Origin of the sequence: Cohnella fermenti, assembly GCF_004801405.1 — a bacterium.
Taxonomy (GTDB): Bacteria; Bacillota; Bacilli; order Paenibacillales; family Paenibacillaceae; genus Cohnella; species Cohnella fermenti.
The window spans coordinates 230687-286897 of record NZ_SSOB01000002.1 but is presented as its reverse complement, the minus strand read 5'-3'; the positions used below and the strand labels follow the sequence as shown (position 1 = coordinate 286897).

The following is a 56211-nucleotide window of genomic DNA, read 5'->3' as shown; positions in this document are numbered from 1 at the left end:
AAGGCGAGCCTCGCGAACAAGCTCATCCCGAACATGGCGAAGTAGTCGATGACGCGCGGGATGAGGATGTAGATATCCTCGAGCGGAGGCAGCTCGCGGTAAATCATGACACCGATCAGAATGCTGATGTAGGTGAAGCATGTGAAGACGATCGAATGCAGCCGCGAATGATAGAAGGTGAATTCCCCAATCAGTATCAACAGATAGAGCTGGGCAACGAAGCTCTCCGACCAGATGCTGATCGTGAGGGCGAACAGCAGTTGGAACAGCAGGAAGCCGGTTCCGGTCCTGCCGGACAGGTCCAGCTTCAGAACGTAATCTCTTGCCAGGTCGAGCAGGGCATACGAGACAGCCGCCAGGCAGAGCCCGATGGAGAAGTTGCGCGTATGAAACAGCAGGAGAATGGTGCCTCCGACGACAAACAGTTTCAGGGCGAATATAGCCTTGCTCGTTAGCTGGGCATCCATTATATTCCTCATGTCGTTGGGAGTGGTTCAAATCTGATACTACTAAATTTTAGCACAAACAGGATTCTAGGCATATAGAACTACGAAAATTAACGAACTTTAGCGGAGGATAGGTCTTTTTGGTGATTTTTCCCTTGGCGGTGAGGGGCGGGGGCATTCGGCAGTCGGCGGTCGGTGGGCGAAGGGAGCAAGAAGATAGTTTCACTGCGTACATGGCCGGGACGGAGCGTCGGAGGGTGGAAGAGAGTAACCAAACTGCGCATTTGAGGAGCCGGTGGAGACTCTCAAATTATATAAGGCTGGCAGCTAGAGGGGGGGCGGAGCGAGATGAGTGTGAAAAATCGCATAAAATCGGCGGTCAGAGGGGGTCCAGAGCGTAATGAGTGTGAAAAACCATATAAAATCGGCGGTCGGAGGGGGTTCAGAGCGTAATGAGTGTGAAAAATCGCATAAAATCGGTAGTCGGAGGGGGTTCAGAGCGTAATGAGTGTGAAAAACCGTATAAAATCGGTAGTAGGAGGGGGCTCGGAGCGTAATGAGTGTGAAAAACCGTATAAAATCGGCGGTCGTGGGGGGGCGGAGCATATAAGGAGGGCCCCTCGCCGAAGCGGGAGAAACCCTCCTCCATGCATTAAGGCAGAACGTTGCCGGCGGAACGGAAGATGTCGTACCATTCCTCGCGGGTCAGGCGGATGTCGGCCGCCTTGCAGCAGTCCTTCAGCCGCTCGATGCTCATCGTGCCGATGACCGGCTGCATGTTCGCCGGGTGGCGGAGCAGCCAGGCGATGGCGATCGTCGTGTCCGTGACGCCATAGCGGGCGGCGATCTCGCCGATCTTCGCGTTGAGCTCCGGGAACTTCTCGCTGCCGAGGAAAACACCCTCGAAGAAGCCGTACTGGAACGGAGACCACGGCTGAATGGTAATATCGTGGAGGCGGCAGAAGTCAAGGATGCTGCCGTCGCGATTCACGGCCGCCGCATTCTCCATGTTGACGTTGAAGCCTTGGGAGATCATCGTCGCGTTCGTGATGCTGAGCTGAAGCTGATTCGCCACGAGCGGCTGCTTCACGGCCTTCTTGAGCAACTGAATCTGCATCGGGTTCTGGTTGGAGACGCCGAAGTGGCGAACCTTGCCGGCTTGCTCCAGGAGGTCGAACGCTTCCGCTACCTCCTCCGGCTCGACGAGCGTATCCGGACGGTGAAGCAGCAGCACATCGAGGTAGTCGGTCTTCAGGCGTCCGAGAATTGCGTCGACAGAAGCAAGGATGTGCTCCTTGGAGAAGTCGAATGTCTTCTTGTCCGGGCGAATGCCGCACTTCGACTGAAGAATCATCTGTTCGCGGAGGGCGGGCGTCATTCCGACCGCATCGGCGAAGATCGACTCGCACTCCCCGGTACCATAGATGTCCGCGTGATCGAAGAAGTTCGCGCCTTCCTCCAGCGCGGTTCGAACGAATCGTTCCGCCTGCGGCTTATCCAGGGAGTTCATTCGCATACAACCTACGGCTACAACGGGAACCTCAAGGGAGCTTGTCCCCAGCTTGATCGTCTTCATAGTAAGGCATGTACCTCCAATCGGAGTGATTGACGCGTTCTTTCGGAACCTATTGTGACATAGGCGCAAGGTGGATTCAATGGAACGGTGGGTGGCCTCTATGGCAGAATGTCACATTCGAAGCATGTCGCCGTGAAGAATATAGCCATGAAGAAATACCGCCGTCCCGGCCCGGACGACGGAAGCAAGGCGCCTGGGGACCCAGGCGCCCGTTCGAGTTGCCGCTGCAAAACGGCGTGAGGCTAGTAATTGTACCGCTGGAAGGTCGCGTCGCTCTTCAGCGTGGAGCTGCTGGAGGAAGTGACGCTGTCGAGCTGGAGGACGTAATTGTAATGCCGGATGTAATAGCCGGGCTGGCTGTAGGACTGGAAGCTGATCTTCGAGCTGTCCGCCCATCCCGAAGCGAGCAGGAAGGTGGCGTCGTTCTTGTAGGCGGTCGTATCGGAGTAGACCTCCAGGACGATCTTGTTGCTCGAATTCCTTCTCAGGAAGTAGCCCGGGAAGTTGATCGATTCGAGCGAGACGCCGGACGAGCTGCCGAGGCCGGGCACGACGCGGAACTCGGAATCGAGCACCGGCGATACGCTCGGGTCGATCCGGGCGACGTAGTTGTAATGGCGGATGTAGTAGGTCGGATAGTTGTGGGACGCGAATTGGCTGTAGCCCGTCGCGTCGGCCGTGGACGGTCCGAGCAGCTTCACCTCGTGCAAGGTCGGGGTGTACCAGTTGCTCGGGTTGTTCCAGAGAACGGCGTTGACCAGATTGATCCGGACGTAGCGGGCGGTGAAGTGCACCTTGTCGGTCGTGAACCCGTACGTCGTATTGGTCGTGCGGTCGATCGTCGAATAGTTCACTCCGTCGTTGCTGACTTCGATCTTGTACTTGTAGTAGCCTTCCGAGCCCTTGTACATGAACCAGGAGATGTCGACCTCGGTGATCGTTTTCGGCGCGCCGAAGTCGACCTGCCACCAGGAGGGCCAGGCAGCAGAAGAGGCTGTCCACGATGTCTGATAGTTGCCGTCGTTGGCGTTCGACGCGGCCGAGGTCGACGCGGTCGAACCGGCCGTTGCCGTCTTGCCCTCGGCATGGTTGACGAGCGAAGGGGTTGCAATTGCCCCGCTTGCGGCGTCGATGCTCCAATCGCTGTACCATTCAAGCGTGGCCGTGCCGGCCGAGTCGTTCAACGTGAGCGGCAGCCAGATATGCTTATGATCGCTCAGATCCAGCGGGTTCCAACGATCCGCCATGTAAATATACGACGTCGCGGAGCTTCCCGCAATCGTCGCGATATCGTGAATCTGCGAGCCGAACGCCGACGGATTCCCGAACGGGGACAGCGACGACCAGGTTCCCGAGATCGAAGTCGCCGTCGCGTACGCGCCTTGGTTCGGGTACCATCCGGAAGCCTGGGAGGTGAACAGGTAGTAGCGGCTGCCCTTCTTCACGACGGCCGGCGCTTCCCGGTAGCCGTTCTCGAACAGCCATCCGACGAAGGAGCTGATTCCGGTGTAGCTCGAGTTCATCTTGAATACCGCCATCGTATCGTTGGCTCCGCCGTTCTTCTTGGAGGCGCTGAACAGATAGCCGTCGCCGTCGCTGTCGACGAAGACGGTCATGTCGCGGGATTCGTAGTCGAGCGGCCGGAAGCTGCCCTGATACGTGAAGTTGCCGTTCGGCGTGCTGCTTGTGGCGACGGCGACCCGCGCCAAGCTGTAATCCGTGCCGTTCTCGTAATGCGCCCACAGCACGTACTGCCCCGTCGACGAGTTGTAAATAACTTTGGGTCGCTCGATTTTGCTGGAATTCAGCTCGGTCGCCGAGCTTTTCGTCAGAATGGCATTGCTGAATGTCCAGTTCTTCAAGTCGGTTGACGTATACACATTAACGCTGTCGAACGTGCCGCCGACGGCATGCTCGCCGTACAGGTAATAAGTGCTTCCCACCTTCAGAATGTTGCCGCTGTTCGCCAGAATCGGGTTGCCCGCCGTATCGAGCCAGTCGGTGCCGTTCGTGATGCTTACGCTTGCCGCGTTCGCCCGTTCGGGCAGATAGCCGAGCAACGATGCGGCCAGCGCGACGACGGTTGCCCACAACAATACGACTCTGCTTCTCACTTCAATAGCCTCCTAACGCATGGGGAATATGTTGAAGCGCTTGCACCATCATCGTAGCGGCTCTCCCAAGGTTTGCAAGTGAACAATAATGAGATTGCTGAACAATGGTGCGATTGCGGGTAAGAGAGAACAATCGGTGGAGAAAAAGGGGCGAGAGGAGGATGGTCACATCGCGAATATATGATACAATTTGTATCTAAGGAGGCGGACGATAGGTGACCCCATCGATCATAGCCCGTATTCGGGGGAGCTTGCATGGTTGCGACCGGTCCGGTCTATGGTTGCTCGTCCTGTCGGCCTTCGACGCGCTGGCAACGGATATCGGACTGAGGCGGCAAGCGGTGACGGAAGGCAACCCGTGGGCGGCGCGTCTCTACGAGACCGATATTTTCCTGTTCTACGCTTACAAAATCGGGCTGCCCCTGCTGCTGCTGCTCCTTCTCGGGAAAGTCGGCGCACAGTCGATGGTCCGCAGAGGAGCGTTGGTCGGGGCGATCGGCTACGGGGTGTTGGCGGGTTATCATCTGGCGTGGATCTCTTATGCGTGGTTAAGGCAATGAAGAGGGACCCTCGCACAAGCCGCGGGTCCCTCTTCATTGCTGATCGTTATCGTTTGAATTGAGGCAAATAATCGGCGTTCTTCTCCAGAATGTCGGACAGAACGTCTTTCGCCCGCGGCACGTCGCCGACAAGAGGATGAAGGGTCAGCGCTTGAAGGGCCGCCTTGTAATCGCCGTGTACGGCCGCCTCGACCGTCAGCTCCTCGTATGCCTTCACAATCTGCAGCAAGCCGCGGATGTGAGGGGGAAGCTGCTTGGACAGTGCAATCGGGTGCGGGCCATCCGACTTGATGACGCAGTTGACTTCGATGGCGACATCGTCGGGGAGGCAGGAGATGATGCCGCCGTTGCGCACGTTGACGACCTGAATGTCGCCCACGTCGTTATAGATGGACTTCATCAACTGGACGGCCGCCTCGGAGTAGTACGCTCCGCCGCGCTTCTCGAGCTGCGGCGGCTTGGAGACGAGCTCGGGCTTCTTGTACAGCTCGAACAGCTCGGCCTCCACTTCCTTCACGTCGTCCGCTCTCGTCTTGCCGGTCTCGCGGAGGCGCTCCTCCATCTCCAGCAGCATCTCATCTCTCATGTAGTAGTAACGATGGTAAGAGCAGGGAAGAGCGCCGACCGAATCGATGAATTCCGCATCCCATTCGAGGTCCGGGATGTTCGCCATCGAGACGCCCTTGAAGCCGGCGAGCTTCGACAGGAAGTCGGAGGTGAGGTCGCGTCCGTCGATCGCCACCCGGGTCGTCCAGTTGAGGTGGTTGATTCCGACCATCTCGATGAAGAGCTCCCACTCCGGAACGCCGTACAGCTCGGCGATCTGCATCTTCGTGTTGATCGGGAGGTTGCACAGGCCGACGGAGCGGATCTTGGAATACTTCGACACCGCCTCGGTCACGAGGCCGGCGGGATTCGTGAAGTTGATCAGGAAGGCGTTCGGAGCAAGCTCCTCCATCTCGCGGCAGATCTCGAGAATGACCGGGATGGTGCGAAGCGCCTTGGCGAAGCCGCCGGCTCCGGTTGTCTCTTGGCCGATTAGCCCGTGCGCGAGCGGAATCTTCTCATCGCGGGAGCGGGCGTCCAGACCCCCGACCCGAATCTGCGTCGAGACGAAGTCCGCATCACGGATAGCCTCGCGGCGATCGAGCGTGACGTGAAGCCGGATCGGCTTGCCGCTCTTCTCGATCATTCTCCTGGCGAGCTCGCCGACGATGCGAAGCTTCTCTTCTCCCGCCTCGATATCGACCAGGTACAGCTCCGCTACCGGGAATTCGTCGTAGTACCTGATCAGTCCGTCAATCAGCTCGGGGGTGTACGACGAGCCTCCACCGATCACGGCTAGTTTCAGTTGCTGTTTGCTCATGGCGGCATCCTCCACGTTCCATGCTTGGTCGGACCGCAAGGGGAGAGGACCAAGCTTTATATTTGTTATTATGATTAATATAATATTATTATTTGTTACTACAAATGTCAATGGAGATTCGTGTAAACTTTGTAAGCGATGATGAAGCGAGACCTCCCTGGAAGGAGGGGGCTCCGCCATTATTTTGCAAGAAAACAGAGCGTTCGCCAACAATCGGCTGCCAATCTGCTCGGTCTCGTTTACAGGAGATGAAGCGGGCTTCCATGGAAGGTTCTTTTAGCAATGAAATCTAAAAATTCCCACGAAAATTTTGTAGTAACAATTTAACGCTGCCCGACGCTGTGTTATAATGTTTCCATCTTATAGTCGGAGGCAGTTCGTAATGACCAAAAGAGCGGGTAATTCCTTGTACTTCAATATTAAAGAGAAGCTGCTTAAGCAGATCCAGTCCGGCGTTTACTCGGTCGGCGAGAAGCTGCCTACCGAAGCGGATCTGTGCGAGATCTACAGCGCCAGCCGAACGACAATCCGTCTCGCCTTAAGCGAGCTTGAAGTGCAAGGCATCCTGGAGCGCATTCAAGGCAAGGGAACCTTCGTCAAGCGGAAGGAGCTGCAGCTCGTGCAGACCCGCAGCTTCACCGAGGACGTGCTCATGAGCGGCAGAGAGCCGACGCATCGCATCATCGAGGCCAAAGTCATTCCCGCGGAAGTTCCCCTGAACGAATTCCTCCATGTACCGATCAACGCACCCGTCAACCAATTGCTGCGCGTGCGATACGCGGACAACGAGCCGCTGCTCTACGAGAGAACCTACGTCGCCTGGAGCCTGGCTCCGGGGTTGGCGAACGACTACTCGGAGGGGTCCTTATTCTCCTTCTTGGAAGCGAAGTACAACCTGAAGGCCCACCGCTCCGTCGAGGAGCTGAAGCCGATCCTTGCGGACAAAACCGCGAAGAAGTACCTCGGCGTGAAGGAAGGCTCGCCTTGTCTCCAGGTGAAGACGTTCACCTATCTGGAAGACAACACGCCGCTTGAGTACAGCTTCGGCGTCTTCCGGGGCGACTTCCCGAGTTATACGATCGAGCGCCACTTCTGAATGGATGAGATCCCGAGAAGCAAGAAGATCGCCGGAGATGGCGATCTTCTTTTTTTGGGCTGGACGGCGTGTTACTCCTTGATAATCTCGAAGTAGCGGCCCATCCAGTAAGGGACGGAGAAGGTAGATCCGACTTCCAAATCGAGCCCGGAGCCGTTGTAGCCGTAGTTCGGATCGGCGGCGCCGGCCTGCTTCTCCGCCTCGAACGGGTTGCCGTTATTCTTCATTGCGCGGCGTTCGTCCATCGGGAGAACATAGTTCGTCTGGACGTAATCGTCGCGGAAGCCCGGCTCGATGTACAGCACATCCTGACGATTCCATTCAATCTGGAATGTGACCTGATATTGCGGGATGCTGTAGAGATAGTCGACGGCGGCCTCCAGGTCGATATCCGTGCGCTCCGGATGCGCAAGCTGGTACAGGAACGTGTAGAACGGATTCTCTTCGCGCTGCTCGTTCTCGTACCATTGATCGAACGCCTGTGCAATCAGGGAATGCTTCGTTGCATCAGTCTCCTGAAGGATCAGCGGATAGAGAGCAAACCAGGCGAGCTCTTCGTCCGAATAGTTGAGGTATTGCGTCCAGTCGCCGTGAAGCGTTCCGTTGACAGTCGCATTATCGTGAATGCGATCATCTGCCTCGTCTTCCGTTGAATACTGATAATTGTCTCTAGTGACAGGCTGATCGTCGTTCACGCCATAGGCATCGTTGGCTTGGCGAACGAGCCGGCGTTCGATGTACTCGAGCGCCATATTGATATAGCCCTTGCCGTTGATGTATTCAGCCGACGTGCTGTAGCTGCTGTCGTAGGTCTGCTCGTAGGCAAGCTGATACTTCGCGGAGTTTGCCGGGTAGTCGGCGGCCGTCACGGTCGTGGCGGTCTTCAGCACGGACATCAATTCCAGCGCGTTAAGCGGCGCGTCCTCGAAGCCGTAGGACAGACCGTCCTCCTTATCGCCATCTTCGCCGACCAGTCCGAGCTTATACTGCGACCATTCCGGCTGGCTCTTCATCTCGTCCAGATTATCGTTGAAGTACTCGGAGAACCAGCGGGACCATTGCGTGGACTTCCCGGTCGCATCCTCGATGTAGTAGTGATCGTCCTTCAGGATAAGGTCGGTCATCCGCTTCGTTGTGTCGACGACATAAGGCTTCAGCTCCAGCAGCTCGGAGTCCTGGCTGTTGCCGATCAGGTACTTGTAAGCCGTGAAGAACAGCGCATAGTGGCCGATGACTTCGTCGGAGGACGTATCCGCCTTGTAGACGATCTGGTTCATGTCGATCACTTGCTGGCCGTCGACTTCCTTAAGCGCCGACGACGGGAACAAGTCATTGAAGATCGTCGGAATCTGCTCGTAGATCGGAGCGGTCAACTGGAACAGCGGCTTGTTCGATTCGCTGGTCGTCTTGTCCTCGGCAGGCTTCTTCTGGTTCGTTGCTGCTGTAATGACCGGCAGCACCTGGGGATACTCCTTGACCGTGACGTAGATGTCCGTGCCGAGCTTCTGCCCGTCCGGACGCGTCTTGTTCAGCTCCTCGATCGCTTCCGGATTTAAGCCGAAGCCGTTGAACGCCATGACGTTGTCATTGCCGATGGAGCTGAAGACGTTCGAGCCGCTCTTGTTCGTCGCATCCTTCGTCACGCGAACCATGGAATAGCCGATCGGATCTGCGCCTTCAATCTTCATGCTCGGGATAATGCCGTTCGGATTAACCGCGTCCTCGCCGACGAAGTTCTGGAACCAGAAGCCGTTCTGGCTCTGGTAGCCGTAGACGGTTCCGCCGACGGTTGCGGCATTCGGCTCGCTGGTCAGCATGTAAGAGCGGGCCGGGAAGCCGTTGCCGCGTCCGGAGACATAATCGAGCAGCAGAACGGCCTTGGTCGCATGGACCGCGGAATCCTGAGCCGCTTCGATCTCGGCCGCCTGGCTTGGATCGGAGGGAGACTCGCCATACTCCTCAACGAGCGTCGCATAGCGGAAGATCTCGCCGATCGCGTACATGCTCGTCCACAGGCCGTCGTTATCGTCGGTCTCCGGTGCCGAAGTGAAGACGCCCGTCGGCGAGCTGTAGTCGACGATGCCCGGATTGGCCGAGTCCGTGAAGGTGAAGGACGTTCCCGTCTTCATGCCGCGGCGGTCGTTGACCAGATCGGCCAGTTCTTCGAAGCGAGTCGCCTTCTCGACCAGCGTCTTCTCCTTCATGGTGATATGGGTGACGCCGCTGGCCGTCTTGGCCCAGATGCCGCCCTCGCCGTCGCTGGCCAGGCCGGTCACGTTGTTATCGCCGCCGTACAGGTAACGCGGCCCCGCGAAGTACTCTACGATGTCGCCCGGATCTTCGGCGGAGAAGTTCACGCGCTGCAGGCCGGTCTCGGTGCCGATCCACAGCACGCCGCTCTCCTCCTTCACAACGCTGGTCACGTCGCCGGTGACTGCCGTCGGAAGGAAGGTCAGCGCGGTCGAGTCCGTCACCCAATCGATGTCCGGAATAATGGCGCTGTTGTTGTAATAGACGACTTCCTTCTGCGGGGTTGCCTTAAGCTGGATCGTCGAATAGGCGGAGGAAGCGGGCTTCGCCGCGAAGGTAGGGAGCGGCAGCGCGATCAGCATGGTCGCGGCCAGTGCGCCGGCAACGAATTGGACTTGCCTTCTCTTGAACGTCATGGAGTCATGATCCCCTTTCCCTTATTGATAAATGTGAGAGACGCCGGTTGCCGTAATCGCATATACGCCCGTGTTGCCGTCAAGAATCAGCAGCAGCACCTTGTCGTCTGCCAGTTGTCCGTCTACGCTGACATAGTCGACCGTGGCTCCGGTTGCGAGCGTAATCTTCGCAACTCCCGTATCGGTGCCGATCCAGAGCGTAGAGCGGTCATCGGTCAGGACGGACGTGTTGACGCCGCGAAGGGAAGCGAAGATCGAAGGCTTGATCGTGAAGTCCTTGTCCACGAACGTAATGGCGTTGGTCAGGTCCGGAAGCGCTGCGTCAGGGCTTGCGATCGAAGGGGTATACGTGGAGTCGGACAGGAACTCGATATAACGCTTCGCCAGTCCTTCGTTGCCTGTCGAGCTGAACTGGGTCAGGACCTCCTCGTATGTGAAGACCTCGGTCTCCTTCGGCGTCACGGTGCCACCGCCGTCCGAGCCGCCGCCCGTGTTGCCGCCTCCGGTGCTGCCTCCGCTCGTGCTGCCGCTGCCGGATTCGCTTCCGGTCTCGTCGGTCTCCTTCGTGACGGTCTTGCCTTCTACGGTCGTTTGGCTAGCGTTGAGAGTAAGCTTGCCCGGTGCCTTGGAGAACGACACGCCCGGCGCGTTAACCGTTGCGTTCTGGACCGTTCCTTCGCCCGACACGGTGCCGCCGGAATTCATGGTGAGCGAGTCAACCTGCGAGCCTTCATTAACGTCCAGAAGGCTGCCTTCCGAATCGACGTTCACCGTGCCCGCTGTCGAGTTGCCGCTGAGGATCACGTGAACCGGGGAATCCTTGTCGACCACGATGCCGCCTGCTTGGGTATCCGAGAACGTAATGCTGTGAATGCCGCCGCCGCTGACGAAGACGGTGCCTGCGATCGCGGAGTCCGAGATCGTCAGATCGCCTTCCCCGACGCCCGGGGTAATGTAAAGGTTGCCTGTCAGGTTAAGGCCGCTCAAGTCGCCGCCCGCCGTATTGACGACCAGATTGCCGCCGGACAGACCGGCATGCGAGGAGCCGTCCGCAATCAAGGCGCCCATTGCGTTGTTGATCATCTTGATCGCTTCGGCGCGCGTAACCGTTTTCTTCGGTTGGAAGGCGCCGTCCGGCGTCCCTTCGAGGTAGCCGTTCGCCCTCATGGAATAGACCGCTTCCTTGGCCCAAGAGGAGATTGCCGCATCGTCGGTGAACGACGAGGATGCCGCTGCCGGCGATACCTTGAACACCCGGTACAGAATAAGTGCGGCTTGCTCTCTCGTGAGGGCGCCCAGCGGATCGACCTGTCCGTTGCTGCCGACCAGCGCTCCGGCGGCGACCGCCTTGCCGATATCGGAGGCGTACCAGGCCGACGCGGGGACGTCGCTGAAGCCGCCCGGGCTTGTCGTTTGGTAATTGAATACCCGGTTCACGAAGGCGGCGAATTCGGCGCGATTCACGGCTTGATTCGGCAGGACGCTGCCGTTCGCGTCGCCCTTCAGCAGGCCAAGCTGCTGCCAGGAGGCGACTTCTGCGGACACCCAGGCAGGTATCGTCTCGTTCCCGGCCGCGGCCCAGGCCGATGCGGAGCCGGCGGTCATGCTGACCGCGACGGCAAGCGCCGTTAATCCTTGCTTCCATTTAAAGTGCATGTATGCTCCTCCTTATGCGTCTAACGTTCTTCTTGCGGTGATACACGACCCAGCTTCTGCAAGCGATTCATGGCCAACCCGGCCTACCAGCCTATCCCTGCCCCGTCCACCTCCCTAAGGGATAACCAATGGATAATTTGTAGTAACATTTCATTAACATTCTATTTATAATCATGACAAATTGTCAATACATTAATCTGATAATAACAAATAAAGTGAAAAATCAACAAAAACGACGGAGAATAGCGTCGTTGCAACCCCGCCGCTCTGTCGTTATCCTCTATAAACCCCAGTAAAGTTCCTTAATTATCAGCCTTTTCCAAGAGCGCCTCAGAGACCTAACATTAAAAAAACGCTTCCACATGAAAGAAATGCATTGACATTATGTTGGAATCATTAATACAATGAGACTATATTGTTACTACAAATCAATCGAATGGTATGGCAAAAGTCGTGGACGAGGGTATAACTTAATTTCAACATAATAAGAACTGAAAAGGGAGAGATGGATCGATGACAAAGAAATGGTTGTTCGGTACGGCGGCATTAACAGTGGCATCTGCGGCGCTGGCGGGTTGCTCGAGCTCGGATTCCGATGGAGGCGGCAGCAAGACGTTGCGGATCGCAATGAGCTCGCCGGGGGAAGAGTTGATCTCCGTCTGGGAAGACATCGGCAAGCAATTCGAGAGCGCGCATGAAGGCATCAAGGTCGAATTCAACTACCAGGACGACGATACGTATCAGACCGTCGGGCTTCCGAACCTGCTCAGCGGCAAGAACGCTCCCGACCTGTACTTCGAGTGGGCGGGCGCTCGTCTTGAGACGCGGATCGCCGACGGCTACGCCGCCGACATCACCGACAAGCTGGCCAGCTCGGGGCTGAAGGACATGTTCAGCGAAGGCTCCTTCAACGGCATGACTTTCGATGGCAAGACGTATATGATCCCGACTGCGGGCGACGTGACGAACGTGATTTTCTACAATAAGAAGATGTTCGAAGACAACGGCCTGCAGCCGCCGACGACCTGGGACGAATTCCTCGCCGTCAGCGAGAAGCTGAAGGCGGCGGGCATCACGCCGATCGTGGCCGGGAACAAGGACCTGTGGACCGTCGGCAACTGGGCCGGCCACCTGATCTCCCGCGTTGTCGGCGAACAGGCCTACAGCGATGCGCTTGAGCTGAAGATCCCGTTCAACTCCGAAGACTTCGTCAAGGCGTACGGGTATCTTCAGGAGTTGTGGGACAAGGGGTACATCAACGACAGCGTGAACGCGCTCGCCGACAACGAGGCGGACATGATGTTCCTGAACGAGCAAGCGGCGATGCATCCGATCGGAAGCTGGCTCGTCTCCACTGCGCTGGAAGAGACGCCTGACCTGGAGCTCGGCTACTTCAACCTTCCGGAGATTCCGGGCGGCAAGGGCGATCAGCAGAGCGTCATCGGCGTTCTGAACGGCATGGTCGTCAACAAGAACTCCGAGTTGATCGACGAGGCGGTGGCGTTCATGAAGCTGTACAGCTCGGCGGACAACTCGAAGAAGCTGCAGGCGGCCGGCGCGGTTCCGATCACGAAGGACGGAATCGACGAGTCGTCGATGAGCCCGCTGGCCTTCTCGCTGAACGAGCTGCTGCAGAACGCGACAATGGTCGTCTCCCCGCCGGATACCGGCTATTCCATCGAGGTGGCGAATGCGCTCAACACGGCGTCCTCCGAAGTCATCGGCGGCGCGAAGACTCCGGAAGAAGCGCTCGCGCAGCTCGACAGCACCATTGCCCCGCTTAAGAAGTAACGAATTCGCGGAGGCCTCCGACCCGGCGGTCGGTTGGCCTTCGCCTTATGGAGGTGGCCCATGTCCCGCAAAAGCAATCCATCGGCCTACTTGTTCGTGGCCCCGTCCGTTCTTCTCTTCGCCTTCACCATCCTGTTGCCGATCGTGCTCACCTTTGTCTTCAGCTTCTACGACTGGAACGGCATCGGCTCCATGACGTTCGCGGGCCTGGACAACTACACCCGCGCTTTCGAAGACCGCATCTATCTCCAATCGTACGGCCACATCTTCGGCTATATCGGGGCGACCATCGTGCTGGAGGTGCTCGTCGGGCTTGTCCTGGCGGGCTTGGTTACCTCGGGGCACAAGGGCAGCGCCCTGTTCCGGCTAGCCTTCTTTACCCCGGTAATGCTGCCGATGATCGTCGTTTCCTTCCTGTGGAAATTCGTCTACAATTCGGACTTTGGTATGCTCAACTCGATGCTGAGGTCGATCGGCCTTGGCAACTGGGCTCATGTATGGCTGGGCGATCCGAAGACGGCTCTTATCGCCATCTGCTTCGTCTCGGGCTGGGTGTACGCGGGGTTCTACATGACGATTTTCTACTCCGGAATTACGCGCATCTCGAAGGAGGTGTTCGAGTCGGCCTATCTGGACGGGGCGAACGAATTCCAGATCTTTACCCGGATCAAGGTGCCCATGATTCGCGCGCTGGTCGATACGGGAATTCTCCTGTGCGTGCTGACCGGCTTCCAGTCGTTCGATCTGTTCTACGTCATGACGAACGGCGGGCCGTACAACTCGACGGAGATCGTGCCGACCTATCTGGTCAAGGTCGTGTTCAGCCACATGAGCGTCGGGTACGGATCGGCGTTGGCCGTCCTTCTGACCATCGTCATCAGCATCCTTGGCGTGCTCGGACGACTGCTGCAGCGGAAGGATTCCGCGTTGGAATATTGACAGATTGATAGGGGAAAAGAGGTGCTGGCCATGACAGGCGCGGCTTGGAATGGAATCCAGGGCAGTAACGCGGATGCGAAGGCGAAGACCGGCGCCAAGCGGCGCAAGCGGATATTCGGATTGTTGTACTACATCTTCATGATTGCGATCTCGTGCGTGTTCTTCTATCCGATGATCTGGCTCGTGCTCTCCTCCTTCAGGCAGAACAAGGAGATCTTCATGGACCCGTTCGGGCTGCCGGCCAAGATCGACTTCGGCAACTGGAAGGAAGCATGGGAGATCGGGAACATGAGCACGTACGCCTTGAACAGCGTCATCGTAACGTCGATAACGCTGGCGTGCATTCTGCTGTTCGCGAGCATGGGGGCGTTCGCCTTCAGCAAGCTGCGCTTCCGGGGCAGCTCGATGCTGCTTATGCTGTTCACATTGGGGCTGTTCATGCCCTTGCAATCGTTCTTCATTGCCCAGAGCTATCTGTTCGACCAATTGAACTTGAAGGATTCTTATGTGTCGCTTATTCTCCCTTATATCGGGCTCGGACTGCCGCTCGCCGTGTTCCTGCTCAAGGCGTTCCTCGATTCGGTTCCCAAGGAGCTGATGGAGGCGGCCCGCATGGACGGGTGCAACGACGCGATTCTGTACGGGCGCATCATTCTGCCGCTGCTCATGCCGAGCATGGCGACGGTCGGGATTTTCTCGGCGCTGAACACCTGGAACGAGCTGCTGCTCGCGATGCTGTACATCCAGGACGATTCCCTCAAGACGATTCCGGTCGGCCTGCTGGCGTTCTCGAGCCGGCATATGACCGATTACAAGATGCTGTTCTCCGCCCTGTCCATCGTGACGATTCCGATGATTGCGATCTACATCGTGTTCAACCGGTACGTCGTGGCCGGACTGACGGAGGGCGCTTTGAAGTAGAAGTCTCGCGTTAAGACGACCAACGGCCCGCGCGTCCCCTCGAATGAGGAAGACGGCGGGCCGTTGGCGTTGGGCGCCCGGAATTTATGTGAAATTTCACATTGGCGCGGCTCGATGCCGGGCAGTTTGGATGGTTTTATGCGAAAAATCACATTCGTGGAGCAAATTCCGGCTCGAGGTAACGCATATATGCGAAAAATCACATAAAACGCCTCGTTGCCCGCCCAATTCAAGCCGACGAATGCGAAAAATCACATAAAATCGCCAATCGCTAATCGCAATCGCCAACCACCAACCGCAACCGCCAACGTCATCGGGTCGCACCGGCGGGCAAGAGCCGTCGCAGCCGCGGAGCGAATAGCTTGGCGGGGAAGCGGAGCCGCGGGGCTGCGAGCCGCACTTATTCCCGCGCTTATTCCGACGCTTCCAGACGGGCGATCTCCTTGTGAACGATCGGAGCGACCTTCGTGCCGAGCAGCTCGATGGCGTGCATCACTTCGCTGTGCGGCATCGAGCCGACGTCGAGGTGAAGGAAGAAGCGGGTCAGGCCGAGCTGCCTGCGCAGGTTCACGATCTTCTCGGCGACGAACTCCGGATCGCCGACGTACAGCGCTCCGCGCAGGTCGCGCGAGGCGTCGTACGACGCACGGCTCATCGGAGGCCAGCCGCGCTCGCGGCCGATTCCGTCCATCTGGGACTTGTTGTACGGATAGAACGTGTCCGCCGCCTGCTGCGTCGTGTCCGCGAGGAAGCCGTGCGAGTGGCTCGCGATCTGCAGCTTGCTCGGGTCGTGCCCGGCCTTCTCGGCCGCTCTCTTGTACAAGCCGACCAGCGGAGCGAACCGCTCCGGCATGCCGCCGATGATGGCGAAGACGATCGGCAGGCCGAGCGTCCCGGCGCGAACGGCCGACTCCGGGTTGCCGCCGCTGGCGATCCAGACCGGCAGCGGCTCCTGCACGGCGCGAGGATAGACGCCGAGGTTGACGATGGCGCGGCGATGCTTGCTGCCCGGCCAGTTGGTCTTCTCCGAGGCGCGGATCTTGAGCAGTAGTTCGAGCTTCTCGTCGAACAGCTCGTCGTAGTCGTTCAGGTCGTAACCGAACAGCGGGAACGACTCGATGAACGAACCGCGTCCGGCCATGATCTCCGCCCGTCCGTTCGACAAGCCGTCGACGGTGGAGAATGCCTGGTAGACGCGCACCGGGTCGTTGGACGACAGGACGGTAACGGCGCTCGACAGCCGGATCTTCTTCGTCAGCGGAGCGGCGGCCGCGAGCACGAGCTCCGGAGCGGACGCGGCGTAATCCGGCCGGTGATGCTCGCCGATTGCGTACACGTCGAGCCCGACCTGATCGGCCAGCACGATCTCTTCGACGCCGCGGCGAAGCCGTTCGGCATGGTTTACTTTCTCGCGGGTGAGCGGGTGCGGCGTCGCCTCCAGGAATGTGCTGATGCCGATCTCCATCGCAGGAGCTGCGGGTGTTGCGGATGTATGTTCGCCCATTGGGGACCCCTCCTTCTTGATGAATCCATCATACTATAAAAAGTAATGTAACGCAACAATTTATAGCTGCAAGAATTTATAGCTATTTATAGCTATAGAGACATCGGAAGTCGGTCGTCCGGACATCAAGCGACAGGAAAAGCTCCGCAGGGCATCGGCGATCCGATCCATGCGGAGCATAAGGGAGTCTGTCAGCGAGAGCCGGGTCCGTTCCCGCGTGCCGGGTTGCCCTGGCGCGCCGGCTTGTCCGAGCGCGGCTTGGAGCCGCCCTGGCTCGATCCGCGTCCTTGGCTCGAAGCTTGGCTCCTGCCCCGCCCCTGAGCTTGTCCCTGGCCTTGAGCGCGCCCCTGACCCTGACTCTGACCCTGGCCGCGCCCCGGGCTCTGGCCCTGGGCCGAAGCGGCTGCGGCTGCTGCTGCGGCGGGAGTCGTGATCTGCATCGGGTACGGGTGGCCGTCTACGCGCGGGATTTTCCTCTTGATCAGCTTCTCGATGTCCTTGAGGTATTCCAGCTCCTCGTAATCGGAGAAGGAGATCGCGGTGCCGCTGAGGCCTGCGCGCCCCGTTCTTCCGATGCGGTGAACGTACGTCTCCGGAATGTTCGGAAGGTTGAAGTTGATAACGTGCGACAGCTCCTCCACATCGATGCCCCGGGCGGCGATGTCGGTCGCGACAAGCACGCGCGTCGATCCGTTCTTGAAGCTGTTCAAGGCGTTCTGGCGCGAGTTCTGCGACTTGTCCCCGTGGATGGCCTGGGCCGAGACGTTCGCCCGGTTCAGCCCCTTCGCGATCCGGTCCGCCCCGTGCTTCGTGCGGGCGAAGACGATGGCGGAGGAGATGGAGCGGTCCTCCATCAGCAGGTTAAGCAGCTTCTGCTTGTTCTCCTTGTCCACGAGGTAGACGGACTGCTCGATGCGCTCGGCCGTCGACGAGACCGGCGTGATCTCCACCTTCACGGGGTCCTTCAGCAAGGAATTGACGAGGCCCGTAATCTCCGGAGGCATCGTGGCCGAGAAGAACAGCGTCTGCCGGGCGGCGGGCAGCTTGGCGATAATCCGCTTCATATCGTGAATGAAGCCCATGTCGAGCATGCGGTCGGCTTCGTCGAGCACGAGAATCTTCACCTGATTCAAGCTGACGAGTCCCTGGTTCAGAAGGTCGATCAGCCGCCCGGGAGTCGCGGTCAGAATGTCGGTTCCGCGTTCGAGGGCCTGCTCCTGGGCTCTCTGCGAGACGCCCCCGACGATAACGCTGCTGCGCAGCTTCAAGAATTGTCCGTACGCGCGAAGGTTGTCGTCGATCTGAATGGCGAGCTCGCGCGTCGGGGTCAGGATGAGCGCGCGAATCGGGCGCTTCTGGGAGGCCTCCTGCGGGCCGTGCAGCAGTTGAAGAATAGGCAGCGCGAAGGCCGCGGTCTTGCCGGTGCCCGTCTGCGCGCAGCCGAACAGGTCCCGTCCGGCGAGCACGGCGGGAATGGCCTGCTCCTGAATCGGAGTGGGCGAGGCGTAGCCTTCCTTGGTCAACGCCTTAAGAATAGGCGGAATAAGCTTCAAGTCTTGAAAATTCATACGTTCTCCTTATCTGGGCAAGTATGCCGTCCTCTTCACTTTACCACATCTTGCGCTCAGGCTCCGCTTTATTGTTCGACAAGTCGGAGCGATCTATGTCGCGGACGGCGTTTATCAGGCGTTGCCGGCAGGTTCGGGCAGGTTCGAGGTTCGGATGGGTTGAGGGTTGAGGGGGGCGATTGCTCCTATTGCGCCCAGGCGTCCCGGTAGGCTTCGACTCGCTGCTCAGCTTGCTCATCTCCACCCCGCCTCTCGCTTTTTCCTTTTCTATTCCAATTCGCGATTTTGTCTTGTTTTCCTCTCTGGAGTCGGATAATATTGCCTCTGACGAATTTTGTCGGAATTTATCTGTTGGCAAAACAACAAGAGGATGCTGGAGGAGGCTGCGGAATGGGAACGGGAATGGCGGTGCGGAGGGCGGTCGCGTTGTTGGCGGCGGCCGCGGTCTGGCTTGTGCTGCTGGCCGCGGCTGCTCCCGGCGTCGGCGCGGCTGGGGTCGATGCCGGCATCCGCGGCTGGAGCATCCAGTGGATATCCGCGGAACGGGCGGCGGAGCAAGCCCCTGCCGCCGAAGCGGAATGGCTGACGGTGCAGTCGTCCGACCCGTTGCCGGAGAAGCCGGAAGACTTCGTCGGCATGTGGATTCGTCTCGATCTGCCCAAGAGCGAAGGATGGCTGCGTCCCGCACTGCTCGTGGATCGCCTGTTCGCCATGAGCATATCCGTCTATGAGGAGGGCAAGCTGATCCATGAGCAGGATCGCTCTTATCGCTTCGAGCGCACGAAGCTGCTCGTTCCTCTTGACGACGGCTTCGAGCAGGGAGAGCTTCTGCTGAGGCTGGAGTCCGACCTGCGGATCGGAATCGCCGGCGACGTTCGGATCGGCGAATTCGACGGGCTGCACGAGCGGTTCGTCCGGCAGGAAGCGTTCGATGTCGTCCTGGGCACGGCCGCGGCTGCGCTTGGCCTGCTGATGCTGATCGGCACGGGACTGCTCGTTCGCAGCCAGAGGGGGCCGTGGATCGCGCTGTGCCTCGTCGTGCTGTCGACCGGGATGCTCGTTCTCAGTTACAATCCTCTTCCTTATCTTTTTCTCGAGAAGCTGGGGCCCGTCATTCTGTTTATGTTCGATATCTGGATGATCCTGCTGTTCCCGTCGCTTCATTATTATGTAAATTGGGTCTTCGAGGGACGTTACCGCTGGTTCGCCCGCTTCGGGCGCGTGATGGGAGGGTATTCGCTCGTCTGCCTCCTGTTCCTGCTCGCTTACCACGCGATCGGGGAGTCGTTCTTCCGGATCTACGAGGTGTTCACCGTGCCGGTGCTCGGGGCGTTTATTCTCGCCGATCTGGCGATGATTCTCGTGCTGACCGTGAGGAGCGCGATTCGCAGGAACGGGGATTCGATCCTTCTGTCGGCGGGCTTCCTCGCCCTGGCGCTGTCGGGAGGAGCGGACCTGACCACCTACTACCTGCAGGAGAAGAATTACGTCTTCTTCCTCTGGAAGGCGGGAGTTGTCGTTCTGCTCGTCGCGCTGACGATCATTCTGGCCCGGCGGATCTCGCACAACCATCGGGCGGTCGTCGCCTACTCGAAGCAGTTGGAGCTGTATAACGAACGGCTGCAACGCACGGAGAAAATGAAGGTGGTCAGCGACCTGGCCGCCTCCGTCGCCCACGAGGTGCGCAACCCGATGCAGGTGACCCGCGGCTTCCTCCAGTTCCTCGCCCGTCGAACGGGCCAGGATCACCAGGATCACTTCGACTTGGCCATTCAAGAGTTGGATCGGGCGTCCGGAATCATCAACGACTTCCTCAGTCTGGCCAAGCCGGAGCCGGACGAGACGGTGCCGCTCAGCCTGAACGAGGAGCTGCGGCGCGTCGAGGCGATGATGAGCCCGTTCGCGGCGCTTCACGGGGGAACGATCGAGGTGTACGCGCCGGGGCTCCTCCGCATCCGGGGGAATGCTTCGATGCTGACGCAGGCGCTGATCAACATCGTCAAGAACAGCATCGAGGCGACCCGCGACCGGGCCGGCCTCATCCGGATCGAAGCCTTCGCGGAGGGCGGCGAGGCGGTCGTCATGATCGCCGACAACGGCATCGGCATGAACGAGGCCCAACTGTCCCGGCTCGGCGAGCCGTTCTTCTCCACGAAGGCCGACGGCACGGGGCTCGGCCTTATGGCGACGTACCGGCTGATCGAAGCGATGCAGGGCTCGCTGGAATTCCGCAGCGTGAAGGATGAAGGGGCGGAGGCGCGAATTCGTCTCCCGCTGCTGGAGCGGGCGGATTCATCGTTCCCCGCCGCGTCTCCGGTCGCCGCCGAGGCTTGACAGCAGATCCGACAGCCGGTCTCCATGCAGAAGACGATCGACCTCATCCCGGACCCGGCCCTCGGCGGCCCGAAGCTCCTCCGCCATCGAGCGGTGGAATTCGAGCAGGCCGCGAGGGCATTCCGGCAGCGAAGCGAGCCGCCGGCCGTGCTCTTCCGCCAGCTCGGCCAGGCGGGCGAGCGCGCCGCGATGATAGATGGCGCGCCGGATCGACCGCTCGTCCGGCGCTTGTGAGCCATCGCTGCCGAGCAGTTCCCGCGCGAGCGTCAGGAAGGCGTTGCCGTCCGGCTCCGCCAGATCGTCCCGCCAGTCCGCGTAGTCGTCGCAGAGCTGCAGGGTCGCCAGGGCCAGGTCGACGGCCTCGTCCATGGCGGCGATCCGCTCCGGCTTGCCGGCGCGGACGAGCAGGGCGGCGGCGCACAGCTTGACCGGAGCCGCCTTCCCGGCGAGCCTTCGCACGTCGCGGGGATCGGCCCGGGAGGCGGCTTCCTCCGCCATGGCTTCCGCCCACATCTGCATGTAGGCGTCAAGCCGGTCCCAGATCGGCGACTCGGCCGGGAAGCACCCGAGATACCGCCGATAGAACAGCCCGTGCAGCCGCTGCCCGAGCGGGAGCAGCCGGCGCCGCTGCGCGGCGGTCCACCCCGCGTCGCCGTCGATCGCATCGTCGAGAATGAAGAAGTGCAGCATCGCATACACGTTCCCGATCGCCAGCTCCCGGCAGAAGCCGGTCGGCACGCCCAGCGCTTCTCCGACCCAATAGGGCAGAAGATAGCTGATCAGGTTCGCCCTTCCATCGTTAACAGCCGGATCGCTCTTCCTCAACAATCCGGCAGCCCATTCGCCCATCTCCCCCGGCAGAGCGCGCAGCTCCGTCTCCGCCGCGGCGAATGCGCTTGCGAGCTCCTCGGTGTATTCGCCAATTGGATCGTCCATTGTTTTCTCCATTGTTCCATCCTTCCGTCTACTCCGACTTGAAGTATTGCTTGGGCGTCTTCCCGTAGAATCTCTTGAACAGACGAATGAAGTAACTCGTCTCCAAGCCGAGCTGTCCGGCGGCCTGATCGACGGTAAGCCCCGGCTGCTCGCGGAACAACTGCACCGAACGGCGCATCCGAAGCTGCTGGATGTACTGGTTCGGGGACACCTCGTAATGCCGGATGAACAGCCGGTTGAAGTGCTGCGGCGAATAGCCGGCGGCTCTGGCGATGTTCGACACGACGAGGCGGTCCTGGTAGTGGTCGTGGATGAAGCTGACGGCCGCCTTGAGCGCATCGTGGGCGGATTCCTGCGGCGAGTCGCTCCTGCGCTTCGGGCTGCGGGAAGCCGTCTGCTCCTTCAGAATGGCGAGGAGCAAGCCGTAGAGCAGCCGGGACGACTCCCAATACGACGGCTCGCCGCCGCGGCTGACGACGTGCCAGATCGCCTCGAGCTGCCGCCACAAGCCGTCGAAGCCGGGGGAGGACAGCACCGTCAGCGCAAGCGGAGCGAACGGCTGCAGCATCGACTCGGCGGCGGTTCCGTCGAACGAGACGAACCCGAGGTCCCAGCCGTCCGCCGGATCGTCCGGGGCGTACTCGTGCGGGACCCCGGAGGGGAGCAGCAGAAGCGTGTTCGCCGTCATTCGCAGCTCCTTCCCGCCTTCCGTCCGGATCGTGCCGCTTCCGCCTCGACAGAAGAAAATCTGGTGGGCCGGGTAGCCGTCCGGCCGCTCGATTCTCTTCTGCTCGTGGCTGCCGACGATGTAGACGTACAGGGGAAGCCGCTGCTCCAGCGCGGCGAACTCGGCAAGCAGGAAGGGCATCATCCTCGTTGTTCCTCCATTCCCCTCATTTCCTCCATGTTCGAATTGGACGATTTTCTGAGTCGATTATGCTATGAGTATAAAGGGGAACTCCCGTAAGATCAAAGAGAAATGAGCGAATAAGAGGAGAGAAGATAATGACGAAGAGATTCCCGCCGATCAGCCCCAAGTTTCCCGTCATGCAGCACGGCGCCGACTACAACCCCGACCAATGGCAGCACGCCCCGGAGGTGCTCGCGGAGGATATTCGCCTGATGAAGCTGGCCGGGTGCAACGTGATGTCCGTCGGCATCTTCGCATGGGCGGCGCTGGAGCCGGAGGAAGGCGTCTTCACGTTCGACTGGCTGGACCGGCTGCTGGACACGTTCGTGGAGAGCGGTATCTTCGCATGGCTGGCGACGCCGAGCGGAGCCCGGCCGGCCTGGATGTCGGCGAAGTACCCGGAGGTGCTGCGCGTCGGGGCGAACCGCGTCCGCAACCTGCACGGGCTGCGCCACAACCATTGCTATTCGTCGCCGGTCTACCGGGAGAAGACGGCCATTCTGAACGGGAAGCTGGCCGAGCGGTACGCGAACCACCCGGCCGTCATCGGCTGGCATATCTCGAACGAGTACGGCGGCGATTGTCACTGCGATTACTGCCAGGCCGAGTTCCGCAAGTGGCTGCGCGAGCAGTACGGGACGCTGGAGGCGCTTAATGCCGCCTGGTGGACGTCGTTCTGGGCGCACGCGTACACGGATTGGGAGCAGATTGAATCCCCGGCTCCGCACGGCGAATCGATGGTGCACGCGCACAACCTCGCTTGGCGCCGCTTCGTGACGGATCGGACGGTCGACTTCTGCCGGCACGAGATCGAATCGGTGCGCGCGGCGAATCCCGAGCTTCCGGCAACGACGAACATGCATATGATCGAAGGAATCGACTATCGCCGCTTCGCGGAGCTGCTCGACGTCATCTCCTGGGACAGCTATCCGACGTGGCACGATGCGCAGGACGACAGCCAGCTCGCCGCCTATGTCGGCTTCTATCACGACCTGTTCCGCTCGCTGAAGCGCAAGCCGTTCCTGCTCATGGAGAGCACGCCGAGCCTCACGAACTGGCAGCCGGTGAGCAAGCTGAAGCGCCCCGGCATGCACCGGCTCTCTTCGCTGCAGGCGGTCGCCCACGGCTCCGATTCCGTCCAATACTTCCAATGGCGCAAAAGCCGGGGATCGAGCGAGAAGTTCCACGGAGCGGTCGTCGATCATGTCGGGCACGAGCATACCCGGGTGTTCGCGGACGTCGCCGAGCTGGGGAAGACGCTTGCCGGTCTCGGCGAGGTCGTCGGCACCGGCGTTCCCGCGGAGACGGCCATCCTGTTCGACTATGACAATAGCTGGGCCGTTCGGGATGCGCAGGGGCCGCGCAACATGGGCGTGGGCTATGAGAAGACAGTGTACGCGCATCATCGGGCGCTGTGGGCGCGCGGCATTGCGACCGACGTGATCGGCTCGGAGGACGACTTCTCCGGCTACAAGCTGATCGTCGCGCCGATGCTCTATCTGTGCCGCGAGGAGACGGGCAAGAAGCTGGAGAGGTTCGTGGAAGCGGGCGGCACGCTCGTGTCGACGTACTGGTCCGGCGTCGTCGACGAGAACGACCTGTGCCATCTCGGCGGCTTCCCGGGCCCGCTGCGCAAGACGCTCGGCATCTGGGCGGAGGAGATCGAGGGCTTGTACGATCACGATCGCAACGGCGTTCGGATGGCGGACGGAGCCGGCCTGGAAGGAACGTTCGAGGCGATTGAGCTGTGCGAGCTGATCCATGCCGAGAGCGCCGAGGTGCTTGGCGTGTACACGGACGACTTCTACGCGGGACGGCCCGCTCTGACTCGCAATCGGCTTGGGGAAGGACGGGCCTACTACATGGCTGCCCGCCTGCAGGACGACTTCCTGGGCGCGTTCTACGGGAAGGTCGCCGCGGAGGCGGGAGTTCGCGGGGCGCTGAATGCGGAGCTGCCGTCCGGGGTCAGCGCACAAGTGCGCTCCGACGGGGAGTCCGACTATGTATTCGTCATGAACTTCAGCGGGGAGCCGCGCGTGGTCGAGCTGGACGGGCAAGCGTATGACGATGTGGAGACAGCGGAGACGATCGCGGCGGAGCGGATCGAGCTTCCGGTTAACGGGGTCCGAATTCTGAAGCGCGGCTCCGAAGCGGGCTCGGCGCGCTGACTTGCAGCGGCGCTCGATAACTCGTGGGAACTCATATAGGAATTATATGGGAATGCGGCGCCGGATGTGGTACACTCGAAGGAAAATACCCCTCTGAGGTGATTCCAGGTTGATAGGTCGCAGCGGTAATCCGACATTAAACGACGATACGTTCGAGAACTCGCAAGGCTATCCTTCCGGCGCGCCGGTCATGACGATTGACGGCACGGTGAACAAAGCATTTATTACCTTGGTGCTGCTGCTTGCGGGCGCATTCGTCAGTTGGTCGAGGTTCTTCGACGGCTACGCGGTCGGCGGCTACGCCATCGCGGGCGCAATCGGGGGCTTCGTCCTGGCGCTGATCATCAGCTTCAAGCGGACGACCGCTCCTTATCTGGTCCCGATCTATGCGGTGCTGGAGGGCGTGTTCCTCGGCGCGCTGTCCGCGAGCTACGAGTATGTGTACAACGGCATCACCCTGCAAGCCGCGCTGCTCACCATGTGCGTGTTCGTGGCGCTGCTGCTGGCGTACAAGTCCCGGCTTATCCGAGCGACCGAGAACTTTAAGCTCGGCGTTTTCTCCGCTACGATGGGCATCATGCTTGTGTACTTGTTGAGCTTCGTGCTGGGCCTGTTCGGCATCGAGGTGCCTTACCTGCACGACAACAGCGTCATCGGCATCATCATCTCGCTCGTCATCGTCGTGGTCGCCGCCCTTAACCTCGTGCTCGACTTCGACTTCATCGAAGCCGGCGCGCAGGGCGGAGCTCCCAAGTACATGGAATGGTACGGCGCCTTCGGCCTCATGGTGACGCTCGTCTGGCTGTACGTCGAGATGCTGCGGCTTCTGGCGAAGCTGCGCAGCCGGGATTAAGCGCGTTCGCTCGCTTGGCGTCCGGCATGGGGGATTCGAGGCGACTCGAATCCCCCAGTTTTTTGTTTGTGATCCGCTTCATCTATACATCTATAGAGCGAGGACCGCACGAGATTGCCTCTTCATTGCTTGCGAAGACACGTTGCATTCTCTTGCTACTCGATCTTGCTCATTGAGTCGAAGAGACGACGCAGCTTGTGCAACAAATCCTGTTTGTCCTCCAGCGGCCAGTCAGACAAGGCCTCCCGCATAATTCGTTCGCGAGTATGGCCAATCTTCGCGCGAACCTCTTCCCCATATGGCGTTAGTTCAGAGATGCGAATGCGGGAATCGGCACTTGATGCATACGTATGAATCAGACCTGCGGCCTCCAGCTTATCGATCTGCCGACTGACGCTGGAATAATTCTTGCCCATCATCGCAGCCAAGTCGCCTACGCTGGTTGGTTGGAGATGGGCTATGCCGCCGAAGACGACGAACGCTGCCGGTTCCAGATTAACGCCGGCGTTCGCGATCATTTTCTTATCGCGATCCGGCCGGTTGACCAAGGAGATCAGATCGAGTAAGGCTTTAAAAATATCATTTTCCATCTGTGTGCGATATCCTCACAACGGGCCTTGGCATCAATGGAGCGTTCCAGGCCTCTTCAATATTTTCTAAATCATATGCCTTCGTGTCTATGTTTATCTTACCTGCTGCAGCCAATTCGAACGATTCTTGAATCGCGGACAACATATCGGCCTTGGATACACTCTTGTCTCCGCTGCCGACAAGTTCAATCGTGGATGAGCGAAGAATGGCGGAAGGCAACGCAATGTCTTCTTGGCCGGAAGAGGTGCCGATGCTTACGAATCGCGTCACCCGGTCCGTCGCCGTCTTGGCTAACGCCAGCAGGATCGCCGTTGCGCTGTCGCCCCACAAGTAATCCAATACAACATCGACACCTTCGGCAATGGCAGGCATCAGGGCGCTTGCAAACCGTTCGGCACCGTCGGCGGCGGTCATATCAAACGCGATTGCTTCATCGGCGTTAAGGGCTCGCAGCTTGGTGTCGTCGCGTCCGGTTACGATCACTTTATGAGCCCCCAGCGCTTTGGCAATCTGGACAGCCAAGCTGCCGGAGACGCCGGTTGCGCCGTTAATCAAGACGGTCTGGCCCGCCTTGAAGCGAGCGCGGAAGAGCAGCGCGGCCCACGATGAGCTGGCAGGATTGGCGATCGCGGCAGCCGTCGTCGCATCGATGCCATCGGGCAAGCGGACCGTGAGCTTGGCGCTGACGATTGTTTGCTCGGCCAGGCTGCCGAACGGCGGGGTAGGCAGCGCGAAGTACACGCGAGAGCCATCTTGCAGCGTCCCGACGCCATCAATGCCGGCCACCAAGGGAAAAGCAGCTTCCGAGGAGTAGTGCATCCCCATGGAACGATACTTGCTAACCCGACTCAGGGCAGCCGCCGATACTTTAATGAGTACTTGCCCCTCCGTTGCAGCAGGTGCTGCAAAGTGACCGACAACGGGAGGGGTTCCCTTTTCTTTTACGATCGCTGCCTTCATGGATAGCAACCTTCTTCCGGCTTATTATGTGCAACTTGCACGTAATTTACTATAGCACGCGCCGGAGTTAAGTGCAATATGCACATATTATGACGGGTTCGTTGGCGTCGGTCGAAGAGTCCATGCTTCACAAGCAGGAGACCAATTGTTGGAATAACGCTATAATGGTATACAACATTCATGAACGCAAACTTCTTTTGGCGGAAGAGTGGCGATATGAGGAAAATACTGGCTTTCATGGATTGGGGCATCTTTGCCCTTCGTTCCTATCATTATCTGTTGCTGTTGTCCCGGATTCTCGCTGACGGCGTGCCTTCAGGCCGCGCATGGCTATACGTTATTTGGCTGATGGCCGCGTTAGTCGTCCCCCTGATGTTCTGGTTCCCCGGGCGGCGGATGAACAAAACCTGGTTCAGCCTGCTGGAGTTGTTGCTCGGCGGCTCTTATTATGTGAATACCGTCTTCCATCCCGATCTGCTCTCCAAGGCTGACTACTTGTTGCCGAGTCTGACAATGGGGTATCTATGGACTAGACATACGCTCTGGATCATTCCCGCCGTTGCTTTGATTCCGTTTGCCTACCAGTCTCATCTAAGCTTGTCTTGGGAACAGACCCTCGGAATCGGCACAGACAACCTGCTATTCTGCTTTATCGGGATATGGGCAAGCTCCGTAGCCAACGCGTATTATCAGAAGAATGAACTGGTGGCCGAAGTCGAGCAGCAGAACAAGCTGTTAACCCATTACGCCGCCGAGATTGAGAAGATGACCTTGCTTGAAGAACGCAACCGCATGTCCAAGGAGCTTCACGATACGCTGGGGCACTCCTTTATCTCGCTCCTTATGAGCCTCGATGCCTCCATTGCGCTTCTGGATCATAAACCTGCCGAGGTCAAAGACCGGTTGATCCGGTTAAGGGCATTGGCGGAGAGCAACCTGGACGAGATGAGAAGCATTGTCCACGAGATGGGCGACGAAGAGGACTCGAATCTTATGCGGCAGATCGAGGCTCTTGTGCTGCGTTTCCGGGAGAATACAAGAACAGTCGTGACCTTGAGCCACTCGGGGACAGAGCCGATGATACGGTTTGAAGCCCGGCAAACGGTTCTTCGGGTCATTCAGGAGTCTATGACGAACGCGCTCAAGCATGGCAAGGCCTCTCAACTGCAACTGGAGCTTCGCTTCTCCGAGTCCGCTCTGCGCTTGCTCATCCGCAATAATGGCAAGCCGATCGACAAGCTGGAATATGGCTTCGGCTTGACCGCCATGCACCAGCGGGTCGAGCGGCTAGGAGGCAGCCTGGTTGTGTCATCAGACGCGGGAACTCCCGCAACCACCGAAGTCCGGTGCGAGATTCCTCTGAATGGAGTGAGGATACATGGCCCCAATTAAAGTGCTGCTTGCCGACGATCAGGAACTGATTCTGGAAAGCCTTCGGATCGTCCTATCCCTGGAAGAAGACTTGGCTATTGTCGGGTTAGCCACGAATGGCGAGGAAGCGATCGAAGGCTGTGAACAGTTCCGGCCGGATCTCGTGCTGATGGATATCAATATGCCGGTCATGGACGGCGTGGCCGCAACGGCGCTTATCAAACAACGGTTCCCCGCAACCAAAGTGATCATCCTTACTTCCTACCGGGAAGTGGAATATGTGCTGGCGGCATTAAGCCATGGAGCTGAGGGTTATCTGCTCAAGGCCATTCATCCCAAGGAACTGGCAGCGGGCATCAGGGTGGTTCATGCGGGCGGAACGTTAATCACCCAAGAGATGGCGAGCAAAATGATCAAGAGCATAAACCAAGCCTCCGCCCCGAAAAGCAATGAATATGGCCTCAGCCCGCGTGAAATGGAAGTGCTGCATAAGCTGGCTTCGGGCTTGCGCAATCAAGACATCGCGGAAGCGTTGTTTCTTAGCGAGGGAACGGTTAAGAATTACATATCAACGATCTATTCGAAGCTTAATGTGACGGGAAGGCGCGAGGCCGCGCGTAAGGCGCTGGACTCGGGATTCATGGATAGATGACCAAATACTGATTCAATAGTGACCAAAGCGCACTTATTCGATATGACCTTTTCAGCCTACACTTATCCATGTACTCATGCGATACAAAGGAGCTGAAGGAAGTCATGAAGATCAGGTCTATCCATCAAGAGAAGCGGGAGAATCGCGGAAGGTCAAGCATGTGGCGTTCATTGGGGGCCTCGCCGATTGTCTGGGTGATTGCGGGAGCCCTCGGCATTATTCTGGCGGATGCGATCATTCGGCCGCTCGCCGATCAAGCGACAGGCATAATCTCCCTGATTCTTGCGCTTGCAGAAGGCGTTATTGTCATCATTGTCTATAAGCTAACCATGAACCATCTGGCTCGCCGGTCAACCCCGGAGCTGTCCGGCCAACGCGCAGGAGTCGAAGCCGGGATGGGACTGCTGACCGGGGCGCTCTTCGTTCTCGTGTCCGCCTTCACTATTGTTGCTGCAGGAGGTTATTCCATCCAATGGGCGAATGCTGCGGAACCGGGTTCCGCTCTTGGAGCCTCCATTGCATCCGCTCTGGGCGCTGCCATCGTTGAGGAGCTCATCTTCCGAGGACTTCTGTTCCAAGCCATTCGGCAATGGGCCGGCAATGGGCTCGCACTCGCCGTGACCTCTCTATTCTTCGGAGTTGCCCATCTTGGCAATACAGGGGCAACGCTATGGAGTGGCTTCGCTATAACCATTGAAGCAGGTCTTCTGCTCGGGGCCGCATTCTTGTGGCGACGGAACTTGTGGTTTGTCATCGGACTGCATTGTGCATGGAATGCCATTGAGAGCTTGCTCGGAACCCCTGTATCGGGGCACGCCCCAGACGGTCTGTATACGGTGCAAGCGAGCGGGTCCGCCCTTCTGACGGGGGGAGACTTCGGCCTTGAGGGCTCTGTTGTTCCCGTTCTGATCAGCCTGGCGATGGCCATTCCCATGCTGATTAGAGCCCGTCGGCCAAGAGAGTAAGTGCTAACGGCTAGCGTTAGCTGCGTCAGACACCCTCACAGCCCCTTCTCGCTCAGAACCCGAATGGCCCGGTCCAGCTCCGCCAGCTCCTCATCGGGCACGCCCTCGAGCCGCGCGAGGAACTTCCGTTCCAGCGCCTGGAACGTCTCGTTCATCCGGGCTTGCCCCTGCGCGGAGAGCCGGACATACATCTTGCGCTTATCCGCCGGATCGGCGAACTTCTCGCACAGCCCCTTCTCGCCGAGCTTCCGCAGCTCGCGGCTCATGTTCGGCAGGGACATATGCTGGCAATCGCTCAGTTGGCCGATCGTAACGGGTTCGTTGCCGTGGACGGCCAAATATTCCAGAATGCCGTATTGGACCGGAGTGACATCGTCCAGTCGGATATCCTTCGTATACTCATGTCTTGCCTCCAACACCGACGCGGTTAGCGCTACGTAACGGCGGAACAGCTCGCTTCGATCCATGTCGTCACCTCTTATTGCCAAGATAACAAACCTGTTATCACAATACAATTATCATTTGACAACTAAATATTGCGGCGGGTATTATGTTATCAATTGATAACTAATGAGGTGGCCATATGAAAACACTTGTTATTTACGCGCATCCGAACCATGAGAGCTTGAGTTACGCTTTTCTGGAGCGGGTGTTGAAGGGGCTTCGCGATCGTCCGAGCGGCGAAGAGGTGCAGGTGCTCGACCTGTATGCGGAAGGCTTCGATCCCGTTCTCGTGTTCAACAAGGAGAAGAGGCGCCGCGACATGCACAGCGACCCGGAGCTGGCGCGGCATCGGGAGCAATTGCTCTGGGCGGACCGCATCGTGCTGGTCTATCCGATCTGGTGGGGAAGGCCGCCAGCGATTCTGCTCGGCTACATCGACCGGATGTTCGCCTCCGGCTTCGCTTATCGCGACAACGGCAAGCTGCTCCCGGAGGGGCTGCTGAAGGGCAAGTCGGTCGTCTGCGTCTCGACGATGAAGGGATTCGCGAGGTATCCGCTGCTGTGGCTGCACGACGCTCATCGCGTGCTGATGAAGAAGGCGCTCTTCCAATATGTCGGCATCCGCAAGGTGAAGTTCTTCGAATTCGGCAGCATGGAGAGTCCGCAGGGGAAGCACGAGGCGAAGCTGAGGAAGGTGTATCGGTACTTCCGTACGGTCGGTGTCTAAGCTGCTTGAGCGGGCAGGCTTATCCGTGGAAGGGGGAGTTTATGTTATAATCGGAGTCAGAAGATAGACGAACGAGGAGAAGGAGAAGCCCGCGACCAGCGCCGCTTCCCGGTAATGAACATGGATGATATAGAAATTCAGAAAATAACGAAAATATGCCCGAGCTGCGGCCTCGAGCAACCGTTGGCGGAGTTCCGTAGTCGGAGCGGCGGGCGAGGCGGCCGGAGAACGCGGCGGGGGACATGCCGGAGCTGCCGCATGCAGGCGAAGCGGGAGACGGCGGCTTCCTCGGCGGAAGAGCTTGCATCGCCGGCTTCCGCCGCTCCCGCGGCGGCGGAACCGACACAGATGCAGGCGGCGGCCGAGGCAGAGGCGGCAGCATCGGCGGCCCCTTCCCCGGCGGTTGCTCCGAAGAAGAAGCGCCGCCGCCGAAGAAGGGGCAAGAAGGGCGCTGCTTCCGCCCATGTTGCCCCGATCCCGCCTGCCGCCCACGGCCAGAATGCGGCGCTTGCCGCCGCGCGATCCGTCCAGGCCGCGCTTGTCCCGGAGGAGGCGCTGCCGCCGCCCCGGAAGCACCATCCTTCCGCGAAGACGGACGACACCGCGCGTGCGCTCGGAGTCAGGGACCTGCGGCCGACGCGGCAGGGCTTCATCCGCATGCGCGGCAAGACGGACAACGGCCGCAAGTGGTACCAGGAGGTCGATCTCGAGCTGGCGGAGACGCTTGTCCGGGAGCAGGCCGCCGTCGTCGTCAACCGGAGCACGATTCGCCGGATCTACAGCAACAAGGAATTCCGTCGGTTGATTCTGAACCGGGACAACTACACCTGCCACTTCTGCGGCGAATACGGCGACACCATCGACCACTTGCTTCCGCGCGCGAAGGGCGGCCACACGACGCCGCTTAACTGCGTGTGCGCCTGCAATGCCTGCAACCAATCGAAGGCGGACCGCGACCTGGATGAGTTCATCGTGCGGGGCCGCCCCCGGGAGACGGAAGCGGTCGAATAGAGTCGACCCGCTTCCCCCGGCGTGCGCCGCGGTTCCCGATCCGGCCTACGTTCCGGCGTCCGTCACTGCTTCCGCCTGGCAGTGCAGTTCCCCGTGCCGCAGCCTTGAGTTCTCGACCTGTATGGTCGAATGGCCGAGATGGAACCGCTCTTCAAGCAGCGTGACGGCTTGTTGGAGGATGTCCTGGTGGTCCCGGTCGTCCGCGATCAGCAGGTGGCAGCTAAGCGAGTTCAGCTCGGATGTGATCGTCCAGATATGAAGGTCGTGAACATCGAGCACGCCATCGATTCTCCCGAGCGCCGCACGAACCGCCCCGGCGTCGACCGATTCCGGCGTCCCCTCGAGGAGAATGTGGAACGTGCTGCGGAGCACGCCCCAGGCTCCTCTCAGAATCAGCAGGGCGACGATGATGCTGATGACCGGGTCCGCCCAATACCAGGAGAACAGCGACATCAGAATGCCGGCGGCGATGGCGCCGACCGAGCCGAGCGCGTCGCCGAGAACGTGAAGGTAGGCGCTCTTCACGTTGATGTTGTTCTTGACGTCTCCCTGCCGCATCAGGAACCAGGCGCTCAGCAGATTGGCGAGCAAGCCGACGACGGCGATCAGCGTCATCGTGCCGCTGGCGACTTCGGGCGGATCGGCGAACCGGCGGCACGCCTCCCATACGATGATGGCGGCGATGACGAACAGCGCAGCGCCGTTGGCAAGAGCGGCCATGATCTCGAAGCGGCGCAGCCCGAACGAGAGGCGCGGCGTCGAAGGCCGCCGCGAGAGGCTGAGCGCGATCAGGCTCAGGAAGAGGGCGGCCGTATCGCTCAGCATGTGGCCGGAATCGGAGAGCAGCGCCAAGCTGTCCGTGACCAGGCCGCCGACGAACTCCAGCAGCATGATGCCGCCGGTGATGATAAGGGCGATCAGCAGCCCCTTCTTATTGTTCGGCGCATGCGAATGGCCATGGTGGCCGTGACCATGAACATGCCCATGACCGTGATGATGCTGATGACCGTGCTGGCGATCATGAGAGTGGCTGTGGAGATGGTCGTGTTCATGCGCGTGTTCATGATTGTGCGAATCGTTGTGCTTGTGCGAATCGTCGTGCGCGTGTTCATGATCGTGTTCATGTTCATGATCGCAGCGATGCTCCGGATGGGGACGAGTCATGAGGCATTCTCCTCTCTAACATATGAACATATGCTCATATGTTTATTTTATCTCCGTCGGTCCGCCGAAGCAAGCGGGAATTCGGGCGCAACCCCTCTGCCAGTATCTCCAACCTCGCCGCCAAGCTCTCCTCTCGCCGCCCGCTCTCCTCCTTAACGGATTTCCGCATCGCACCGCCGTTTCGTGCCACCTCTGTTCCGGTGCCTTTTCCGATTTTATGCGGTTTTTCACATTCATCGACTTGGATTAGGAGGGAACCGTGGCGATTTATATGATTTTTAGCATATATACAGCAACTCGGCTCCGGATATCCTCTATTTATGCTATTTTTCACATATAACCTCCCCAATCGCCCGTCTCGCGCTGCACGAATGTGATTTTCCACATAAAATTGCGGCATCCGGCAGAAGAGGCAACGGCTCAAGCGGCTCCGGCGATTCAGCGGTTCCAGCGATTCCGGCGGCTCCGGCGATCCCATCAGTTCAGACAAAAAAATCCCCGAAATCCGCGTCAAAGGCGAATTCCGGGGCAAGGCCGGTGCCATTCTAGAACTTAGTGAACCAATTGAGCGGCGGGAGCCGACGGGGCTTCGCCGAGCGCGGGGGTCACCTCCTTCTTGTCGTACTTCCGGAAGTGAAGCGCGAGCACAACGATCAAGCAGACGACGGCATACAGCGCCAGCTTAAGCAGCAGATCTCCCGTGCCTCCGCCCCCGAAGAGGAAGTTGAAGTCCAGGTGAACGGGGTAGTACATCACGGTCCAATGGCTGAGGAAGCGGAAGAACGGGTACATCATCTCCGGAGCCATCGCCGCGCCGTTCGCAATCGTCATGCTGAGCATGATCGGAATGTTGACGATGGAGCCCGCCTGGCCGAACACGAGATACAGAATCGACATGAACGAGATCGACGCGAACGCCTCAAGGGAGTGCGACAGCCACGCCCCGAAGAAGGCGGAGGCGGTGTGCTCCTGCAGCAGGAAGTAGACGGCGAGTCCGGCCAGCGGGGCGACAATCGAGACAATGGCGTTCGCTCCCTGGAGGGCGAAGAACGACTGCCACTTGCCCATCTTGCGCTTCAGCGCATGGAAGCCGTTCAGCGAGATCATCGTGTACATCATAGCTCCGGTGTAGATGGACATCGCGAGGAACATCGGCGCCATCTGGTTGTGCATGCCGGCCGGAATCGGGTTCGTGAGCACCATATTGGCGCTGATCTTCGACGGAACGCTCGCCGCCAAGGCCGCGGCTTCCTCCTCGCCGACATTAAGCTGCTGCAGCGTGCCCTGAACGGTCTGGACGGCGAATTGCTGGTTCATGGCGCTCGTCACCTGCGTCACGACCGATTGCATCGTCTGGGCGGTGGTCGCCGGGTTCGACTGGTTGATGTAGAAGCCCAGATTGACCTGCTGGCTCGGATCGGCAATTCTGTCCGAGAAGTCCTCCGGAATCCGGATAATCATATGAATGCTGCGATTGTCCAGCTCCTCCTGCGCCTGCGCCAGAGTCGATTCGGTATCGAGCTTGAACGGAAGCTGCTGGCTGAGGCCATCGGCGATTCCCGCCCCGGCCTCCCCCTTGTCGTCGTTGATAAGCGCGACGGTCATGGCCGGAACGTTCTTCGGGATCGCCGTGTAGCCGGGCAGCATAACCAGGAGCATCATCAGTTGGAAAATCAGGAACATAACAAAGCCGGTAATAAACGCCTTGTTCCGGAGCAGCGTAAGCACATTTCTCATGGTGGAACACCTCGTTTTCTTAAGGGTAGTCGGTACGGAGAGTTATTCGGCTGCGAAGGAGAAGGCCGGCTCGGCCTCCTGCCGCTTGGCCTTCTTCCGGGAATAAATCAGCGTATTGATCAGGATGGCGCCGACGGCCATGAGAACGAGTCCGAGAATGTGCTCTCCGGTCTTGCCGCCGCCGAACATAAGGCTCATGTCCGACTGCGCGCTGTAGAACATGACGGAGATATAGCTGAGATAACGATAGAAGTCGGGCATGACCGCCTGCGGCATCAGCACGCCGCTCGTAATGGATTGCACCAGGATGAAGAACAGGGAGATCAGCATGCCCGCCTGGCCCAACAGGAAGAAGAAGATTCCCATGAACTCGATGGCGGCGAACATCTCGAGCGCGTGCAGTCCCCACATGCGGAAGAACGTCTCGACTCCGTAGCCTTGGAAGGCGAAGGCGATCAGCAGGCCGACCGCCGGCGCGAAGACCGAGACGATCGCGCTCACCCCGTGGAAGCCGAGGAATGCCTTCCACTTGCCCAAGGAAGGCGCCAGGCTCTTCGCGACGCCCGTTCCCATCATGGCGAAGATCATGGCGCCGACGACGGATACCATGGAGAGGAACATCGGGGCGACCTGATTCTGCATGCCGGACGGGATCGGATTCGTCAGGTCGATCTCCGCGGCGAGCTTCGTCGCGATGCCCTCCGCAAGCGCCTTGGCTTGTTCCTCCGGCATATTATGCTCGGCGAAGAGGCGCTCGGCGTTCTGCGTTGCGAATTGCTGGTTCAGCGCCGTCGTCAACTGCGTCGCGACCTGCTGCATCGAGGAAGCGACCATCGCCGGGTTCGACTGGTTGATGTAGAAGTCGAGCGGGGCTTGCTCGCCCTGCGCCGCCAGCTTCTCGGAGAACTCGGCCGGAATATGAATGATCATGTGCAGATCCCGATTGTCGAGCTCCTCCTGGGCGCGGCCGAGGTCGATGTCCGTCACGAGCCGGAACGGAAGCTGGGCGGCCAGGCTCTCGGCGATGTCCTTGCCGTATTGCTCGTCTTCGTTCACGATGGCGACGCTCAGCTTGCCGATGTTGTCCGTCATCGCGCCATAGCCGCCCATATAAATCACGATAAAGACGATCTGGTAGAAGACCGCCATGAAGATGCCGCCGATCACCATTTTCTGCTTCAAGAACGTTCGCAGGATTCCCATCGTCGCGATCTCCTCTCTGTGGGATATACCCAATATAGAATACTCAAATCAAAGTAATATAAATTGAACAATAACTCGGTAAGCTCTTACATGTCAACCGCCCGAAGCCGAAGCGAACACCGGGAACATGGAAAAAGACGCCCATTCGGGCGTCTCGGCGAATTGCGTTCATGAAATTGTCATCGCTTGTTCGGCTTCGGCACGGGTCCGGGTGATGTTCGTCACATCGCCTTGACCTTGTCCAGCACCTTGAGCAGCCAATCCAGATCGCCGCGGATGCGATGTATCGTGTGCTCCTGAAGAATCTTCGCGTTCTGCACGATCGGGTGCTCGGCATGATCCGGGGGCACGACTTCGGCCAATATCTGCTCGTATCTGCGCATCTTGCGGGTCAACTCGTCGATGCCGTCCTCCATCAGCCCGATGACCCGTTCCTTGCTGGCGTGATGAAGGAACAGAACGGAGGGATACAGGTCGGTGACGTCCTTGAAGCTGCGGAAGTTCTTGTAGATCATCTCGACGAGCGCTTCGCGGCCGGCTTCGGTGATGCCGTACATCGTCCGCTCCGGGCGGTTCTCCTCCCGGGACACCATCACCCGTTCGACATAGCCCAGCTTGGCGAGCGCCTCGAAGTGATAATACAGCTTGCCGTCCGTAATCCGGGCTTCGGGCGCAAGGCTCTCTCGCTTGAATATCTTCTTGATATCGTAAGGATGGCGATGTCCCTCGCACAAGATTCCGAGGATAAAAATTTGCAGCGACATGCGGTGGCGGCCTCCCGTCGAGTTCTCCATTCCATATCCGCAATCCGCTGAATGGCAGGAAGGCGGCAGGGGTCATACTCTGACTATACATCAAAATGAAATCGGTTGACATCCTCCCTGACAATTCGTCACAATGAGGGAAGAAGCGTAGGAGGGACGGCGGATGAAGGCGCGGGATGTGATGATCACGCAAGTATACAAGGTGAAGGAGACCGACACGGTCCGCAGGGTGCTCGAGAAGTTCGTCGATCACGGGATCAGCGGCGTACCGGTTGTGAACGAGGCCAACGAGATCGTAGGTTATGTGAGCGACGGGGATATTATGCGCTTCATCGGTCGGCCGGAGCTGGGCATGTTCGATTCGCTCCCCTATGCCTTCATGGTGCGGCTCGACGAGAACGAGGAGCCGTTCGAGGAGAGGTCCAAGCGGCTGCTTGGGATGAACGTCATGGAGATCGCGAAGAAAAAGGTCGTCACGGTGGATTGGAACGAGGATATCCAGGACGTCGCCGCTCTTCTCGGGAAGAAGCGGATCAAGAAGCTCCCGGTCGTACGGGGCGGGGTGCTGGTCGGCATCATCAGCCGGGGCAACGTCATTCGCCATGCGTTCACGAATTTGTTGTGATCGCCTTGCCATGCCGCAAGTCAAAGGCCGCGCCCGCTCGCAAGGAGTCAGGCACGGCCTTCGGGTTCCCCGTCTTAATCCGTCTTAGTACGAGTGTTCCTTCTTGCGAACAAGAATGATCGCGCCGCCGGCGATGACGAGCAGGGCGGCGATGATCGGGCGGGACATCGACAGGCTATTGAACAGGTAGCCGACCGAGAACACGGCGAAGAACAGCACGGACAGGCCGCTTAAGATCGCGATCGGAATCATCAGCCAGCGGTTGCGGCTGCCGAACCAGTACAGCTCGAACAGGCCGAAGGCGACGGCGAGCAGGAAGCCCGGCCAGGTGATGGCCCAGGCGCCGGTCAGCGCCGATAGCTGGCAGACGACTCCCGCGACGAACAGAATGCCGCCCGGCACGAGCATGCCGACTCCGCGGCGGTTCAGCATGAAGAAGTACATCCAGTGGAAGAACACGCCCATCGGGATGACGAACATCGTCGGCCAGCCGTAAGCGAATACGGTTCCCGTATTGAAGGAGCGGTCCCCCTGGGAGAATAACAGGATACCCAACACGATCAGCAGCGCGCCAACAATCCAACCTCGATTGATGCTCATTTGCGACTCTCTCCTTTTTTCCACAGATAATAACGATCTCTCGTGTCCATTCAAGCTTCCATATGCTCTAACTGTAACACGGATTCCGCACGTCCGCCCCCAACCGGGGAGGGGAACCGGGATCGGGCGGCGGCCCGATTGACAAAGTCTCGCACTTGTGTATTTGCCCTAACTCTGGGACAATGATAGGCAGAATGCGGAATGGTTGAAGCGAGGTATCCTAATGAATAAAGCATCCATCTACGGATTGACCCAGGAGCAGTTGGCCGATTGGCTGGCTGAACGGGGGCATAGAAGATCGCGGGCGACCCCGGTGTGGGAGCAGCTCTATCGGAAGCGGGTCGGCAGCTTCGCGGAGATGACGGACGTGAACGCGGAATGCCGCTCGTTGCTGGAAGAGAACTTCGCCTTCGAGACGATGACGGAGCATCTGAAGCAGGTGTCGGCGGACGGCACGCGCAAGTTCCTCTTCCGGCTGGCGGACGGCAACCTGATCGAGACGGTGCTCATGAAGCACAAGTTCGGCCTGTCCGTCTGCGTCACCACGCAGGTCGGCTGCAACATCGGCTGCAGCTTCTGCGCGAGCGGGCTGCTCAAGAAGAGCCGGGACCTGACGGCCGGCGAGATCGTCGAGCAGATCATGCGGGTTCAGCTCGATCTCGACGCGCTCGGCCAAGGCGAGAAGGTCAGCCACATCGTGGTGATGGGCATCGGCGAGCCGTTCGACAACTTCGCGCACGTGCTGAACTTCATCCGCGTGGTCATCGACCATAAGGGGCTGGCGATCGGCTCGCGCCACATCACGGTGTCGACGAGCGGTCTGGCGGACAAGATTCGCGAATTCGCGGATACGGGCCTTCAGGTGAACCTGGCGATCTCCCTCCATGCGCCGAACGACGAGCTGCGGACGCGGATCATGAAGATCAACCGGGCGATCCCGATCGCGAAGCTGATGGCCGCCATCGACTACTTCCTCGAGAAGACGAACCGGCGGACAACGATCGAGTACATCCTGCTGAGGGACGTGAACGACCGCGTCGAACACGCGAACGAACTGGCCGATCTGCTGGGCGAGTCGCGCCGCTCCCTGCTCAACGTGAACCTGATCCCGTACAACCCGGTCGACGAGCACAGCCAGTACCAGCGGACCGATGCGGAGGACGTCAGAGCCTTCTACGACACGTTGAAAAAGAGAGGAGTCAGCGTCAGCGTTCGTCTCGAGCACGGAGCGGACATCGACGCCGCTTGCGGGCAGCTGCGCAGCAAGCAGATCAGGAAGGATAGCCGACCGGCCGAAGCCGCCCTATCGTAGGGCGGTTTTTCTTCGTTCGAGGCTCTTGAAGAGGAGACGGATGAGCGGCGGAATGGCGAAGTAGATAAACCAGGTGCGGAAGATCTGATAGCCGGTCACGATGGCGATGTCCGCGCGAACCTCGTGCGCGATGATGCCCATCTGGTCCATGCCGCCCGGCGACATGCTCAGGAAGGCGGTCATCGGGGAGACCGGATGCAGCGCGGTCAGCATGGCGCTCAGCCCGAACGCGCAGGCGAGCAGCAACGCTCCGCTCAGCAGCGCCAGCGAGACGAGCCGCAGCTTGTTCTCCAGCTTCTCCGGGCGGAGCAGCAGGCCGACGTAGGTGCCGATCAGAAGCTGGGCGGCGTTCAGCGCCGCGGTCGGCAGCGCGGGGCCGTCGAGCCCGATGCCTTGGACGATCGCGGTGACGACCATCGGCCCGATCAGAGCGGCCGACGGGAAGCGGACCCGCTGGCCCAGCCAGGCCGCCGCCGTGCAGAGAACCGCGAACAGCGGGAAGTTCGGGAGCAGGCCGCTCCAGGCGGGGGACGTCTCCGTCACGATAAGGCTTGCGTCGTGCGCGCCGCCGAACACGGGGCTGAAGACGAGCAGCGGGACGCAGAAGATGATCATCATCAGCCGCGATACCTGCAGGAAGGTGACGACCGTGATGTCAATCCCCTTGGTCTCTTCCGCCAGGATAAGCATCTGGTTCATTCCGCCGGGGATGCTGCCCATAAGCACGGTCGGGAAAGGAATTCCGGTCAGCCGCGAGACGGCCCAGCCGATCGCCGTGCTGGCGATCAGCAGCAGCGTCGTCAGGAGCAGCATGGTCGGCAACTGATGGCCCATCTGGCGCAGCGTATCCGCCGAGAACGACAGCCCGATCGAGTAGCCGATCAGCACCATCGCGACGTTGCGCAGCGGGCGGGGCCAGCGCGGCTGGAAGAGGCGGGGCATCCGGGTGCCGAGGAAGGCGGCGATCATCGGGCCGAGCAGCCAGGGAAGCGGAATGCCGACAACGTCGAAGAGCCAGCCGCCCGCCAGGCTTAGCAGGACCGTGAGAACGAGATTCTTCACGACGGCTTCCGCTTCGCGGCGGGCCCCAGTTCAAGCTCGTCCCGTTCCGCCCGGGTCAGCTTCGCCTGCACGAGAAGGTAGGAGACCTCGAGCATCTCCGCGATCACGGCATCCGGAACGCTTCCGTCGAGAAGCACGGTGTTCCAGTGCTTCTTATTCATATGGTAGCCCGGCAGCACGGAGCCGGGGTAGCTCTCGCGCTGCAGCCAGGCTTCGTCCGGCGACGTCTTCAGGTTGACGCTCGGCGAGCCGGAGCTGGCGCCGATCAGAGCGAACATCTTGCTGCCGACGAACAGGACCGGCATGTTCGGGTCGAACGGATGCTTTACGCTCGTTCCGGGATAGGCCAAGCCGAGCTCGATCAACCGTTGCGGACTTAATCTTGTGTGCGATTCGCTCATGACGGCGATTCCTCCTCGGAGAACAATTCGATGAAGCGCTGGGCGCTCTTGGACAGGTAACGGTCCTTCAGCCAGACGATGCCGACTTCGGACTGGAAGTCGGCGTCCGCGATGCCGCGGACCACAATGTCGCCGAGCGGGAAGGAGTCGATCACCGAGCGGGGTAGCAGGGTGACGCCGATTCCGGCGGCGACGAAGGCGATGATGATCGCCACGCTGGAGCATTCGCACAGGATGGAGGGATTCAGCCCGCTCACCCGGAATTGGCGGATGACCTTCTCGTGCATTCCCTTCGTCTGATCCGTCTTCAGCGTAAGGAACGGATAGTCCGCGAGGTCCGACATCCGCAGAACGTCCGGAGGCGGAGCGGGGAACCAACTGCGCGGCAGGATGGCGACGAACGGGTCGGAGGGCAGCCGCTTGATCGAGTAGCGCTCCTCGTCCAGCCCCGCCTCGAACGGAAGGCGCGAGACGATCAGCTCGATCTGCCTCGCGTCGAGATAATGCCCGAGCAGGAAGTGGTCTCCTTCCTGGATTTTGTATGTGACGCGCGGGTAGCGCCGCCCGAATTCGCGAATTCTATGGGGGAGCAGAGAGATGCAGGAGACGACGGCCCCGATGGCGAGCGTGCCGACGAGCCCTTCTTCGAGCTGTCTGATCTCCGACAGCGTCTCGTCGAACCGGCCGAGCAGCTCCTCGGCTCGCTTCTTAAGAAGTTGTCCGGCCGACGTCAGCGTGAAGCTGCGGCCGCTGCGGTCGAAGAGGAGGACACCCAGCTCCTCCTCCATCAGCTTAAGCTGGCGGCTCAGCGGGGGCTGCTCCATGTTGAGCGCCTTCGCCGCCCGGGTCACTTGCCCGAGCTCGGCCACCGCGAGGAAATAACGAAGCTGACGCAGGTCCACCTCTTCGCCTCCCAACGCATACCGCAAAAGTATCAATAACGTATCATACCGATATTTTAAATATAGTCGAAAACTTGTTATCATAAAAGGACAATCTATTCTGAAAAAAATAATCTATTCTGAGCGAAGGAAGGCTGTACACAATGGGATGGGCAATCGAGATCGAACGCACAACAACGCCTAAGCAGAAGCCGAAGGTTGGCGAGCTGGGCTTCGGCAAGTATTTTACCGATCATATGTTTATTGCGAATTACGACGAGGGCCAGGGCTGGCATCATCCCCGGATCGTACCGTACCAGCCGATCTCCCTCGATCCGGCGGCCAAGGTGTTCCACTACGGGCAGACCGTATTCGAGGGACTCAAGGCGTACCGCACGTCGGACAACGGCATTCAACTATTCCGTCCGAACAAAAATATACAACGGCTGAACTTGTCCAACGACCGGCTCAGCATTCCCGGGCTGGACGAAGAGCTGTTCATGGAAGCGCTCACGCAGCTTGTTCGCATCGACAGCGACTGGATTCCGGGCGAGCCGGAGACTTCCCTGTACATTCGTCCTTACGTCATCGCGACGGAGCCGCTGCTCGGGGTATCTCCGTCCAAGCAGTATCTGTTCATGATTATTCTGTCGCCGGTCGGCTCTTACTACGCGGAAGGCATCAACCCGGTCAGCATTCACGTCGAGTCCCACTACGTTCGCGCGGTGGAGGGCGGCGTCGGCACGGCCAAGACCGCGGGCAATTACGCGGCCGGGCTGAAGGCGCAGGAAGGCGCGTCGGCCAAGGGGTATTCCCAGGTGCTCTGGCTCGATGGCGTGCATCGCCGTTACGTTGAGGAAGTCGGCAGCATGAACGTCTTCTTCAAGCTCGGCGACAAGGTGGTTACCCCTGTGCTGAACGGCAGCTTCCTGGCCGGCATCACGCGCGATTCGACGCTGACATTGCTCCGGCATTGGGGCGTTGCGGTCGAGGAGCGGCCGATTCTGATCGACGAACTCGTCGAGGCTTGCCGCAGCGGCGAGCTCGTCGAAGCGTTCGGCACCGGCACGGCCGCGGTCATCTCGCCGATCGGGGAGCTCAGCTACGAGGACGAGCGGCTGGTCATCGGCGGCGGCGAGACCGGACCGCTGTCGAAGCGGCTGTACGACACACTGACCGGAATTCAATACGGCAGCGTCGAAGATCCGTTCGGCTGGATGGTGCGGCTGTAATGCTCGCCATTACCGAATACAGCGTCGAGCGGGTGCCGGACCCGTTCGGCATTCTCTCCGGCCAGCGATACGAGTTTATAATCGACATCGACGTTGCGGAGGACGACGAGCTGATCTCCGAGAACGGAGTCAGCATCCGCGTCGTCTACAAGGAGGACGGGGAGCAATCGGGCATCGTCCGGTACGAGCTGCTCGAGCGGACGTCGCGCCGATACCTGGACTTCGAGGTGGAGCCGGAGGAGGAAGCGGAGCTCGCCGCGTTCTGCCGCGAGCATCTGGCCGAGGCGGACGAGTGAGCGAAGCAAGAGAATAAGCGGAACAAGAGAAGCGGGATCTCCGCGGGGCGCAATGCTCCGGCGGGGGATTCCGCTTTTTGTGCGGGGCTGCCGGTCAGCGGCAGACGGCGATATGGCGAACGAAGGAGGAGCCCTTCCTCGCTTCGCAGCGATCCTCGATCGCGAAGCCGGCTTCGGCAAGCTCCTTCGCGATATCCCGATGGGAGATGACGACCGCCCGGCGGGCGATTCTTCTCGCCTCCCGAAGAATGAGCCGTTCGGAGTCCTCGGATATTCTCGTCACGTGATTATAAGGCAGGTCGATGACAGCCGCGTCGTATTCCTCGCGGATGTCCTCGATGGAGCCGAGGGACACTTCTGCCGCGAGGCCGAAGTGCGCAAGGTTCTCCCGCGCGCCGCTGACCGCGAGCGGGTTGATGTCCCGGCCGACGATATCGATCCCCATTGATCTCGCTTCCACGAGAACGGTGCCGATCCCGCAGCACGGATCGATCGCCCGAATCCCTTCCGGTTGCGGAGCGGCCAGGTTGGCGACGGCTCTCGCCACCCGGGTCGGAAGCGCGATGGAGTAGTCTCTCGGCTTCTTCGCATGCGCCAGCCAGATCGCCCTGTTGCTCTCGCAAGGGCCCAAGTACCAGCGTCCCTCGCAACGAACCAAGCCGAACACCTGGTCGGGCCGGCGAACGTCTACTCGCCCCCGAATGGCGGCGCCCGCCTCCCTCTCCAGCTTCCTTCGCTGCTCGTATTCGATTTTGCCGCCGGGGGTGGGATCGTTCGTCTTTAAGCAGACGACCTTGAACGACAGCCGCTCCTCCGGCGGCAGACGCGACGCCTCGCGCATCAGCTCTGCGAAGTCGGCACCCTCGCAGATCGGTTCGATCCGTTCGCGGATGAAGGGGCTGCGGCTCGGGTCGACCCTGGCGCCGCTGCGCAGCACGGACGCGCCGGGCCGGGGCTCGGCTTGCGCTTGCAGAAGCGTCTTCAGCTCAAGCCGGCACAGCGACGCCTCGTCCTCGTGGCAGGCATACGTGTACAAGTAGTGCGATGAGGGCATGGCTATCCCGCCTTTCCGTTCCTTCACCATAGCGGCTTTCCCGGGAGAATGCAAAGGAGGGGCGGCAGGATTCTCCTGGCGGATGGAGAATGGATAGATTGAAAGACTCGGCAGGGCACGGCAGGATGCGGAAGGGCTCGGAAGGGCTCGGAGGGGCTCGGAAGGGCGAAGCGTGGAAGGGGAGAGTTCGAGGTTGCAGGGGCGGCAACGGGGAATTGTCGGCATAATTGCTTCTCTGCGCGCGTATAGTGGAACCACTCCCGGGCTGAAGCGACGGAGGGCCGGTGCTCACGGAATAATGTAAGCGCTGACAATGGGCTGCGAAGAAGGAAAGCAACCGAGGATTCCATGGGAGGGGATCGAAGTGGGAACGCGACTGTTAGCCGAGCAGATCATCAAGCAGAAGTATCCGCACCTCCGTTATATCCGCGTGCACACCCGCGCTCGCAATTCGGCCGATATTTATGCATGGAACGACGACCTGCAGTTGCCGGATAAGGATCGCTACGAGCTGGGGCAGTTCGCGGCTTCCTACTTGACCCCCTACGTATGCTTCCATATCAAGGCGTACTGCATGCTGAAGGAGGATCGGGTGCCGCGAGTCGACGAGCTGCCGGAGCCGATCTACAAAGCCGCGCTGAACCGTTGCCTGGATCAGGAACGGATTCTGTCGCTGGTAGGCGGAATGTTCGCGAATGGCCGGTTGATGTTCCGTTGCTACGACCCTGTCGCGGGCAAAGTCCATCTCGACCTCTGGCCGAACGCTTCCGTGACCGACATTGAGAAGGAACTGCTTGACCGTTATTTGAGGGAGCTGCTTCCGCTCGGCTCGATGTACGAGGTGACGTATCGATGACAATAGGCCGAGATTCTCGCCTATATATTTGGGGAATGTTAACGAATAGTACCCTTTTTTACAGTATCTTTTGAACTGAATGTCGTGGGAAAATGCCGGAATCATGAGACTTCCATATTATGAATTCGGTTCCAAAGGCCGATATATAGCAGATAGGGTTTTGTTGGAAAATAAAGTAACGACTACGTATAGAAGCTGCGGGTTAGGCTGAAGGGAGCAGGAAGTCAGATGGAGGAATGGATCGACAGGGTCGTGAAGCACGACATCATCAAGTCGGGCCTCGTGCTGGTGGCTGCGGGAACTCGCTTGGATCTTACGCATATGAAGCTGCTGGAGCAGCACCGCGTGGATTTCTCGGAACTGATATTGCTTCCTTATGGGGCGGAGCTGGCGCAACGTCCGCCGATCAAGAGCATGCAGCAAGCTTCTTCTTACTCCAAGGGGTTGTTCGACGATATCAAGCGGACCCGCAAGGTTCCCCTGATGGACATTAAGAACGAATTGATCCCCCTTGTCTCGGAGATCGCCTCGTATCAGAGCGTGTTCAACCTGATCGAGCTGATCAAGGCGAAGGGTGAATATACGCATCAGCACAATATTGCCGTAGGGGTCATCTCCACGATGATCGGCCGCTGGATGGAGCTAAGCGAGTCGGAGCTGACGCTGCTTACGCTTGCGGGGACCCTGCACGATATCGGCAAGGTAAGAGTCTCGGACGAGCTGCTCAATAAGCCCGGCAAGTTGAGCGCGGAGGAGTACGGGGAGATCAAGCTGCATACCCGCCACGGCTACGAGATTCTGAGCGAGACGGTGGGGCTGAACCCGCGCGCCGCGCTTGTCGCCCTGCAGCATCACGAACGGGCGGACGGGCAAGGCTACCCGCTGAAGCTGAGGAACAGCCAGGTCGATCCGCTGAGCCGAATCGTGGCGGTTGCCGATGTTTTCCACGCGATGTCATCGAAGCGGCCGTACCACGAAGCGCTGCCGTTCCACGAGGTGGTGACGCAGATGCGGGCGGGGGCGTTCGGAGAGCTGGACAGCAAGGTCGTGAACGTATTCCTCGAGAAGCTGTTCGTCCATCTGATCGGGCATCAGATCAAGCTGACGGACGGCCGCTGGGGAGAAGTCGTCTACCTGAACCCGCACGACGATCTGCATCCGCTGGTCAAAGTGGAGGAGACGTTCGTCGACTTGAGCCAGATCCGGGATTTGCATATCCTGGAGATCGTTCTGTAATATTGTGCGACCAAGACCTGATGGCATAGGAAGCTCCTCTCGGGGGATAATGAGCGTAAAGGAATAGGAGAACCGAACGCCATGGGCAACGCAATGACGAATGAGCAAGTGACTTCCATTCTGGAGGGCAAGATCCAACTGATCGAGACGGCGGAGGGCGCGCTGTATCTGGTCGGTCCGATCAAGCTTCCGGTTAACCTCAAGGGCAGGACGGTCCACTTCCACTGGTACTGCTGGCTGGACTGCAAGGAAGCGACCGATGACTTCGGCCGAATTATCGAGAAGCTGATCTCCATCAATCTGGCGGAATTCCAGCAGTCGAGCGTTCTGGCGTACGGAGACTTCGCCGAAGCGGACGAGGCTCTTATTCGGATGCACTCCATCTGCCATACGGGGGACATATTCGGCAGCAAGCGGTGCGACTGCGGCTTCCAGTTGAAGCAATCCATGCAGATGATCGCCGATCACGGAGCGGGGGCGCTGTTCTATCTCGCCAATCACGAAGGACGCGGCATCGGCCTGTTCGGCAAGGCGCTCGCCTACATTCTTCAAGAGAACGGCTACGACACCGTTGACGCCAACCTCCGGCTCGGCTTCGCGGACGATTCACGGGACTATCGCGACGCAATCGCAGTGCTGCGGCAGCTCCGCACGAAGCCGGTGACGCTGATTACGAACAATCCGAAGAAGCTGGAAGCGCTGGAGCGCGCGGGAATGAACGTAGCTGGCCGTCGTTCGCTGTGGGGCGACCAGTCGGAATACAACAAGAAGTACCTTCAGACGAAGATCGGCCGGTCCGGCCATCTGGGAGAGAGCAGTTGCAACAACGACTGATGCTGCGAGACTGCAAGGATGCAGAATACGCGCGGAAGGAAGCACAAGGACGCGGAATGCGCGGAAGGAAGCAGAAGGACGCAAAATGACAGGAATAAAGCAGAATAAAGGATGACAAAAAACGAGGGCGTTCCCCAGGTCTGATAGCGACCGGTGAGCGCCCTTCGATTAGAAAGCTTGCCCGAATGTGCCTTGGAACAGCACTTCTTGAACCGGCTTGCGCGGAGACGGCACCTCGCGCTCGGCCAGACCTTCCGGCAGTGCGTCGCTCGGGCCTTGGTAGCCGATGGCGACCAGCGCCTGGATCGCGTAGCTCTCCGGAATGCCGAGCGCCTCGCGCGCCTTGGCGAAGTCGAAGCCGGTCATGGCGTGCGTGACCAGCCCTTGGCGTACGGCTTCATGAGCCAGCGTGCCCCAAGCTGCGCCCGTGTCGAACGCGTGCGACGGGAACGGCCCCTTCTCGGTCTCGGTGTTGGACACGATCAGGAAGAGGACCGGCGCCTTCTTGCACCAATTCAAGTTGAATTCGCCGATGAACGTGTAGAAGCGCTCCCGTTCTTCCGGGGAAGCGGCGACGATGAATCTCCACGGCTGGAAGTTGAACGCGGACGGCGCGAAGCGAGCCGCTTCGAAGACGCTGAGCAGCGTCTCTTCCGGGATAGCCTTCTCGAGGAAGGAACGCGGGGACCAACGGTTGACATTGACCGAATCGATGGAATGAGCGGTCGGGCGTTGCTGAGCGAGCAAATCTTGTGCAATTGCCATAGTGAAGCTGCCTCCTTCAAAGCGTATGATTGATGCTCTCTGGCTGCCAAGCATAATGCTGGTCACGAGAAACATGGATGAAGCTATTATAACAAACAACATTACGAATTTATAGCAACTTGTGAAAAGTTATTTATTGGACGCGTCGACAAGGGGCCGGGGCTGGATGCGACAGTGCGCAGGTTATGGGCCGATTCGATCCCAAGAGGATATCATAATCGAATATCCCTCGGCTTATTCCTCTATTCCTCGCGAAGCTTCTCCGACATCGTCGTTGGCCGCGTCGTCGGGCATCCGCTTCCCACAACACTCCCCCTCCCCCGACGAAGGAAGCCTCCGAACGAATGCCTGACCGCACCTCACACCTCGATCCCCAAGCGCAACCCGCGAATGAATGCTAAAAACCTCTATGACAACAGGGACCGCAGTAGCCCCAACTAATCAGTCGCCCCCAACTAATGAAGATTTTCCGTGTGCGGCCATCCATAATGACGAAATGCCTGCTGTGGAGAAGTCGGGTGGACGGAGGGCGCAGGGCGAAGTTGGTGGAGGAAGTCCAATCATTCGAGCGCGGAGAGGCGAAGGGGCGTAGTTGGTGGAGGAATTCGCATATGTGCGGGAAACTCGTACAACGATGCTCCAAAGTGGCGGTTGAAGGTCGAGATGTACGGGAAATCGGTATAACGAAGCTTCGGAGTGGCGTTGGAGGGGGAGATGTGCGGGGAATCGGTATAACGAAGCCTCGAAGTGGCGGTTGAAGGTCGAGATGTCCGGGAAATCGGTATAACGAAGCTCCGAAGTGGCGGTTGGAGCGGGAGATGTGCGGGGAATCGGTACAACGAAGCCTCGAAGTGGCGGTTGGAGGGGGAGATGTGCCGGCCGTACAACGAAGCCTCGAAGTGGCGGTTGGAGGTCGAGATGTACGGGAAACCCGTACAACGATGCCCCGAAGTAGCGGTTGGAGGGGGAGCTGTGCGGGGAATCGGTACAACGAAGCCTCGGAGTGGCGGTTGAAGGCCGAGATGTGCGGGGAATCGGTATAACGAAGCTCCGAAGAGAGGTTGAAGCTGCCTTTGTTCCGCATTTCTTGCTCTCGTCGCCGCCGTTACGCTCCCTAATGCTCCCCACCTCTGTCTCGCTTCTCACCAAGATGCCCAATGAATACGAAAAATCACATACATGAGGAGGTTGGAGGGACTTCGGAGCGCGATAAGTGTGAAAAACCACATACAATGCCTCGATTCGAGGAGAAAACTGCGAATGAATACGAAAAATCACATACATGAGGCGGTTGGAGGGGGTTCGGAGCGCGATAAGTGTGAAAAACCACATACAATGTCTCGATTCGAGGAGAAAACTGCGAATGAATGCGAAAAATCGCATATATGAGGCGGTTGGAGGGGGTTTGAGGCACGATGAGATGGTAGAGGCGGCCAGAAAGGGTGTGTCGAGTCGGGAGTGTTTCCGGTTCTGTTCGTCGCGGCGAGGGCGGGCCGACTAGACTATACCGTAACTTGGGCATCTGGCGCGTCGTGAGGCGGTTGGGAGGTCCTGAGCGAGAGGGAGAGGAGGCATAATGGTTTGAAATGGTCGATGCCCACGTCCCTCTCGCTTGATTGCTACGAAAAGTAGCGCGCTTTAGGGGGAGGCGAGAAGAGGGGAGGTATGGAGAGGAGAGAAGGGGCAAGAAGAGGCTGGAAAAGGAAGAGGAAGAGGAAGAGGTGCGCCGACGCAAAAGGCGCCTCCCCAGTCCTGGCGGGTGTCCGCGAAGGTACGAGGAGGCGCCTGCTTCGGATGACTTCAGATTTGCTTCTTTACGATCGGGACCCATACTTCGCAGCGGTAGTCCGGCGAGGTGGTGTCGCCGTCGGGGTATACTTCGAGCTCCGGCCCGGCAGCGTGCTCATACCCCGTAGAGGGGAACCACTCCTCGAAGATGCGCCGCCATACGTCCTGGATCGCGTGCGGCATCGGACCGATGGAAGGGAACACGGCCCAGGTGGCGGCCGGAATCGTGAATTCCTTCCATTGTTCATCGGCCGGTCGGTCGTCATTCTCAGCCGCGATCCAATAATCGAAGCGCTCGTTCGCCAGGTCCATGTCGCCGCAGATGCCGAGAAGCTCCTTGCCCGGGCACGCCTCCACGAGTTTTCCAATCGTGCCGTCGCTATGCGCTTGTTGCCAGAACCTCGGGATTTCCCGGCTGTTCTGCCCATCTGTCGTCGTGGTTGCGATCTTGACTCCGATCGTCCGCACGGCGGGGCGGTCTATGATTCGATAGTCCATGTCTTGAGCTCCCTTCAGAGATAGGTGGAAGGAGAGGCGGGGGAACGCCTTCAGCGGAATGCCCCGCTCGCGGGCGTCGGTCGGCGAGATTCCGTGCGCCTTGCGGAACGCCTTGGCGAACGACTCGGGAGACTCGTAGCCGTACTTCAGCGCGATATCCACGACCTTGGACGAAGTGCTCGCCAGCTCTTGGGCCGCCAAGGTCAGCTTCCTTCTGCGAATGTACTCGGCGACGGTGAAGCCCGTGAGCATGTGGAACATCCTCTGGAAGTGGAACGGGGAGGAATACGCTTCCCGCGCCAGCTCCTCGATGTCCGTCTTCCCTTCCATTCGGGACTCGATGAGGGAGATCGCCTTCGCCATCCGATCCAGCCATTCCATTCGGTCCCCTCCTTCAGCACTTATGCTACCATGGCTGTCGCCGCTGTTCCTGTCCTGCCGTGCTCTCGTCGGACCGATTCAAGACCGATCAACTGTCTTCTTAATTCTACCGCAAGCCAGCCGGGCTTGACAGGGGCCATTCGAATTCGGGACAATCGAGCCAAGTGTCAAGTCGCAGGTTAGGGACGGGAGGGTTCGATTGTCATGCAGCCATTCACACAACGCGTTATCTCCGTTATTCGCAGCATTCCCCCCGGGCGGGTCATGAGCTATGGGCAGGTCGCCGCCGCGGCGGGAAGCCCCCGGGCGGCCCGGCAGGTTGTGCGCATTCTGCATTCGTCGAGCGAGAAGCACGGGCTTCCGTGGCATCGGGTCGTGAACAAGCTGGGCGAGGTGGCGATCCAGGAGGAGGAAGGCCGCTATACGCAGCGTGTGCTGCTGGAGGGAGAAGGGGTGGAATTCGGCCTCGGGGGAAGAATAGATCTGGAGGAATACGCGCATATTCCGGAGCTGGAGTCAGAGCCGGAGCCGGACGAGGTTGACACCGACCCGGACGACATCCTATAATTCGAGTGTGAGAAAAGGGAACCAAATGGTTTCATATCGACATAACGAGAATAGGAGGGCTTGTATACGTATGAGTCGCAATAAGAACGGCCAAGGGAACGACACAGCCGATTCCTTGCCCGAGATTCGTCAGGTAGAGCGGCTGAAGGCTCCGATCGAGAAGGTCTGGAACGCCGTCTCTACGGCGGAGGGCCTGTCCGCCTGGTTTATGCCGAACGACCTGCAGGCGGTCGTCGGCCATGAATTCCATCTGAACGCGGGGCCGTTCGGCCAATCGCCGTGCAAGGTGACGGAGGTGGACCCGCCGCACCGCTTGTCGTTCGAATGGGGCAAGGACTGGACGCTGACGTTCGAGCTGAAGGAGCTCGAGGGAGGCACCGAGTTCACGCTTATTCACGCCGGATGGGACCCGGACAAGGCGACCGAGTTCGGAGAAGCGCACCGCCTCGTGCGCGAGCGGATGGCCGGCGGCTGGGTCGGCATCGTCGCGAAGTTCCGCAGCCTGATCGAGTCATGACCGGCTCTGCGGCGCCGAAGCACGACGTGTTCCAGGCGATCGCCGATCCGACGCGCCGGAGCCTGCTCCGGCTGCTTGGCGAAGAGGAACTGCCGGTGAACGCGATCAGCAGTCACTATCCGATGACGCGGACGGCCGTCTCCAAGCATCTGCGGATTCTCTCGGAGGCGGGGCTCGTCAAGGAGCGGAAGGTCGGCCGCGAGACGCGTTACCGGCTGGAGCCCGAGCCGCTTCGCGAGCTGCAGGAATGGCTTGCGTATTACGAGCGGTTCTGGAGCAACAAGCTGGCAGCGCTCAAGCGGTTCGTGGAGGATGACGAGACGTAAGGTATGCCTCCCGTTCGCAGGGGGCAGGTTAATGGGGGCGCATTCCTTGGAACGATTCCGGGAATGCGCCCCCATTCCCATCTAATCAGAGGTATTCCTGCCCATGAACAAGCAACGACCATCCTCACCGTCGCGGGGGCGCTTCGACGGGCAGACATGGCTGCTGCTCGTCGTCAACGGACTGTTCGTGACGGCCCAGGCGCTGTCCGGCACGTTCCTCGGCGTTTATCTATGGAAGGCCAGCGGCAACTTCGTTCTGCTCGGCTGGTTCACGCTCATCGGCCACGCCTGCATGGCGCTGACGTTCTGGCTGGCGGGGCACGAGGTGAAGCGCGGCCGCAAGATGACGGTTCTCCGGCTGGGCATCGCTTCTTCCGCGGTGTTCTATTCGCTCGTGCTCCTGTTCGGCGCCGGAGCGATCCAGTACATCTGGCTGCTCGGCATCGTGCAGGGGCTCGCCGCCGGGCTCTTCTGGCTCGCGTTCAACACGCTCTACTTCGAGGTGACCGATGCCGACAACCGGGACCGCTTCAACGGGTTCGCGGGCGTCTTCGGAGCGCTGGCCGGAATGATTGCGCCCTGGTGCTCCGGGCTCGTCATCTCCCGGATGCAGGCGGACAGCGGGTATCGGGTCATCTTCATGACCTCTCTGGGCATCTTCGCCTTCGGGGTCGTCCTCAGCTTCTTCCTGCGGAATCGCAAGCCGGAGGACGGCTATGAGTGGCGGCACTCGCTTAACGTTCTTCAAGAAGCGGGCACTCCGTGGCGGAAGGTGGTTCCGGCGCTGGCCGCCCAAGGGCTGCGCGAGAGCGTGTTCGGTCTCATGATCGGGCTGCTCGTCTATATCAGCACGAAGAGCGAGCTTCAGCTCGGCAACTTCACGCTGCTCACTTCCGGAATCAGCTCCGTCAGCTACTTCGCCGTCGGCCGCTGGCTGAAGCCGCAGTGGCGCGTCCGCGGCCTGTTCGCGGGAGCTCTCGTCATGTCCGCGGCGGTGATTCCCTTCTTCCTCGGCATCGACTTCGGCATTATGCTGACGTTCGGCATCGCTGTCGGGCTGTTTATTCCGTTCTACATGATTCCGATGACGTCCGCGGTGTTCGATCTGATCGGCCGCGACGAAGCGAGCGCGAAGCTGCGCGTCGAATATATCGTGCTACGCGAGCTGTCGCTCAATGCGGGACGAATCGTCGGCATGCTTGCCTTCATCGCGACCGTCAACCTTACCCGGGCTCCGCTGGCGCTGACCGCCTTCCTGTTCGTGATCGGCTGCTCTCCGCTTGTCAGTTGGCTGCTCATGCGTCCGTTCCTCGCAGGCACGGCCCGCCGGACGGAGAAGGCGAATCCGGAGCCCGCCTAGAGGCATGTTCATGAGCCCTTGATCTCTGATACAATGGATAAGATTGAAGAACATCCGGAGGAGAGAGACATCCTGGAGCCAAGAACGAATTCGGATCGACTCATCGCGAAGGTGTGCATATTGGCTGGCAAAATCATGATGGAGAACGGAGCCGAGACATACCGGGTGGAGGATACGATGAAGCGGATTGCCGATTCGTTCGGTCTGCCCCGGTCGCAGTGCTTCGTTACGCCCACGGGCATTATGTTCTCGATAGAAGGAATCGTGCCGGATACCCGGCTGGTAGGCATCTCCGAGCGGTCTACGGACCTTCGCAAGGTCGCGGAAGTGAATGCGATCTCCAGGCGGATCGGAGCGGGCGAGCTGGCGCCGGAGCAGGCGTTGGAGCTCCTGGCTCGGGTCGAGGCTTCCCGGGAAGGCATCGCCCCCTGGCTCCGCACGGTATCCGCCGCGCTCGCAAGCGGATGCTTCCTGATCATGTTCGGAGGGCAATGGGCCGACTTCCTGCCGGCGATCGTTGCCGGCGGCCTGGGCTATGCCACGGTCTTCCGGGCTCAGCGGTTCTTCTCGCTGAAGCTGTTCGCCGAGGTTATGGCCGCCATCGTCGTCGGCCTGCTGGCCTGTCTGTTCGTGGCAACGGGAATCGGTCGGGAGCTGAACACGCTTATCATCGGTTCCGTCATGCCGCTCGTGCCCGGGGTGCTGATCACGAACGCCGTACGCGACCTGATGGCGGGGCACTATGTGTCCGGCCTGTCGAAGGGGGCGGAAGCGTGTCTGACCGCGCTCGCCATCGGCACGGGCATCGCCGTTGTCCTCTCCTTCTACGGAGGAGAGGGGGTGATTCCATGACGCTCCTAACGATCGTAGAGCAGGTGGCGACCAGCTTCGTCGCTGCGGCGGGCTTCGCCGTCCTGTTTAACGTTCCCGCGAGGAACATCGCGTATTGCGGCATCGCGGGCATGGCGAGCTGGATGGCGTATCGCCTCCTTCTGGAGGGGGGAGCGGACCCGATCGCCGCGACCTTGGCCGCCTCCTTCGTCGTCTCGGTGCTCAGTCAACTGTTCGCCAGAACGTTCCGGACTCCCGTCATTGTTTTCCTCATCTCGGGCATTGTGCCGCTCGTACCCGGCGGAGTCGCCTACGACGCGATGCGGAACGTCGTGGAGCACCAATACGATCTGGCGGTTCAGCTCGCGTTCGAAGCGTTTATGCTGTCCGGCTCGATCGCCTTCGGCATTCTGTTCTCGGAAGTGTTCAATCAAGTGATCCGCAGGCTGCGGACCAGAAGTTAACAGGTGGAATAGGGGAGAGGGGAAGCTAAGATGACGGCAGGAATATTGGCTCACCTGGTCGGGAGCCGGCCCTATCGGGAGCTGGCCAAGGAAGTGGCCGCACGGGGATTCCCGTACATGCAGCTCGCCTTGTCCAAGGCAATCACGGATGTGGACTTCTCGCTGGGGAAGCTGAGCCCCGGGCTCGGCAATGAAGTGGGCGGAGCGTTCGCCGAGAATGGCGTGCGCATCGCGGTGCTTGGCTGCTATGCCAGCCTGATCGACCTCGATGACGAGACGTACCGGCACAATGTCGACCGGTTCAAGGAGCATCTCCGCAACGCGCGCCACTTCGGGGCGCCGATCGTCGCGACCGAGGTCGGGGTGCCGCCGGCGAGGGACCCGGAGCTGCTGAAGAAGCATTGGGACCGTCTTCATGCGGCCATGGACGAGCTGGTCGAAGAAGCCGAACGCTTCGGGGCGATCATCGGCCTGGAGGCGGCCCAGAACCACCTCATCGATTCGCCGGAGACGATGGCCCGGACGATTGAGCGATACCCGTCCTCCTGCGTCGGCGTTGTGTTGGATCCTTGCAATCTGATGGGCAGCCACAACTTTGGCCGCCAGGACGAGGTGGTCCGCGAGGCGTTCCGCCTGCTCGGCCCGCGCATCGTCAGCGCGCACGCGAAGGACCTGAAGCGGGACGCGGACGGCATTCCGCGCGAGACGGCGGCCGGCAGCGGCGAGCTGAACTACGAGCTCTTCTTCTCGCTGCTGGAGCGGCAGAAGCCGCGCGGCTTCGTCACGCTCGAAGCGGTGACGGACGAGAACATGCAGGAGGCGGCAGCCTTCATAAGGGAAGGCCGAGCCGCAGCTCGCGCCTAGAAGCTTGCTTCGGTCTGCGCCACGCAAGTCATCGCAATATCCGGTAATGGGCGGTTCCGCTTAGGTGTCGCCCTGTCGGCGTGAGGCGCCGCCGGGAGATGCCGCCCTTCGCTTCGCGCCAGTGGAGGGAGCGGCCAAAGTCATATCGATCGCGCGCTTCATGGAGGCGCCGGCGGCGTCCCACGACCACTTGCGCATATCCGAACGGCCTTGCCGTCCCTTCCTGCGGCATGCGGCAGGATGAAGATAAGCCTCGAGCATCATGCTCTTCAGGCTCTCCAAGTTCGGCTCGGCCCACCGCTGGTCTTTGCCGGAGAAGAGGGAGCGAAATTTTCGGGAGATGGCGTGCGGTCCTCTCATACCGAGCAACGGTTTCCGCAGCTTGTAGCGGACAATGAAGGAGTTTCTCTCGTTGAGGAAGTCCATATGTCCTCCCCAGCCTGTCGCAATGACAGGGGTTCCGCTTGC

The 56211-nt window shown here is 59.7% G+C and carries 53 protein-coding genes (2 of these 53 only partly in view); 27 read left to right on the top strand and 26 right to left on the bottom strand.

Annotated features, from left to right (window positions below; all coding sequences use genetic code 11):
• The 3 genes from E6C55_RS02790 to E6C55_RS02780 form a co-directional block, all read right to left on the bottom strand.
• On the bottom strand, positions 1–467 hold the beginning of the coding sequence (locus E6C55_RS02790) for a sensor histidine kinase (protein ID WP_168735418.1). It extends 703 nt beyond the left edge of the window; the window shows 467 of its 1170 coding nt (coding positions 1–467); it begins with the start codon at positions 465–467; its stop codon lies beyond the left edge, outside the window.
• A gap of 631 nt (positions 468–1098) precedes the next feature.
• On the bottom strand, positions 1099–2022 hold the full coding sequence (locus tag E6C55_RS02785; protein WP_136368237.1) for an aldo/keto reductase: 924 nt from the start codon (positions 2020–2022) through the stop codon (positions 1099–1101).
• Positions 2023–2264: 242 nt separating this feature from the next.
• A complete protein-coding gene (locus E6C55_RS02780; protein ID WP_230986504.1) occupies positions 2265–4094 on the bottom strand; it encodes an AbfB domain-containing protein in 1830 nt (609 codons plus the stop codon).
• A gap of 257 nt (positions 4095–4351) precedes the next feature.
• On the opposite strand from E6C55_RS02780, the gene E6C55_RS02775 reads away from it, so the two are divergent.
• Positions 4352–4696, top strand: coding sequence for a DUF5658 family protein (locus E6C55_RS02775; protein ID WP_136368235.1), 345 nt, complete (start codon positions 4352–4354; stop codon positions 4694–4696).
• A gap of 46 nt (positions 4697–4742) precedes the next feature.
• Here the strand turns inward: E6C55_RS02775 and E6C55_RS02770 are convergent, their stop codons facing one another.
• Positions 4743–6062 (bottom strand): 6-phospho-beta-glucosidase, encoded by a 1320-nt coding sequence (locus E6C55_RS02770; protein ID WP_136368234.1) that lies wholly within the window; start codon positions 6060–6062, stop codon positions 4743–4745.
• Between the two features lie 382 nt (positions 6063–6444).
• Between E6C55_RS02770 and E6C55_RS02765 the strand changes: the two genes are divergently transcribed.
• On the top strand, positions 6445–7158 hold the full coding sequence (locus tag E6C55_RS02765; RefSeq protein ID WP_168735417.1) for a GntR family transcriptional regulator: 714 nt from the start codon (positions 6445–6447) through the stop codon (positions 7156–7158).
• Between the two features lie 71 nt (positions 7159–7229).
• On the opposite strand, the gene E6C55_RS02760 is transcribed toward E6C55_RS02765, so the two are convergent.
• On the bottom strand, positions 7230–9824 hold the full coding sequence (locus E6C55_RS02760; protein WP_136368232.1) for a hypothetical protein: 2595 nt from the start codon (positions 9822–9824) through the stop codon (positions 7230–7232).
• A 21-nt stretch (positions 9825–9845) separates the two neighbouring features.
• Positions 9846–11480: an S-layer homology domain-containing protein gene (locus E6C55_RS02755; RefSeq protein WP_136368231.1), complete on the bottom strand. Its 1635-nt coding sequence runs from the start codon at positions 11478–11480 to the stop codon at positions 9846–9848.
• 513 nt (positions 11481–11993) lie between these two features.
• Here E6C55_RS02755 and E6C55_RS02750 point away from each other — a divergent pair.
• Genes E6C55_RS02750 through E6C55_RS02740 form a run of 3 tightly spaced genes read left to right on the top strand, consistent with a single transcriptional unit; the run spans position 11994 to position 15131 of the window.
• Positions 11994–13271: an ABC transporter substrate-binding protein gene (locus E6C55_RS02750; protein ID WP_136368230.1), complete on the top strand. Its 1278-nt coding sequence runs from the start codon at positions 11994–11996 to the stop codon at positions 13269–13271.
• A gap of 60 nt (positions 13272–13331) precedes the next feature.
• A complete protein-coding gene (locus tag E6C55_RS02745) occupies positions 13332–14210 on the top strand; it encodes a carbohydrate ABC transporter permease (RefSeq protein ID WP_136368229.1) in 879 nt (292 codons plus the stop codon).
• A 30-nt stretch (positions 14211–14240) separates the two neighbouring features.
• Positions 14241–15131 carry a carbohydrate ABC transporter permease gene (locus tag E6C55_RS02740; RefSeq protein ID WP_136368291.1) on the top strand — a complete coding sequence of 297 codons (891 nt, stop codon included), beginning with the start codon at positions 14241–14243 and terminating at the stop codon, positions 15129–15131.
• Positions 15132–15543: 412 nt separating this feature from the next.
• Here E6C55_RS02740 and E6C55_RS02735 read toward each other — a convergent pair whose 3' ends face one another.
• Both E6C55_RS02735 and E6C55_RS02730 read right to left on the bottom strand, forming a co-directional pair.
• Positions 15544–16635 (bottom strand): LLM class flavin-dependent oxidoreductase, encoded by a 1092-nt coding sequence (locus E6C55_RS02735; RefSeq protein WP_230986496.1) that lies wholly within the window; start codon positions 16633–16635, stop codon positions 15544–15546.
• 191 nt (positions 16636–16826) lie between these two features.
• The gene (locus E6C55_RS02730) at positions 16827–18203 is read right to left on the bottom strand and encodes a DEAD/DEAH box helicase (protein WP_136368228.1); all 1377 of its coding nucleotides are present in this window, start codon (positions 18201–18203) and stop codon (positions 16827–16829) included.
• A 390-nt stretch (positions 18204–18593) separates the two neighbouring features.
• On the opposite strand from E6C55_RS02730, the gene E6C55_RS02725 reads away from it, so the two are divergent.
• Complete coding sequence (locus tag E6C55_RS02725) at positions 18594–20537, top strand: sensor histidine kinase (protein ID WP_136368227.1); 1944 nt, start codon at positions 18594–18596, stop codon at positions 20535–20537.
• Here E6C55_RS02725 and E6C55_RS02720 read toward each other — a convergent pair.
• Together E6C55_RS02720 and E6C55_RS02715 are read right to left on the bottom strand one after the other, a co-directional pair.
• Positions 20496–21485, bottom strand: coding sequence for a hypothetical protein (locus tag E6C55_RS02720; protein WP_136368226.1), 990 nt, complete (start codon positions 21483–21485; stop codon positions 20496–20498). The genes E6C55_RS02725 and E6C55_RS02720 overlap by 42 nt on opposite strands.
• 16 nt (positions 21486–21501) lie before the next feature.
• Positions 21502–22344, bottom strand: coding sequence for an AraC family transcriptional regulator (locus E6C55_RS02715; RefSeq protein ID WP_136368225.1), 843 nt, complete (start codon positions 22342–22344; stop codon positions 21502–21504).
• Positions 22345–22478: 134 nt separating this feature from the next.
• Between E6C55_RS02715 and E6C55_RS02710 the strand changes: the two genes are divergently transcribed.
• Together E6C55_RS02710 and E6C55_RS02705 are read left to right on the top strand one after the other, a co-directional pair.
• On the top strand, positions 22479–24551 hold the full coding sequence (locus E6C55_RS02710) for a beta-galactosidase (RefSeq protein WP_136368224.1): 2073 nt from the start codon (positions 22479–22481) through the stop codon (positions 24549–24551).
• Between the two features lie 109 nt (positions 24552–24660).
• Entirely contained in the window at positions 24661–25404 is a 744-nt protein-coding gene (locus E6C55_RS02705; protein ID WP_136368223.1) for a Bax inhibitor-1/YccA family protein, read from the top strand.
• A 155-nt stretch (positions 25405–25559) separates the two neighbouring features.
• On the opposite strand, the gene E6C55_RS02700 is transcribed toward E6C55_RS02705, so the two are convergent.
• Both E6C55_RS02700 and E6C55_RS02695 read right to left on the bottom strand, forming a co-directional pair.
• Positions 25560–25994 carry a MarR family winged helix-turn-helix transcriptional regulator gene (locus tag E6C55_RS02700; protein WP_136368222.1) on the bottom strand — a complete coding sequence of 145 codons (435 nt, stop codon included), beginning with the start codon at positions 25992–25994 and terminating at the stop codon, positions 25560–25562.
• Positions 25984–26955, bottom strand: coding sequence for a quinone oxidoreductase family protein (locus E6C55_RS02695; protein WP_136368221.1), 972 nt, complete (start codon positions 26953–26955; stop codon positions 25984–25986). Before E6C55_RS02695 ends, E6C55_RS02700 begins: the two co-directional genes overlap by 11 nt.
• A 237-nt stretch (positions 26956–27192) precedes the next feature.
• Between E6C55_RS02695 and E6C55_RS02690 the strand changes: the two genes are divergently transcribed.
• The 3 genes from E6C55_RS02690 (at position 27193) to E6C55_RS02680 (ending at position 29943) form a co-directional block, all read left to right on the top strand.
• Positions 27193–28347: a sensor histidine kinase gene (locus E6C55_RS02690; RefSeq protein ID WP_136368289.1), complete on the top strand. Its 1155-nt coding sequence runs from the start codon at positions 27193–27195 to the stop codon at positions 28345–28347.
• Positions 28334–28978, top strand: a complete 645-nt coding sequence (locus E6C55_RS02685) for a response regulator transcription factor (protein ID WP_136368220.1) — start codon at positions 28334–28336, stop codon at positions 28976–28978. The genes E6C55_RS02690 and E6C55_RS02685 overlap by 14 nt, the downstream gene beginning before the upstream one ends.
• Before the next feature lie 104 nt (positions 28979–29082).
• Entirely contained in the window at positions 29083–29943 is an 861-nt protein-coding gene (locus E6C55_RS02680) for a CPBP family intramembrane glutamic endopeptidase (protein WP_230986495.1), read from the top strand.
• 35 nt (positions 29944–29978) lie between these two features.
• Here the strand turns inward: E6C55_RS02680 and E6C55_RS02675 are convergent, their stop codons facing one another.
• Positions 29979–30410, bottom strand: coding sequence for a MarR family winged helix-turn-helix transcriptional regulator (locus E6C55_RS02675; RefSeq protein WP_136368219.1), 432 nt, complete (start codon positions 30408–30410; stop codon positions 29979–29981).
• A gap of 116 nt (positions 30411–30526) precedes the next feature.
• Between E6C55_RS02675 and E6C55_RS02670 the strand changes: the two genes are divergently transcribed.
• Positions 30527–31114 (top strand): NAD(P)H-dependent oxidoreductase, encoded by a 588-nt coding sequence (locus tag E6C55_RS02670; RefSeq protein ID WP_136368218.1) that lies wholly within the window; start codon positions 30527–30529, stop codon positions 31112–31114.
• Between the two features lie 258 nt (positions 31115–31372).
• On the top strand, positions 31373–32125 hold the full coding sequence (locus E6C55_RS34500; protein ID WP_230986494.1) for an HNH endonuclease: 753 nt from the start codon (positions 31373–31375) through the stop codon (positions 32123–32125).
• A gap of 45 nt (positions 32126–32170) precedes the next feature.
• On the opposite strand, the gene E6C55_RS02660 is transcribed toward E6C55_RS34500, so the two are convergent.
• The 5 genes from E6C55_RS02660 to E6C55_RS02645 all read right to left on the bottom strand — a co-directional run bounded on the left by E6C55_RS02660 (position 32171) and on the right by E6C55_RS02645 (position 36993).
• Entirely contained in the window at positions 32171–33016 is an 846-nt protein-coding gene (locus E6C55_RS02660; RefSeq protein ID WP_230986503.1) for a cation diffusion facilitator family transporter, read from the bottom strand.
• Positions 33017–33042: 26 nt separating this feature from the next.
• Complete coding sequence (locus E6C55_RS34495) at positions 33043–33255, bottom strand: hypothetical protein (protein ID WP_230986505.1); 213 nt, start codon at positions 33253–33255, stop codon at positions 33043–33045.
• 586 nt (positions 33256–33841) lie between these two features.
• Positions 33842–35026: a YhgE/Pip domain-containing protein gene (locus E6C55_RS02655; protein ID WP_136368216.1), complete on the bottom strand. Its 1185-nt coding sequence runs from the start codon at positions 35024–35026 to the stop codon at positions 33842–33844.
• Between the two features lie 42 nt (positions 35027–35068).
• Positions 35069–36229 (bottom strand): YhgE/Pip domain-containing protein, encoded by a 1161-nt coding sequence (locus E6C55_RS02650; RefSeq protein WP_136368215.1) that lies wholly within the window; start codon positions 36227–36229, stop codon positions 35069–35071.
• Between the two features lie 221 nt (positions 36230–36450).
• Positions 36451–36993 (bottom strand): PadR family transcriptional regulator, encoded by a 543-nt coding sequence (locus E6C55_RS02645; protein ID WP_168735415.1) that lies wholly within the window; start codon positions 36991–36993, stop codon positions 36451–36453.
• Between the two features lie 163 nt (positions 36994–37156).
• On the opposite strand from E6C55_RS02645, the gene E6C55_RS02640 reads away from it, so the two are divergent.
• Positions 37157–37618, top strand: a complete 462-nt coding sequence (locus E6C55_RS02640) for a CBS domain-containing protein (RefSeq protein WP_136368213.1) — start codon at positions 37157–37159, stop codon at positions 37616–37618.
• Positions 37619–37702: 84 nt separating this feature from the next.
• Here the strand turns inward: E6C55_RS02640 and E6C55_RS02635 are convergent, their stop codons facing one another.
• Positions 37703–38218, bottom strand: a complete 516-nt coding sequence (locus tag E6C55_RS02635; RefSeq protein ID WP_230986493.1) for a hypothetical protein — start codon at positions 38216–38218, stop codon at positions 37703–37705.
• Between the two features lie 223 nt (positions 38219–38441).
• Here E6C55_RS02635 and rlmN point away from each other — a divergent pair, with 223 nt between their 5' ends.
• Positions 38442–39530, top strand: coding sequence for a 23S rRNA (adenine(2503)-C(2))-methyltransferase RlmN (gene rlmN, locus E6C55_RS02630; RefSeq protein WP_136368212.1), 1089 nt, complete (start codon positions 38442–38444; stop codon positions 39528–39530).
• On the opposite strand, the gene E6C55_RS02625 is transcribed toward rlmN, so the two are convergent.
• The 3 genes from E6C55_RS02625 to E6C55_RS02615 are packed head-to-tail and all read right to left on the bottom strand — an operon-like array spanning position 39522 to position 41895.
• The gene (locus E6C55_RS02625) at positions 39522–40592 is read right to left on the bottom strand and encodes an AbrB family transcriptional regulator (RefSeq protein ID WP_136368211.1); all 1071 of its coding nucleotides are present in this window, start codon (positions 40590–40592) and stop codon (positions 39522–39524) included. The genes rlmN and E6C55_RS02625 overlap by 9 nt on opposite strands.
• Positions 40589–40993: an MmcQ/YjbR family DNA-binding protein gene (locus tag E6C55_RS02620; protein WP_136368210.1), complete on the bottom strand. Its 405-nt coding sequence runs from the start codon at positions 40991–40993 to the stop codon at positions 40589–40591. Before E6C55_RS02620 ends, E6C55_RS02625 begins: the two co-directional genes overlap by 4 nt.
• Positions 40990–41895 carry a LysR family transcriptional regulator gene (locus tag E6C55_RS02615; RefSeq protein WP_136368209.1) on the bottom strand — a complete coding sequence of 302 codons (906 nt, stop codon included), beginning with the start codon at positions 41893–41895 and terminating at the stop codon, positions 40990–40992. The genes E6C55_RS02620 and E6C55_RS02615 overlap by 4 nt, the downstream gene beginning before the upstream one ends.
• 143 nt (positions 41896–42038) lie before the next feature.
• Between E6C55_RS02615 and E6C55_RS02610 the strand changes: the two genes are divergently transcribed.
• Together E6C55_RS02610 and E6C55_RS02605 are read left to right on the top strand one after the other, a co-directional pair.
• A complete protein-coding gene (locus E6C55_RS02610) occupies positions 42039–43106 on the top strand; it encodes a branched-chain amino acid aminotransferase (protein ID WP_136368208.1) in 1068 nt (355 codons plus the stop codon).
• The gene (locus tag E6C55_RS02605; protein WP_136368207.1) at positions 43106–43402 is read left to right on the top strand and encodes a DUF6509 family protein; all 297 of its coding nucleotides are present in this window, start codon (positions 43106–43108) and stop codon (positions 43400–43402) included. The genes E6C55_RS02610 and E6C55_RS02605 overlap by 1 nt, the downstream gene beginning before the upstream one ends.
• Positions 43403–43496: 94 nt before the next feature.
• Here E6C55_RS02605 and E6C55_RS02600 read toward each other — a convergent pair whose 3' ends face one another.
• Positions 43497–44456, bottom strand: coding sequence for a TRM11 family SAM-dependent methyltransferase (locus E6C55_RS02600; RefSeq protein WP_230986492.1), 960 nt, complete (start codon positions 44454–44456; stop codon positions 43497–43499).
• A 364-nt stretch (positions 44457–44820) separates the two neighbouring features.
• Here E6C55_RS02600 and E6C55_RS02595 point away from each other — a divergent pair, with 364 nt between their 5' ends.
• The 3 genes from E6C55_RS02595 to E6C55_RS02585 all read left to right on the top strand — a co-directional run bounded on the left by E6C55_RS02595 (position 44821) and on the right by E6C55_RS02585 (position 47382).
• Positions 44821–45312: a hypothetical protein gene (locus E6C55_RS02595; protein WP_136368205.1), complete on the top strand. Its 492-nt coding sequence runs from the start codon at positions 44821–44823 to the stop codon at positions 45310–45312.
• A 228-nt stretch (positions 45313–45540) separates the two neighbouring features.
• On the top strand, positions 45541–46548 hold the full coding sequence (locus tag E6C55_RS02590) for an HD-GYP domain-containing protein (RefSeq protein WP_136368204.1): 1008 nt from the start codon (positions 45541–45543) through the stop codon (positions 46546–46548).
• An 81-nt stretch (positions 46549–46629) separates the two neighbouring features.
• Positions 46630–47382: a GTP cyclohydrolase II gene (locus E6C55_RS02585; protein ID WP_230986491.1), complete on the top strand. Its 753-nt coding sequence runs from the start codon at positions 46630–46632 to the stop codon at positions 47380–47382.
• A 168-nt stretch (positions 47383–47550) separates the two neighbouring features.
• On the opposite strand, the gene E6C55_RS02580 is transcribed toward E6C55_RS02585, so the two are convergent.
• Both E6C55_RS02580 and E6C55_RS02575 read right to left on the bottom strand, forming a co-directional pair.
• Positions 47551–48147, bottom strand: a complete 597-nt coding sequence (locus E6C55_RS02580; protein ID WP_136368203.1) for a nitroreductase family protein — start codon at positions 48145–48147, stop codon at positions 47551–47553.
• A gap of 1800 nt (positions 48148–49947) precedes the next feature.
• Positions 49948–50814, bottom strand: a complete 867-nt coding sequence (locus tag E6C55_RS02575; protein WP_136368202.1) for an AraC family transcriptional regulator — start codon at positions 50812–50814, stop codon at positions 49948–49950.
• A gap of 204 nt (positions 50815–51018) precedes the next feature.
• On the opposite strand from E6C55_RS02575, the gene E6C55_RS02570 reads away from it, so the two are divergent.
• From E6C55_RS02570 to E6C55_RS02540, 7 genes are all read left to right on the top strand, one after another.
• On the top strand, positions 51019–51381 hold the full coding sequence (locus E6C55_RS02570) for an MGMT family protein (protein WP_136368201.1): 363 nt from the start codon (positions 51019–51021) through the stop codon (positions 51379–51381).
• 70 nt (positions 51382–51451) lie between these two features.
• On the top strand, positions 51452–51898 hold the full coding sequence (locus tag E6C55_RS02565) for an SRPBCC family protein (protein WP_136368200.1): 447 nt from the start codon (positions 51452–51454) through the stop codon (positions 51896–51898).
• A complete protein-coding gene (locus E6C55_RS02560) occupies positions 51895–52224 on the top strand; it encodes an ArsR/SmtB family transcription factor (RefSeq protein ID WP_136368199.1) in 330 nt (109 codons plus the stop codon). The genes E6C55_RS02565 and E6C55_RS02560 overlap by 4 nt, the downstream gene beginning before the upstream one ends.
• Before the next feature lie 103 nt (positions 52225–52327).
• On the top strand, positions 52328–53584 hold the full coding sequence (locus E6C55_RS02555) for an MFS transporter (protein ID WP_136368198.1): 1257 nt from the start codon (positions 52328–52330) through the stop codon (positions 53582–53584).
• A 33-nt stretch (positions 53585–53617) separates the two neighbouring features.
• Positions 53618–54436 carry a threonine/serine exporter family protein gene (locus E6C55_RS02550; protein ID WP_136368197.1) on the top strand — a complete coding sequence of 273 codons (819 nt, stop codon included), beginning with the start codon at positions 53618–53620 and terminating at the stop codon, positions 54434–54436.
• Positions 54433–54879: a threonine/serine exporter family protein gene (locus E6C55_RS02545; RefSeq protein WP_136368196.1), complete on the top strand. Its 447-nt coding sequence runs from the start codon at positions 54433–54435 to the stop codon at positions 54877–54879. Before E6C55_RS02550 ends, E6C55_RS02545 begins: the two co-directional genes overlap by 4 nt.
• Before the next feature lie 30 nt (positions 54880–54909).
• Entirely contained in the window at positions 54910–55743 is an 834-nt protein-coding gene (locus tag E6C55_RS02540; protein ID WP_136368195.1) for a sugar phosphate isomerase/epimerase family protein, read from the top strand.
• Between the two features lie 60 nt (positions 55744–55803).
• Here the strand turns inward: E6C55_RS02540 and E6C55_RS02535 are convergent, their stop codons facing one another.
• Positions 55804–56211, bottom strand: partial view of a glycosyltransferase family 4 protein gene (locus E6C55_RS02535; RefSeq protein ID WP_136368194.1) — the 3' end only. 774 nt of this gene lie beyond the right edge of the window; the window shows 408 of its 1182 coding nt (coding positions 775–1182); the start codon falls outside the window, past its right edge; its stop codon occupies positions 55804–55806.

Excerpts from the sequence above, each read along its gene's own strand:
- E6C55_RS02585 (WP_230986491.1), top strand. The coding sequence starts at position 46,630 with ATGGGCAACGCAATGACGAATGAGCAAGTGACTTCCATTCTGGAGGGC.
- E6C55_RS02690 (WP_136368289.1), top strand. The coding sequence starts at position 27,193 with ATGGATTGGGGCATCTTTGCCCTTCGTTCCTATCATTATCTGTTGCTG.
- E6C55_RS02620 (WP_136368210.1), bottom strand. The coding sequence starts at position 40,993 with ATGAGCGAATCGCACACAAGATTAAGTCCGCAACGGTTGATCGAGCTC.
- E6C55_RS02715 (WP_136368225.1), bottom strand. The coding sequence starts at position 22,344 with ATGATGCCCTTCCTGCTTGCCGAGTTCGCCGCGCTGGAGCAGCGGCTT.
- E6C55_RS02745 (WP_136368229.1), top strand. The coding sequence starts at position 13,332 with ATGTCCCGCAAAAGCAATCCATCGGCCTACTTGTTCGTGGCCCCGTCC.
- E6C55_RS02765 (WP_168735417.1), top strand. The coding sequence starts at position 6,445 with ATGACCAAAAGAGCGGGTAATTCCTTGTACTTCAATATTAAAGAGAAG.
- E6C55_RS02685 (WP_136368220.1), top strand. The coding sequence starts at position 28,334 with ATGGCCCCAATTAAAGTGCTGCTTGCCGACGATCAGGAACTGATTCTG.
- E6C55_RS02575 (WP_136368202.1), bottom strand. The coding sequence starts at position 50,814 with ATGGAATGGCTGGATCGGATGGCGAAGGCGATCTCCCTCATCGAGTCC.
- E6C55_RS02755 (WP_136368231.1), bottom strand. The coding sequence starts at position 11,480 with ATGCACTTTAAATGGAAGCAAGGATTAACGGCGCTTGCCGTCGCGGTC.
- E6C55_RS02650 (WP_136368215.1), bottom strand. The coding sequence starts at position 36,229 with ATGGGAATCCTGCGAACGTTCTTGAAGCAGAAAATGGTGATCGGCGGC.
- E6C55_RS02645 (WP_168735415.1), bottom strand. The coding sequence starts at position 36,993 with ATGTCGCTGCAAATTTTTATCCTCGGAATCTTGTGCGAGGGACATCGC.
- E6C55_RS02785 (WP_136368237.1), bottom strand. The coding sequence starts at position 2,022 with ATGAAGACGATCAAGCTGGGGACAAGCTCCCTTGAGGTTCCCGTTGTA.
- E6C55_RS34495 (WP_230986505.1), bottom strand. The coding sequence starts at position 33,255 with ATGAACATGAACACGATCATGAACACGCGCACGACGATTCGCACAAGC.
- E6C55_RS02710 (WP_136368224.1), top strand. The coding sequence starts at position 22,479 with ATGACGAAGAGATTCCCGCCGATCAGCCCCAAGTTTCCCGTCATGCAG.
- E6C55_RS02555 (WP_136368198.1), top strand. The coding sequence starts at position 52,328 with ATGAACAAGCAACGACCATCCTCACCGTCGCGGGGGCGCTTCGACGGG.
- E6C55_RS02720 (WP_136368226.1), bottom strand. The coding sequence starts at position 21,485 with ATGGAGAAAACAATGGACGATCCAATTGGCGAATACACCGAGGAGCTC.
- E6C55_RS02655 (WP_136368216.1), bottom strand. The coding sequence starts at position 35,026 with ATGAGAAATGTGCTTACGCTGCTCCGGAACAAGGCGTTTATTACCGGC.
- E6C55_RS02610 (WP_136368208.1), top strand. The coding sequence starts at position 42,039 with ATGGGATGGGCAATCGAGATCGAACGCACAACAACGCCTAAGCAGAAG.
- E6C55_RS02580 (WP_136368203.1), bottom strand. The coding sequence starts at position 48,147 with ATGGCAATTGCACAAGATTTGCTCGCTCAGCAACGCCCGACCGCTCAT.
- E6C55_RS02695 (WP_136368221.1), bottom strand. The coding sequence starts at position 26,955 with ATGAAGGCAGCGATCGTAAAAGAAAAGGGAACCCCTCCCGTTGTCGGT.
- E6C55_RS02640 (WP_136368213.1), top strand. The coding sequence starts at position 37,157 with ATGAAGGCGCGGGATGTGATGATCACGCAAGTATACAAGGTGAAGGAG.
- E6C55_RS02545 (WP_136368196.1), top strand. The coding sequence starts at position 54,433 with ATGACGCTCCTAACGATCGTAGAGCAGGTGGCGACCAGCTTCGTCGCT.
- E6C55_RS02570 (WP_136368201.1), top strand. The coding sequence starts at position 51,019 with ATGCAGCCATTCACACAACGCGTTATCTCCGTTATTCGCAGCATTCCC.
- E6C55_RS02730 (WP_136368228.1), bottom strand. The coding sequence starts at position 18,203 with ATGAATTTTCAAGACTTGAAGCTTATTCCGCCTATTCTTAAGGCGTTG.
- E6C55_RS02605 (WP_136368207.1), top strand. The coding sequence starts at position 43,106 with ATGCTCGCCATTACCGAATACAGCGTCGAGCGGGTGCCGGACCCGTTC.
- E6C55_RS02750 (WP_136368230.1), top strand. The coding sequence starts at position 11,994 with ATGACAAAGAAATGGTTGTTCGGTACGGCGGCATTAACAGTGGCATCT.
- E6C55_RS02660 (WP_230986503.1), bottom strand. The coding sequence starts at position 33,016 with ATGCTGCTGGAGTTCGTCGGCGGCCTGGTCACGGACAGCTTGGCGCTG.
- E6C55_RS02675 (WP_136368219.1), bottom strand. The coding sequence starts at position 30,410 with ATGGATCGAAGCGAGCTGTTCCGCCGTTACGTAGCGCTAACCGCGTCG.
- E6C55_RS02540 (WP_136368195.1), top strand. The coding sequence starts at position 54,910 with ATGACGGCAGGAATATTGGCTCACCTGGTCGGGAGCCGGCCCTATCGG.
- E6C55_RS02680 (WP_230986495.1), top strand. The coding sequence starts at position 29,083 with ATGAAGATCAGGTCTATCCATCAAGAGAAGCGGGAGAATCGCGGAAGG.
- E6C55_RS02700 (WP_136368222.1), bottom strand. The coding sequence starts at position 25,994 with ATGGAAAATGATATTTTTAAAGCCTTACTCGATCTGATCTCCTTGGTC.
- E6C55_RS02550 (WP_136368197.1), top strand. The coding sequence starts at position 53,618 with ATGGATAAGATTGAAGAACATCCGGAGGAGAGAGACATCCTGGAGCCA.
- E6C55_RS34500 (WP_230986494.1), top strand. The coding sequence starts at position 31,373 with ATGCAGGCGAAGCGGGAGACGGCGGCTTCCTCGGCGGAAGAGCTTGCA.
- E6C55_RS02740 (WP_136368291.1), top strand. The coding sequence starts at position 14,241 with ATGACAGGCGCGGCTTGGAATGGAATCCAGGGCAGTAACGCGGATGCG.
- E6C55_RS02670 (WP_136368218.1), top strand. The coding sequence starts at position 30,527 with ATGAAAACACTTGTTATTTACGCGCATCCGAACCATGAGAGCTTGAGT.
- E6C55_RS02760 (WP_136368232.1), bottom strand. The coding sequence starts at position 9,824 with ATGACGTTCAAGAGAAGGCAAGTCCAATTCGTTGCCGGCGCACTGGCC.
- E6C55_RS02725 (WP_136368227.1), top strand. The coding sequence starts at position 18,594 with ATGGGAACGGGAATGGCGGTGCGGAGGGCGGTCGCGTTGTTGGCGGCG.
- rlmN (WP_136368212.1), top strand. The coding sequence starts at position 38,442 with ATGAATAAAGCATCCATCTACGGATTGACCCAGGAGCAGTTGGCCGAT.
- E6C55_RS02735 (WP_230986496.1), bottom strand. The coding sequence starts at position 16,635 with ATGGGCGAACATACATCCGCAACACCCGCAGCTCCTGCGATGGAGATC.
- E6C55_RS02590 (WP_136368204.1), top strand. The coding sequence starts at position 45,541 with ATGGAGGAATGGATCGACAGGGTCGTGAAGCACGACATCATCAAGTCG.
- E6C55_RS02560 (WP_136368199.1), top strand. The coding sequence starts at position 51,895 with ATGACCGGCTCTGCGGCGCCGAAGCACGACGTGTTCCAGGCGATCGCC.
- E6C55_RS02565 (WP_136368200.1), top strand. The coding sequence starts at position 51,452 with ATGAGTCGCAATAAGAACGGCCAAGGGAACGACACAGCCGATTCCTTG.
- E6C55_RS02600 (WP_230986492.1), bottom strand. The coding sequence starts at position 44,456 with ATGCCCTCATCGCACTACTTGTACACGTATGCCTGCCACGAGGACGAG.
- E6C55_RS02770 (WP_136368234.1), bottom strand. The coding sequence starts at position 6,062 with ATGAGCAAACAGCAACTGAAACTAGCCGTGATCGGTGGAGGCTCGTCG.
- E6C55_RS02635 (WP_230986493.1), bottom strand. The coding sequence starts at position 38,218 with ATGAGCATCAATCGAGGTTGGATTGTTGGCGCGCTGCTGATCGTGTTG.